Source organism: Acetobacterium paludosum (genome assembly GCF_008086595.1).
GTDB classification, from domain to species: Bacteria; Bacillota; Clostridia; order Eubacteriales; family Eubacteriaceae; genus Acetobacterium; species Acetobacterium paludosum.
This window is the reverse complement of record NZ_RXYA01000016.1, coordinates 57,672-115,342: the sequence shown is the minus strand read 5'-3', so window position 1 is coordinate 115,342 and position 57,671 is coordinate 57,672. Positions and strand designations below refer to the sequence as shown.

Here is a 57,671-nt window from a genome sequence, read left to right as displayed (position 1 = left end):
CGTAGGTAATCCGGCTGATCACGTCGCCGGTCTGATGAACATCAAAATATCCGATCGGTAAATCAAGCAGCTTGTTGAAGACATCCTTGCGCATCGCGTAGGTCACCTTCCGGCTGATCGTAATCATCAATACTTCCAACCCATAGGACAGCCCGGCGGATGCAAGATAAAAGCCGACCATCCAGAAAGCAAAATAAAAAACCCGGCTAAAATTGACCTGTCCGACGCCCAGTTCTATGGCATCAATCGCATATCCGGATAACAGCGGTCCGACCAGAGCCAGCAGATTACTGCCGATGGTCAGCAAAATCGCCAGCAGCAGCCGCCACTTATAGCGCATCAGATAGCCGCCGAGTTGCATCAGGGTTCCTTTTCTGTTTTTCGGCTTTTCGAATTTTTGTGAACGTCTCATCTCAGACCTCCCCCATTTGCGAATCGCTGATTTCCCGATAGGCGTCGCAACTCGCCATCAATTGTGCGTGCTTGCCATAGCCGATGGCGGCGCCATTTTCCAGCACCAGAATATGATCCGCATGCAGAATCGAACTCACCCGCTGGGCGACAATGATGATCGTGGTCTCGCCAAAGTGTTCTTTAATCACTTTACGGAAAGCGGCATCGGTTTTATAGTCCAAAGCGCTGGAGGAATCATCCAAGATCAGGATATCCGGCTGTGCCGCCAGGGCCCGGGCAATCAGAATACGCTGCTTCTGTCCGCCGCTGAGATTGGCCCCCTTAATTGTCAGGGCTTCCCCGGAGCGGTCTGCTTTTTCATCGACAAATTCTTTGGCGCCGGCATAAAGAATCGCCTTTTCGGTTTCTTCTTTTGACAAATTTCTTTCCAGCCCAATATTTTCTTCAATGCTGGCTTCAAAAATAATATCATTTTGAAAGACCACGCCAAAGTGCTGATGCAATTCCCCCAAGGGGATCGACTTGACATTCCGGCCATCAATATAGATAGCGCCGTCGTCAACATCGTACAGACGCATCAGTAGTTTTAAGAGTGTCGATTTGCCGGCCCCGGTTTCTCCGATTATCCCCAGGGTTTCGCCTCTTTTGAGGGCAAATGAAATATTGGCAAGATTCGGTTCTTTTTTGTTGTAGGAAAACGTGATATTTTCAACTTCCAGATAATAATCGCTTGCTTTTTGATCTCCTGCCGGGATCGTCAATTCCGCTTCAAGCGCCAACACCCGGTTAATCCGATCGGCTGAAGCGGTCGCTTTCGTCCAGGTCTCAAAGATACTGGAAACCGACCGCACCGCCTGAAGGATAATCGCAAAATAGGTCATAAAGGCCAGAATCTTCCCCACTTCCGATGTGCCCTGGTTAACGCCGTAAGCGCCCACCAGCACCACACACACCAGGCCGAGATTCAAACATACATTCATGGCTGGCTGAATAACCGCGATGGTCGTGCGCGCTATTCTTTCCCGGTTCACCACTTCGGCATTGATGGCTTCAAATCGGGCTTTTTCATAGTCTGTTTTAGATAATGCTTTGATCACGCGAATGCCGCTGATATCTTCTCTGACCAGCCTGACGAAACGATCAATGGTCTGCTGCAGGGCCCCAAACAAGGGAATACTTTTTTTGGAAATCAGGGTAATGATGATGACCATGATCGGCATCATCCCGATCAGGACCGCGGCCAGCACCGGATCCAGAGTTATGGTAACAATAATCCCCCCGATCAGCATAATCGGTGCCCGAATTCCCAGACGCTGAATCCGAATGATCATCTGATGAATATTGTAAGTATCCGTTGTTAACCGGGAAATCACCGATGGCTTGGTAATCCTGTCCATTTGATGACTGGACAGATACATCACCCGGGTAAACAGATCATGGCGAATAACCTCGGTGGCATCACTTCCCACTCGGGCCGCCATGCGGTTGGCGATAATATTAAAAGCCACCCCGATAATGGAGCAGACCAGCATCACGATGCCCCAGTAATAGATTTCCATTTTGTTGTTTTGCGGAATCACATTATCAATAATATAAGCCAGAATATAGGGCAAAAAAAGGTCCATGATCGAACCGGTAAATTTAAAAAATACCCCGAATAGCATGCGATGATAGAATGGTTTTAAATAAACCATAAATATTTGTTTCATGGATTCCTCCTTTTTTATTGATTTTAACGATAAAATTGGATTGCGTCAAGTGGTGGACTCCCTTCGCCTTCATCTAATATTTTGATACCATCACGATCAGTTGGCATTAAAAACAACGCCTAATCTCTAATCAGGCGTTGTGATACAACCATAACATTTGCATTTTTTAGAATCGTAAGTCAATCTTTATTGTTTCTCTCCTGAAAAGGCATACCAGCAGTTATTACTTGCAGCTTCCTTCCCATGCATTGCTGGAAGCCTCATTAACGGTATTCCTTTAACATTCGAAAAGCCAGCTATTTCAAGCACCTCAACAAAGGTTGAAACACCTGGCTCGATATCTTCATTTTTTCCATGATTTTAATTATAGTTACCGGCATTTGCATCCCATCAGTTTTCTATTCTTTCCAGTAATGCTTCCATCTTTATTCTCCTCGTATAATATGTTTAGAACCATTACTTTATGGGTCTAAACATATTTATTTTTTTATTCTTAATTGAGATATCCTAAAGCTAAATATCATTATAGAATGATTAGCGCAGGATAATTCCTATTCTCCTTGCGCCGCCTTATGATAAACGCTTTTAAAGCATGTTTTCTGACTTATTTTTTTTGGTCCCAATTATAACATGTCGTCTATAGGTTGTTGTCAAACGCACTTTGTATGGCATCGCTTTTCGTTCAATCCGATCAATGTCATCCATATAATTTTGACTGATACTCGAAAATCCTGCTTTTTTCATAATTGATTCTGTCTTTTTTCGATTTTCTTTCTTTTTCATGGGAAGCATTTCCGCAAGTTCTTTACTATAACTTCCCGTTCTCTTCCACGGATTTCTAAACTCAGTCATCGCAATCAGAAATTTCCCGAAATTTGCTTTAATATTATCACCGACAGAATTGTCAGCCCAATTTCCATCTATAATAACAACTCTACCCCCTGGTTTTAACACCCGATTCCATTCTGCAAGAGCTTTTTCTGGAGAAAGAAGTGTCCACAGCAAATGACGATTTATTACCAGATCATAATAGCCATCCGACTCTGACGATAGATTTTCGGCATCTTCCACTTCAAATGTAATTTGAAGATTTTCTTTTGCTGCTTTCTCTTTCGCTTTCCCCATCATACCTTCTGATAAATCAACACCTTTAACACAATGGCCAAGTTCTGCTAAAAAAATTGCCAGAAAACCTGTTCCTGTTCCGATATCGAGTATATTTAGTGAGGAATCTCCCGCTATTTTTTTCAACGCTTCACGCCAGGCAACAGCTTCCGCTTTCGATTTTATACCATGTCCATAATGGTTATCATATGAATTGGAAGAAGTGTTCCAGCAAGAGATAATTTCACTTTTTACATCAATCATAAAACACTCACCATTTCTTTAGTGCCCTTAAATACATACCAGGGCTTAGCATCGTCATTTAATGAAAGATCCTTGCGTAACAATATCGCTTCGGGATTGTAAAAACCAGCTTTCTGATATGCCGCCAGATGATCATCGATTGTAGCATCCCGAAGTGGCATAGCGTTGCTAAGTTCAGGCGGATACTGCATTTTTGTATTCGGCTTTTCTAATTCTCCCAGTTCTCTTTCCTGAGGCGTTGTTATCCGTATGAAAGATAGTAGTACCCCACCGGGTTTAAGTACCCTTATCCATTCTTTTATGCTTTTGACTGGATCCAGTATCAGCCATAATACTCGACTATTGATAACCGCATCAAATGAATGATCGTCAAAAGGCAGCTTATCACCATCTCCCATTATAAATTCGACCGCGGTTCCCCTTCGAGCTGAATTTGATCGGCCTATTTCTAACATCCCTTCAGAAAAATCTATTCCAACCGAATGATAGCCAAGTTCAGCAATCATATTAGCAAGGAAACCCGTTCCCGTGCCGATATCAAGAACCTTACCATTTCCTTTTTTACCAATTAGTTCCTCCAATGTCGGTCTCCACAAATCAACATTTTCTGTCGCATGATCTTCATCAAATGTGGGTGCTCGTTCTGTCCATTTACTTGCAATAATTTCTGCAAAATTTTCCATCATAACACTCTCCTGTGTATTCTAATTTTTTTCTTACTGAAAAATCCAAAGGCAACTGGGAATCAATCAACATCTGTGTATACTTCTCCTGTGGGTGATCAAAAACCCCTTCAGCTGATCCTGTTTCAACGAAGCGACCGTTCTGCATAACTGCAATTTCTGAGCACATCTGCCGAGCTACATACAAGTCATGAGTAATAAACAGGATGGTTAATTCATATCTCTTTTGAATTTTTTTCATTAAAGTTAGTATTTGTGCCTGAACCGAAACATCCAGTGATGATGTTGGCTCATCAGCTATAATTAGATCCGGTTCCATAGACAACGCTCTGGCAAAAGCTAATCTTTGAAGCTGACCGCCACTTAGCTCAAAAGGATATCTTTCAAGATGCTCAGGAGTCAGTCCTACTGTTTCCAACCAATAGTTTACTTTTTCTATCTTTTGATTTCGATTCAGTGAAAAGTGTATGTCCAGGGGTTCCATCATACTCCTCTCGATTTTCCATCTTGGATCCATGACACCGTCAGGTTCCTGAAAAATCATTTGTACGCGTCTTCGGAAATTTGATGTTTTCATCTCGCTGTTCTTTAATATATTTTTACCGTCAATATATAGCTCCCCCGAAGTTGGTTTGAGCAAACCTGCGACTATTTTCCCAATAGTTGTCTTTCCACTGCCACTTTCGCCAATAATACCAAAACAATCACCTTTTTTTATTTGGAATGATACACTCTCAACCGCCGTCAATTTGTCTTTTGAAAAAAAGCCACCTTTATAAACTTTAGATAAATCATTTACTTGAAGCATAATAACACCTTACCTTATGAGTCTCACTCAATACCATGTCTGGCGGCTCCGCTTTTTTACAAAGCTCATTGGCATGCTGACACCTTGGTGAAAATACGCACCCCTCCGGTATATCGATCAAAGAAGCACCGAAGCCCTTAATCGGATGCAGCCCTCTCGAAGGATGCGCATTGATCAATCCAATTGTGTACGGATGTTCCGGTGATCCAAAAATCTCTTCCACCGTTCCAATTTCCAGAATTCTCCCACAATACATAATCGCAATTCTATCTCCCAGAGCAGCCGCAACACCAAGATCGTGAGTTATTATAAGCATTGCTTTTCTTGTTTCATCGGTTATTTGCTTAATCAGATTAACGATCTGCATTTGAACCGTAACATCAAGTCCTTTTGTCGGTTCGTCAGCAATTAAAATTTCCGAATCACAAGCAATACCCAAGGCTATCATCGCCCTTTGTCTCAACCCACCACTTAACTGATGTGTATAATAATTAAGTAAGTTCTCAGGAATCCCTGTTCTAATTAAAATACGCTCAGCCTCTGCTTGCGCTTCCTTTTTGTTCAAGTGCTCGTGCTTAACAATTACTTGAACAAGGTGCTCTTTGATGCTCAGACAAGGATTTAGTGACGAAAGAGGATTTTGCATGATAATAGCAATGTTCTTGCCACGAATTTCCTGCATTTCTTTTTCTGTCGCATTGATCAACTCTTTATCTTTATACATCAATTGACCTGAATAAAATACATTGGTTGGCAGTAACTTCATTATCGTCATCCCAAGCACTGTCTTACCCGAACCTGTTTCGCCAATAAAAACAAGTTTTTCCCCTTCATCGATATGAAAATTTACGCCATCGACTGCTTTAACAAGCCCTGCTGGAGAATCAAAATGCACCTTGAGATCATGACTTTCAATTAATCGCATTAATACCATCTCCAATCACGTTTTTATTGTCTTTTTTAAATGTGGATCGGCAAAATCTCTTAAACCATCGCCAAGCATATTAAAAGAAAACATGCTTAATGCGATTGCGATCCCTGGGAATATGATCATATGGGGATAGAGCGACAGGTATTGTTTAGCTTCACTTAGTGTCGCACCCCATTCTGCTGTGGGGGGTTGTACCCCAAGACCAAGAAAGCTGAGTGATGAAATTACAAGGATTGTACTGCCAATGTGTAGTGCGGCAAAAGTAATAATCATCGGCATGACATTCGGAATGACGTGTAAAAATATAATTCTGGCATCGTTACAGCCGATTCCCCTGGCCGCTGTAATAAAGCTCTGTTCCTTGAGACTCAGGACAAGACTGCGAGCCATGCGCGCATAACCAATCCAGCCCAGGACAATTAATGCAAAAAACAAATTACTAATGGAAGGCCCTAAAACACCAATAATAAAAAGTGTCAGAATTATACTTGGAAAAGACATCAGCACATCCACAATTCTCATGACAATCTCATCTATTACACCACCCGTATAAGCCGCAAAGGAACCGATAATCAGTCCCAGAACAGCATTCACCATCACAACACATACTGACAGCCCAATCGAAACGCGGCCGCCATAGATAATCCGGGCAAATAAATCTCTCCCAAAACCATCGGTTCCAAAAATATGTCCATCCGTTCCCGGTGGTAGTAATCGTTTTGTCAAATCAACCGTATATGGATCAAAGTTGCATATACGCGGAGCAAAGATAACCCCAAAAACCATAATCGTTATAATAATGATTGAAACTTTCATAAGTAAATTACTATTTTGTATGATACCGTTCTTTTTCATTATTATTATCTTCTTTCATATCGAATTCTTGGATCTATATAGGTGTACAAAATATCAGTTATTAAATTGATCACTACAAACATCATTGCAATCAATAAAACAAAACCCTGAATCACCGGAAAATCTCGTAAGTATACTGCATCAATTAGGAACTTCCCAATTCCCGGCCATGAAAAAACTGTTTCGACGACCACAACCCCTGCCAGTAGGTGACCAAACTGACTTCCGATTGCAGTTACGATTGGCCCCAATGAATTTCTCAAGGCATACTTGATCAAAATGACGTGTTGTGACAGCCCATTTCCTTTGGCCGTCGTGATAAAGTCCTGAGACAGATTTTCCAGCATGCTGCTTCTAATAACCCTCGAAAGCGTCGCAGTATAACCAACAACAAGGGTCGCAACTGGCATAATCAGATTTAAATAACTACCATAACCAAAGCTTGGCAGCCAATTCAGTGTTTTAGAAAAAACAATCATCAGCATAAGCCCCAACCAGAATTCAGGGATCGACATGGCTAGCAATGTAAAGAATCTGCTGACATGATCAAACGTTCCCCCATTATTTGCCGCCGAACGTACTCCAATAAAAAATGCTAGCGGGATAGAAAAAGCAAGCGTAATTAACGTAAGCTGCAATGTTGCCTTGAATCTCGTAATAAATTCATCCATAACCGGCTCAGAGGTATTGATGGACTCTCCAAAATCGAAACGCAGAGCCATATAAAGCCATTCACTTGTCTGTGTGAGTAGCGGAACATCAAGATCCTTTTGTTGCAAGAATAGCTCAATTTCTTCATACGATGGATCCTCGCCGGTTCGCTGTCTCAAGATATTCTCAGCGGGATTTCCAGGTGCCAAGTATAATAGGACAAAAGACAAAAGCGATGCAATTATCATTATAAAAATCCCCAGGAAGAGCCTTCGAAAAATCATTTTTTCCATTTAATTCGACCTTTCTGTATTTTTAGCTTATGGCGGAAAAACTGATAATGCGGTTTTCCGCTATAAAAGTGTATTAACTAAGTCATACGGGTAAGTGCTATACACTATGAGTTGCAAATTTATTTACTCATATCCATATCCAACAACCGCACATTGCTCATGTCAAACATATTTGAACCAACCTTATATCCCGTAACACGAGGATTACATGCCACAAGTTTAAGAACGCTGTATAGCGGCATACAAGGGGCTTGTGCATGAAGATACGTCCACAAGGTGTCGATTTTATTATTTCTGCTATCAGTATTTGGTTCCGTGAAAGCAGCATCGATCATGCCATCCAGTTCCGCACTGTGAAAAGAGTACGCCCAATCTTTATTGGTGGAATAGTACTTGTCTCCAATCCCAATACCACCTGGAATTGAGGGCATATTTCCAGAATGGTGGATATACATATTGTAGTCTCCAGCTTTCTTCATGTCACTTGCGGCACTACTCTCAAGAGTGAGAACATCGATCTTTGCTCCGATTTTTTGAAGTTCAGACTGGAGATATACCGATACCGTATCAGCATTTGCTTCACCCTGAGGAACGACTAGTTTAAGTTCAAGCTTCTCTCCATTCTTGTCACGTATACCATCACCATCAGAATCGATCCAACCCGCATCATCGAGCATTTTTTTCGCACGGTTTTGATCAAATTTATAATAATTTTCATCAACTTTATCTGGACCTAGTACAAACCAAGGTGCTGTAATCACTTTAGAAGCTTTGGTCATATCCTCAAAGAGTGTTTTTACCATTAATTCACGATCAACTGCCAAATTGAGTGCCATTCTAACATTCACATCGTCAAACGGCGCTTTTGAACAGTTATATTCAATCACCTGATATCGTCCTGTTTCATCAGTCTCAACTGTGTATCCTTTTGACTTTAATTCAGCAATTTGCACATATGGTATACTTGAATGATGCTCTGCTATTCCAATCATATCTACTTCATCACTTTCAAGAGCCACAACCATGGCTGTTGGATCCGCAACGTAAAGCCATTCGACACCATCTAACTTGGATGCACCTCCCCAATAGTCATCGAATCTCGTCAACTCAGCTTTAACACCTTTTTCATAAGTCGCTTCATCAAAATAAAATGCTCCCGTTCCAATATATCCTGACAGCTTTCCTTTTGGATCTCCAGCCGGCTCAAGATCAGCTGCACAGATCATAGGAGCACTTGTACTGGAAAGAGTGTTAAGAAATGATGCAAGATATGTTCCAAGAACAACCTTAAGCGTCGATTCGTCAATAACTTCTATACTGTTAACAGATTTCTTCAAATTCGCATCATTATTTTGCGCATATTCAAGGGAGATTTTAGCTGTCTCAGCGTTAAATTCGCTTCCGTCATGAAATTTTACTCCCTTTTTTAAATGGAAGGTATATGTCAGTCCATCGTCAGAAACATCATATTTTTCTGCCAACCATCCACTAAAATTACCGGCCATGTCAGACTTTACCAAATTTTCGTATACCAGTGTTTTACCTTCCATCGCACTCTTGAAATCAAAAGCTGCTGCAATTCTTAGAATTTTCTGTGAACTTGCTGAAGCTACCGATTCATTCGAATTTTTCCCAGATAAGCCGCAACCTGACAGAGTTGCCATCACCAAAACAAGTACCATAGCAAGCGCAAGAATGCGTTTGTTCATTGTGTATTTTTTCATGCTTTCCTCCAAAATTTTATGTATTACTCAAACTCTTTTGTAAAAAATGTGATCACAAAACAGAAATTTTCACTTTTTCAATCATCGCTATCAATCACTCTACCCTACCAAACATCCTTTGCCCCCCTACTCTTTAGTCTTCTAAGCATCTAATCCAACAGCATTTTTATCCAACTATGTTTATATAAAAAACCGCAAAAGTTGAGCCCTACTGCAGTAGGACAATCAACCTTCACGGTTTAATTTTTTTATATTATTCTGCATAGCGAAAGATAGCGCCATATCTGTATCCCGATACAAAACAATAACAATGTTTAATTGTTTTATTGAGCACTATTTATTAGCTGGTCTACTCATTTGTTTGATGCTGATTTTTCATTTTTCGCCCTTAAACACATACCAGCAATTACTCTCAGTCGCATCTTCTCCATGCATTGGCGGCAGATTCATTAATGGAATTCCTTCGACGTTTGAGAAGCCAGCTGTTTTAATCAATTCCATAAAGGCCGAAACAGGTGCGCCTTTTAATGGTAATGAATTCTCGATATCCTGTTCATAATGACTGCTATGCACCGGACCTTCTTTAATGTGAACAATGCAGAATAATTTTCCACCAATAACCAACAATCTTTTCCACTCGGTTACCGCTTTTAAAGGCTCTGTTAAGGTCCACATCAGTGATTTATTGGTGATGATATCAAAACTTTCATCGGTAAACGGAATCGTTTCAACCGAGCTTTTGACAAAATCGATTGACAAATTTCTTGCTTTTGCATCCTGTTTGGCATAATCCAGCATGCCCACCGATAAATCCAGTCCGGTAGTCTGATAACCAATCGACGCTTCAATCATGGATGCAAATCCTGTTCCAGTACCAACATCCAATACTTTTTTGGTGAGATCATCGCCTAAAAGCGTTTTTATTTCAGTTGTCCACTGCTCGATGTCTTCATTTTTTCCATGATTTTCATTATAGTTACCGGCATTGACGTTCCAGCGATTTTCGATTCGCTCCAACAGTGCCTGCGTTGTTACACCTTTTATCCCTTTAATGATATACCATGCTTTATCCTCGTTCATATTTCGGATTTTATCAAGCTTAATGGCTTCAACGTTGGAGAACCCGGCTTCAATAAGTGTATTGATGAGTTTGTTTTCATCAGCACCCTTTAATGGCAGTTGATCTTCAATATCTTGACTATAATGATTGCACGAATCTCCCATTGAACCAATGGTAACGATGCATAGCAGCTTCCCACCATTTTTTAATACCCGGAACCACTCTTTACAGGCTTCTCCTGGATTTAATAAGGTCCACATCACGTGTCTGTTGACGATTACATCCATGCTGGCATCCTCACAGGGTATGTTTTCGACATTGCTTTTGATAAAATCAATCCTCAACCCTTTATTGTTAGCATGGTTTCTGGCCACTTCCAACATCCCACTTGAGATATCAACAGCATGGCATTGATATCCCAACTCCGCTGCCATTAAGGTAATAAAGCCGGTTCCGGCCCCCACATCCATCAGCTTAATATTTTTATCTGGGCCGATATTTTCTGCCAATGCTTCCATCCAGTGTTTTTTGTCTTCGGGGGTTGTGTTCACCTGATGACGGTTATCATACTTTTGTGCATTAACGTCCCATCGTTCTTCAACCGCTTGTATCATATTATTCATCTTGTTCTCCTGTTCAATCTAGTTTTTTACTTTTCGGTTTTTTACATTGAAGTAATATGTATACGTATATTTCGTATCATTATAAAACCCTGCTTTGCCAACGGGAACAAGATTTCTTGCTATGAGCAAATATTGACCCGCTTCTTCTGCTTTTACTAAGAATCTTCCGCTTGCATTTGTTATCAATTTTCTTTGAACAACCGGTTTGTTCTCTTCCCCTTGAAAAGCCAAATCAAGTTCAGTATTCGCTAAAAAGCTATCAATGGTTAAAAGTTGAAAGCCAATTTTTTCACCTGGCTGCCATTTGGTATATTCATCTGCTTCAATACGCAATGGCAGTTTTAACATATCCGGTATGAGGACCGGCGTTATATTATGACCGACCATCATCGTCAGATGAGAATACTGGGTGAAGGATGTCGCACTTTTGGCATCGGGATAATCTTTTAAGGTGCCTTTCTGAAACTTTCCTTCCTGATCAATAACATATAAGCCCACATACTTTCCGATGAAATGGTACAAACCCTTCTGTATTGGAGTATAGCGGATAACATAATTGTCTGCATCATATTCATCCACGAGAAGATCCTCGGTGTTGCCATCCGGCATTACCACGCCTACGGTTAAGCCTTCTTTTCTTGCCAGCCCGTGTCCTTCCATGTTATGCCCCCATCTTGTGAAAACCTCTACGGCATCACCCTCATGCACATGGTTTGTTCCGGGTACCAGCCAGCCTTCATGACCATAAACCATATGATCCGTCGTATCCAAAAATTCAATTTTCATCATTTTTATCCTCTCGTTATCGCATTATTTTTTTAGCTTGGGCAATGTCACTCAACTTTATATATTGTGGCAGGCAACAAATCGATTTTTTTCTCCAACTTTTTTTAGCTCGGGTCTTTCTTCTTTACATATTTGTGTACACTGATCACATCTTGGATGAAAAGCACACCCTGTCGCTCGATTTTTGGGATCGGGCGGTTCGCCAAAAACCTTTTTCGTACCAAGTTTCCTTTTCTCTCCATCAATGGTCAGTACTGAACCAATCAGCATTTTTGTATAAGGATGGATTGGATTTTCGAAAACATCTTTTGTATCTCCAGTTTCTACAAAACTCCCCAAGTACATGACATTAACCCTTTGTGTCATCATGCTTACAATTCTGAGGTTATGGGATACATAAACAAGACCGAGTCCATTATTTGATTTCATTTGATTCAATAGCTGCAGAATTTGAGCCTGAACAGAACTATCCAGAGAAGCCGCCGGCTCATCTGCCACGATGAAATCCGGTTTTAGGGATAAGGCTCGAGCCAAGCCAAGCCTTTGTCTCTGACCGCCCGATATTTCATGCGGATACCGATTGTAAAATTCTTTGCCTAAATTAACATAGTTCAGCAATTCATCAATCCGCTGATTCGCTTCGTCTTTTGGAATTTTATTAATTACAAACGGCTCCTCCAATAACTTTTTCACCGTAAATTTGGGATTTAAGGTACTGTCGGCATCCTGAAAAATCGGCTGTAATCGCGGCCGCAGTTTTTTCATCTCATTAAAAGTGAGCTTTGATATTTCGCGTCCGTTATAACAGACGCTGCCTTTTGTTGGCAATGTCAGCCCGACCAACATTTTCCCGAGCATCGACTTACCACAGCCGCTTTCACCGACAATACCGACACTTTCACTGCTATTTACGGTTAACGAGACATTATCCACGGCAGTGATTTCTTTTTTATTAAATACCGAAAAATGTTTATCTTTGAAAACCTTCGTCAAATTAACGGCTTCAATTAGGCACGACATTTAAGCATCTCACTATTCTCTTACCCATCACAATATCCTCAGGCTTTTTTGTTTTGCATATTTCCGTTGACTTATTGCATCTTGGTTCGAACGGACAACCTAAAAAAGATTCCATTAAATTGGGGACTGTTCCAGGTATTGTATAATTACAGGGATCTTTTACCACATTCAATAATTCTTGCGCATATGGATGAAGTGGTTGCTGAAAGAATGCATCTCTTGCTGCTATTTCCATCATATTTCCGGCATACATTACGCCAATTGTATCTGCCATATCATGAACAACTGCCATATCATGGGTAATCATGAGAATCGCCATATTATATTTTTCTTTAATTTCCTGCAGCAATTCCAGTATCTGATACTGAACGGTAACATCAAGAGATGTCGTTGGTTCATCGGCAATTAATAATTGCGGATTACAGGCAAGCGCAATGGCAATCATCACCCGTTGCTGCATACCGCCACTGAGTTCATGTGGATATGAATTGTATCGGTTAATTGGCAATTTCACCTCTTTGAGTTTTTTTAATGCCTGTTCTTTAGCTTCTTTTTTTGAACACTTGAAGTTGGCACGGTATGTTTCAGCAATCTGATTGCCAATTCTCATTACTGGATTGATGCAGCTCATCGGTTGTTCAAAGATAGTGGCAATTTTCCTTCCTCTTATTTTTGCAAATTCTTTATCCTCTAAATTTGCAATATCCACGCCTTCAAATTTTATTGAGCCATTAATCATGGCGTTTTCAGGCAGGAGTCGTGTTAATGATAATGCTACTACACTTTTTCCGCAGCCGCTTTCCCCAACGATACAAAATATTTCTCCTCTTTTGAGGTGAAAATTTATATTTTCAGATACATTCACATCACCAATACTTGTTAAAAATTTAATATTTAATTTTTCAACTTCTAAAAGCTTTTCTTTATTCATAATGCCAACTCACTTTTTATTCTTGGATCCCAATAATCCCGAAGACTATCATCTAAAATATTAAAACTAAATACCACATAACTAATCAGCAAACCTGGGAAAATAAACAAATGTGGTGCCGTCGACATGAAATTCTTGGATTCACTGATCATCGCACCCAGTTCAGGTGTCGGCGGCTGCACACCGAGCCCGATAAAACTCAACCCCACAATTGCCATCATTGTATGAGCTATTCTTTGAAACGCAAAAGTTGAAAGTGGCTGAAAGACACTTGGTAAAACATGTTTGATGATTGTATAAAACCGATTCGCTCCTAAAGCCGTCGCTGCATCAATAAACGGCATTTCTTTTGCCGTTAAAACGCACCCTCTGACCATTCTCGCATAAACCGCCCATGATGTAATAATTAATGCTAGTGTAATATTAAAAGCCGATGCCCCTAAAATTCCCGCAATGGCTATCGTGAATATTTTTGTCGGGAATGCCATAAATACGTCAATAATTCTCATTAGGAATTCATCAACCGCACCGCCTAAAAATGCTGCTGTGCTTCCAAAAACAAAACCAATCACCATTGAAACAATCACAACCACTAATGATATTTTAACGGAAGTGCCGGTTGCATACACCAATCTGCTGAATAAATCTCGGCCTAACTGGTCAGTCCCCATAATATGAGCTGAAGTGACACCCTGCAGCCGGATGCTCATGTTTACGTCATTGGGATCATAAGGAGCAATTAATGGTCCGGCAAACACAATAATTGCCAAAAACAAAATCATAATAACTCCTATTTTAAAATTTTTACCCATTATTTTTGCCGCCTTCATTTTGATAATCAATTCTCGGGTCGAGTTGCTTGCAAATAATATCGATAATTAAATTCGCAAAGATAAAGAATACCGCACTTAATAGCACAAACCCCTGTATTACCGGAATATCCTGATTACCCGCTGCTTTTGCAAAAAAATTACCAAGACCTGGCCAGGCAAACATTGTTTCAACCGCTACTGCCCCGCCGATAAAATGGGTCAGATGAATGCCGACAACTGTAACAATTGGTATCAATGCATTTCTTAATGCATGTTTCATCATAATCTGACCCTCACTCAGACCTTTTGAACGAGCCGTTCTGATATAATTCAGATGCAGCACTTCTAATACACTTGTTCGTACTAATCGAATTAATGAAAATGAGCTGGATAATCCTAACGCCAGCATTGGCAGAATAATATTTTGAGGTGACGTATATCCAAATGATGGCAATAGATTCAATACAATTGAAAATACGTACACCAATAGCATTCCCAACCAAAAATCAGGAATTGACATTCCCACTAGCGAATACGCTCTGCTAATCCGATCAAATATTGAATTTGCTTTAAATGCCGAATAAACACCGATTGGCAGGGCGATGATCAATGCTAGTAATTGACTGGAAAAATACAATTCTGCGCTGGCCTTAAAACTGTAAATAAAGTCATCCAGTACCTCTGACCCATCGCTTAATGATTTCCCCAAATCACCTCTCACCGCATTTTTCAACCAGCTCGCATATTGGATTAAAATCGGTTGATCAAAACCATATTCTTGATTAAAATCATTGATTTGTTCTTGCGTCGGATCCCCCGAATAACGGGATTGCAGAATAATTTGAGCCGGAGAACTCGGGGATAAATAAACCAACATGTACGCCAAAAATGATGTTAAAATCAATACTGGTATCAAATAAAGCAGCCTTCTAAAAATGTATCTAATCAACTTTTCACCTCGTGATACCCAAATGTCTTTTTACTTATTTTTTATATGTAACATTATCAAATGTCGGCTCAGTACCGATAAATTTAATTCCTTCAACACCATCTTTTGCTACTACGAAAACCGCATTATAGTAGAGTGGTACACAGGCAGCCTCAGCATCAATGGCTGCATAAAATTCTTTGAATCCTGCTTTTCGTTCATTCACATCAAATGGATCCACCGCTTTTTGAACGGCTGATACAATTGTTTCTGAGGTATAACAGCCAGAAGCTCCAAATTCAGGTGTTGACGGATCAAACCGGCCCTCATTCCGTGAATAAATCCTTCTTTCCGGTCCGCCAATGTAATATGAAGTTACATCCCAATCGGCACCTTTTTTAGCATCAGCATACTTTGTTGCATCCATGACCTCTAATTGAAGGTTAATGCCCGATTCCAGTAACATCGATTTTAAAAGTTCGGCCATTTTTACCTCATCGGTATTATCACTATTAACAAGCATTTTTGGTGAAAAACCGGTCAATCCGCATTCAGCTAATAATTGTTTTGCTTTTTCCGGATCATATTTATAGCTTTGCACCCCTAGTGATGTCGTAAATGGTGAACAATCTGAAAAATAAGCATCATTTGCCGGAGTGATCCAACCATCAAACAAACCCGCTATTTCATCTTTATTAATGGCATAATTCATCACTTGTCTCAGTTTTATATTTTTCCAGTTATCATTGTTGGTATAATTAAATGCCAGTACTGTTGTCATCGGCATTTCTTGTTTTAAAACCTGAACTCCCCCCTCTTTAAGTGTACTCAGCAGATTTCTCGGCGTATAAGCTGATCCACCATGGTAATAGTCAACGATCACGTCGACATCTCCCGACTGAATAGCCAGAACTCTTGCTTCATCATCTGTTATTGTATTGACTGTAATTTTTTCAAGTTTTACCGCATCACCTTTGTAATTCTCATTTGGCACAAATGTTGTATATTGGTCTTTGACATATTCACTAATTTTCCAGGCCCCTAAACTAGTATATTTTACAATTGGTGTTGTGGGATCCCCAGGAGTCTGAAAAGAATTTGAACCGATAATCGTATTTCCATATTCTGCAAAACCCGCTAACGCGATATATCCATCCATACCATCTTTATAATAAAAATTGATTGTGTAATCATCCGGTACTTCAATTTTTTCAACGCGATCCATTTCAGTCCACTGAAAACTCTTAAGTGCTATATTTCGATCAAAGATTAATCTGACTTCCTTTGCTGTTAAATCGGTACCATCTGAAAACTTCAGACCTTTTTTAATTTTAAAAGAAATACAGCTTCCATCATTTTTAACTTCCCAACTTTCAGCAATACTGGGTACTACTTCACCATTAACAACTTCAACCAGTCGTTCTCCAGCAAATATCGCTACGAGCATATCCGGATTTCCTTTTTCTGATATTACATTGGTATCTTTCCCATAAGCAACTTTTAATTCCGTTTGATTTGTTTTACCACTTGCTCCAACGTTGCTGCAACCAACAGAACCAACCAGCATCAGTGCTGCCATACCAAAGCACAACAGTTTTTTTAATTTTGAATTCATTCCTACTCCTCAATTTCTTTTTCAATATTTTCTAAAATCATTTTTAAAAATACCTATATATTGTCTTTCCATTACCATCGTTTCTTTATAATCGTTTGTCCTTTAATTTAAATTTTTTATAAAAAAACCGCGAAAATTGACACCTACTACAGTAGGAAAATCAACCTTCACGGCTAAATTAATTATAATATTCATCTTTTTTTATATTATATTTATTTTGTTGCTTTATTTTCGTTATAATATCACAACTTGTATATACTTGTCAAACATTTTTTAGAAAGTGTGAATCTTGTGAGTAAAATTCACTTTGGCAACCGTATCTCATACTTTAGTGTTTCCAAATAGGCGAATTGTTTGTTCACCAATCCGTTTGCCAAACAAATTGAATAAATCTTTTCGCTCTTCCACTCCATTGTTGACGCCAATACCAATGGGTCCAAGATGAATAAAGGGTCGACCGCAACCGGCTCCTGACGAATAGGTTAGCATCCCTCTGACCAACATATGACTGATCATGCCTTGTAGCGCAATATCTCCGCCACCATGCATGGCGTTGGCGGTAGCAAAAGCAGCGCCCAGTTTTCCACCCAACTGACAATCCCAATCCGTATCAAACCATTTTTTAAATTGCCAGCACATATTGGCAACATAGGTAGGTGTTCCCATAATTACCGTATCACTTTCATTAATGAAGGTATTATCCATGGTTGAAGGTTCATTTAAATTCATCAGTCTGATTTCAAAACTGCCGGTTTCCATAAGACCTTCTTTGATATATACTGCTGCTTTTTCCGTATTACCCGTTTTGCTAAAATATAATATTGTTATTTTCATCTATTCCTTTCTTCCTCTCATTTACTCTTGCCTAAAGCTTCACTAAAATTTTCCCGCGGCGGGATACTGCATTTGTTTTAAGGATTCCATTTTCCGATCGGGCGTTGACAAATGCCGCAACTTTTTCCTGCAAATCGATGGTATCTTTCCCGTAGAAATTCAATCGCGACATAAACTCTTCAACTGCACTCTCAATATTCAATTCTTCCGGTCTGGCATTCTGTTTTACTTCAAAAGCCAGATTATAACCCTGAGTATAAAGCCAGTTCAGATTATAGATAATATCACTTCTCCACATCAGTATTTCTTCTCCATACAGTTCTTTCCAGAGTTCTCCAAAAGCTTCACTGTCCCTTCTTCCAGCCCATCCGCTGAAATACAAATATTTTTTTGCACAGGACATCGCTTTTTTAAAAAGTTGTGCATTGTGAACCCCTGGGCACATGGAAATAAAAACCAGATCAAAAGCCTCTGTCCACCCCATTTTTTCGACATCCACATCTTCCCATGATTCCTGAACAACCGTCACACCGATTTTTCCTTCGTTCTGAATTTGTTCTTTTATAAATGATGACATGGCTGTTGTCGGTTCCAGAGCGGTTACCTCAGCATTCTTTTCTGCAAAAGCGAAAGAAAAAGCCCCGGGACCGGCTCCAATATCAAGGATCTTCATCCCTTCAAGAGTGACCCCCTGATTTTCCAGCCAAATAATCACTTCATCCGTTCTCTTTTTACCCCGTTCTCCTTTAACATTGGACTTAAATTTCTCAGCCCGTTTTTCCCATAATTCTACACTGTAAGCAGGTCCGTCACTTTCAGGATGGTCTCTATGAGTTTTCGATTTTTCCCAAATATTCTCCCAATATTCCGGATCTCTTAGCTTTAATATTTCTTCTTTCATTTTTTCACCTTTCTGTTAGTTGTCGTTTCAAACTGTTTCAATTTTAAATCATATCTCTGAAGGATTCCTTCATCAATTGTCTGGTATAAATGTGTTCCGGATTCTTGAAGATATCACCGGATACTCCATGTTCCACAATTTCACCTTGATACATAACATAAACTTTATCCGCGACTTTTCTGGCCAGATGCAAATCATGGGTAATGTACAGCATAGCAAATCCCTGCCTGTTCTGAAGTCCCTTGAGCTTTCTTAAAAGATTGGCCTGGGTTGAAGGATCCAACATGGAGGTCACCTCATCCGCAATCAAAAGTTTCGGTCTGGTAACCAAAGCCCTGGCAATTGCCAAACGCTGACGCTGACCACCGCTCAGTGCATGACAGTAGCGATCTAGAAATTCAGATGCGGTGGGCAACTGCACAGCACGTAGTGCTTTAATGCCCGCTTCGTCCCGGTCATCCCTGCTTCCCCATTTAATAATGTCCAACGGCTCTTTGACAACATCCAGTACTTTCATGCGTTGGCTGGTGGCTGAAAAGGGATCCTGAAAAACAATCTGCATCCCACCCATCATTTTTGTCTCCCAATGACCTTCAAGTTTTTTCTTTTTGAAAAAAGCTTCGCCTTTGTCCGGTTTCCAGACTCCGGCAAGCACCTGGGCCAGTGTAGATTTGCCAGAACCCGATTCCCCTACCAATGCCACAATTTCTCCGCTTTTTATTTCCATACTGACATCCTTAACCGCCACAATTTCCATTTCTTTCAATTTATATGTTTTACGAATGTTAACCGCCTTAAGAAAGGTCTCAATCCCCCCTTTGTGACAGGCCACCATGTGTTCCAGAGCCACATATTCTAATGACGGTTTTTCATGACTGCAGCTTTCCTCATGCTGACAACAACGGGGATAAAAGGCGCATCCATTTGTAGAAATTCCAGAAGATGGTTCACCATCAATCCCCCACAAATCTTTGTATTTGAAAAGATTTGGCGAAGAATTCAAAAGTCCTCTGGTATAGCAGTGAAGTGGATTTCTAAGTACTTCCGATGTTAATCCCTTTTCAATAATACGTCCACAGTACATCGCCATCACTCGATTAGTGAGCTTTTTTATCACCCCGAGATCATGAGAAATGATCACCATCGTAAACCCGAGTTCTTTTTGCAACATCTGCAGCATCCGCAGAATTTCATTTTTACTGATGACATCCAATGCCGTGGTCGGCTCGTCGACTATCAATAATTCCGGATTGCAGGACAAAGCCATGGCTACCAACACCCGCTGACGCATTCCACCTGACAACTGATGAGGATAAGCCTGCCGCCACTTCGGATCCAAACCAACCTTTTTCATCAGCTCAATTACCTTCACATCAATCTCAGCTGACGAATTGTGATAATGGGTTTTTATGGGTTCTCCAATTTGCTCACCAATAGTGAGTACGGGATTAAGAACCTCCAGCGAATTCTGAAATACCAGCGCAATTTCTTTCCATCGGTATTTTCGCATTTCTTTTTCAGGCAGTCTGTTCAAGTTTTGACCTTTATAGATTACTTCACCTTCTACATTCGCCTGGTTAAGCAGTCCCATTATGCCCATTGCAAAGGAGCTTTTGCCACACCCGGATTCTCCGATAATACCCAACGTTTCGTTTTTAGCAAGCTTTATGTTTATATCATCCACTGCTCTTACCGGTGGATCTGCGCAGTCATATTCTACCCCGAAATTTTTGATTTCCAACAAATATTGACCTTCATCAATCAATTTAATCTCTCCTTACTCAAAATTATCTTTAGGCCCTGATTCTAAGACGCGGATCCATGACACGTTCCAGTTCCCTGCTTAAAAAAGCCAGCGACATCACTACTAGGGTTAAAATTAGCCAGGGATACAGCAGCCACCATTTCCAAAAATTCGTATAATAAATCCCGGGAAAACTGGTTGCATAGTGAATAATCAGTCCCCAACTTTTTGAAGTGGGATCTCCCAATCCTAAAAATGACAATCCCGCTTCTGAAACAATGGCTCTTCCTGTCAACCGAATGATATTTACGGCTAAAATAGGGAATACTGCCGGTAAAAAATGACGCCAAATTAAATACCAGTTGCTTGCCCCATAAGTCTCCGCAACTTTAATATAAGTCTGTTCTTTAAGCATCATCACCTGGGAACGGACAATTCTGGCTGGTGTGACCCATGAGAGCAATGCCAGCACAATGACTACATTCAAAAGACTGGGTCCCAGAAGTGCCGCCAATAAAACCATCAACGGAAAATCTGGAATAACCATTATAATATCAATGATCCGCATAATGATTTTATCCGGCACTCCTCCAACATAACCTGAAAAAACACCAATCATACCACCACCCAGAGCAGCCAAAATAGCTGTTCCAAAACCTATCAGCAAGCTGATTCTCGCGCCATAACAAATCTGTGCCCAAAGATCAATACCCAAATCATCGGTTCCCAGAAAATGCCCGTTCCCGGGAGCCATAAGAGCATCGCCTGAAGAAAAATCATAGGGATAAACTGAAAGACTTGTGGCAAAAATCGCCATTAAAATAACCAACACCAGCATTACCAGACTCAATTTTCCCAGTATAGAAAAGTCTTTAATTACTTTCCAAATTTTCAACATTTTATTTTTTATTTTCGACACGCCTACCGCTCCTAAACCTTTCCAGAATCATTCACCCGGGGATCTAATAATTTATAGACCGTATCAGCTAAAAAATTAGCCAACAGAACAAAAATTGTTACCACCAGAAAAATTCCCTGGACTACCTGATAATCATGAACTTGAATGCATTCTCGCATCAACCGTCCGAGTCCGGGATAAGCAAAAACATTTTCAACCAGTATCGCCCCCCCAACAAGTGCTCCCAAGCTCAAAAATATCCGAGTTACCACCGGCAGTAGTGCATTTCTCAGCGCATGATGAAAAATCACTCGCTTCTGACTAAGTCCCTTTGCCTTTGCCGTTCGAAGATAGTCTTTCTGCAAAACAGTGGTCATACTGTTTCTCACCAATAAATAAATCCCCCCCATCTGAGAAATGGATAAAACCATAATTGGCAAAAACGCATGATTCAAAATATCAGATAGTTGATCCCACCAGCTCGTATAATCTTCAAAGGGAGTCATGGCTCCGGATAAAGGGAAAATCCTTAACCATGCCGAAAACACGAACAAAATCATGAGTCCAATCAGGAAAACCGGAATTTCCGATAATAAAATCATTTGAAAAAACAGCAGTTTGTCTGGCCATTTTTCACGATACCAGGCCGATACACTTCCCAAAAGCACACCAATTCCAGTACTAACAGCCAACGCGGATACCACCATAAATGCTGTCCAGCCCAAACGCCCTAAAATAATCTGACTCACCGGCACTTTATAATAAATGCTGTACCCCAAATCGCCATGAATCAATTGTCCAATGTAGGTTACATATTGTTCTCCCATCGATTTATCCAAACCATAATAGCTTTCATAATAATCCCGTTGTTCCTGTGTCATAACAATTTCTTCATTTTCAGCATTATCTGATGAAAGTAAAAGAAAAGGATCACCAGGTAGTAGTCTGGGCAGAAGAAAATTCAAGGTGATAATAATCCAAATGGTTAAACCGTATTCAAACAATTTCATTATTCTATTGTGTTTCACATTCTCCCCCCTTTCCATGAAATATTTACTGAAAAATTAGGATGACAGCCCATAAAACAATCTGACAACCATCTGATTTCAACTATCGCTATCTACTTTCAGTCCGCTACAAAATTCTCCCGATCATCATCATGATAGGTATTCTTACTCCAGCCATCATAAACTTTTGGCCGATGCACGGCTATCGTGTTTGTATAATAAAGCGTCAGCTTTGGCAATTCCTGAGCCACAATGCTCTGAAGTTCGCCACTGAGTTTTAATTGTTCGGCCGGGTCAGTTGCGTTAAGCTGAGCCGTGTACAACCGATCAACTTCCGGATTGTTGTAGCCAATTACCTGTGCAGTCGTTGATGTGGCTTTTGCTGATTTTTTAATGTTCGTGATCTCGCTGAGATCTTCTCCGCCACCGCTGCCGTTAATGACCATCTCAAAGTCACCCGCTGCGAAACGCGCATCTCTGCTTTTAGTGTCAGTCGTTTGTACATTTATCTCAATTCCTACCAAAGAAAGATCCTGCTTGATCAGGTCCGCCAACCGTGCACTGCCCTCATCTGCCAATAACATAAAACTCAGTTTTTCGCCACTGGCGTTTTCTCTGATTTTATCGCCATCAGTATCTTTAAAACCGATGCTATCCAACAATTCTTCAGCTTTTTTCGTATCATATGGATATTGTTCTACATCCTTGTTGTAGAGTTTATTGGTCGGATGTAAAACTCCGGGATTTCCGGGTACTGCCGCCCCACGTTCAATTTTATCAACCAAATCCTGACGGTTGATGGCATAGGCCAAGGCCTGACGAAAGGTCACATTCGCAAATTCCGGTTGAGTATTCATATTAAAGTACAGTCGATAAGCCCAGGTGGTGACATACTGCATCACTTCATACTCATCATTGTTTTCAAAACGGTCCAAAACATCCGGCGTGATGCTGATCCGATCAACATCTCCCTGTTCAAAGGCCAGAATCTCTTCACTTACCGGAATGAACTTAAGTTCTTTAACCTTTGGTTCACTTCCCCAAAAATATTCGTTGATTACATAACGATAACTTCCTAGTTCCTTGCTGTAATCCGTCAATTTATACGGACCTGTTCCCACAACCGCCTTGGCATCCTGATAGTTGTTGGGATCTGTTACCGTCTCCCATACATGTTTCGGAATAATCATAAAACCCGTGAGTGTCGTCAGAAATTTAGCATTCGCTTCGGTAATTGTTATTTTAACCGTCTGGGGATCCGCCACTTCCATGCTGGCGATTTTTGAAAAATCAGCAGCACTCACAGTGGGGTATGTTTTCTGGTAATTGTAGCTAAAAACCACATCCTCCGCGGTGAATGCCTCTCCGTCATTCCATTTTACATCCGGTCGCAATTTCAGCGTGTAAACCAGTCCATCATCGCTTGCCTGCCATTCGATGGCCAGCTTGGGAATAAGATTACTATCTGTATCCGTTTTTACCAACGAATCAAAAATCAATGCCATTTTACGTGAGCCCGGACCTCTGGGATAAATCCCGTAAGGAGTGGGATAACCCCAATCGCCACCAGCCAATTTAATGACCTCCACCTGTTTCTGATTCGCCAGGTTATTTTCCTCTTCTGATTTTGACTGAGTATTGCCGCAGCCCGGTAGCATCACGACCAGTGATGCAATTAACAGCAGTACTGTCCATTGTTTCAACCTTATGTTTAACATTCGCTTCCTCTCTCTCTTTAATTCAATTTACCAGTTTATACTTTACTAAATTGATTTTTTTTTTGGTCTCAGCATTTCTGCTAATATTTCTCTTGCTTTTTTATATTTACTCCATATTATCCTTTTAACGCCGAAACCATAAACATCGGTGATGCACCATACAGCAGTTTTTCTTTTTCATCCCATACTTTCTCCGTAATGTCACGGATATAATCAACGCTGGTAAAGCCACAATCGTTTAATGCATCAATATCCCAGTCTGGCCGCATGATCTTTGAAAAAGGCAGTAACTTGTAATCGATCGTTAAACCTCCGGCCCGATCTCCAGAAAAGGTGGAACCGTATTTTTCAACACATTGTTTTTCCCTTCTTTTGACTTCTTTCATCAGATTTTCATTGAAAAAATAATGATGCCAGTTTGCATCAAATATCAGCAATTTCCCAAGCGGTTTTAAAATCCGATGCCATTCCTGATAAACAGCTCTCGGATCTTTCAGCGTCCAAGTCAGATTACGGCTCACAATTAAATCGAAAGTACTGTCTTCAAAATCCGGATGATGGCTATCCATCATCCGCAACGTCGGATTTACCCTGTTTTTTCGGGCATTTTCTCTGGCAACAGCCAGCATTCCCTCCGAACAATCGATACCTGTCACTTCGTGACCTTCCTGACTCAAAATAATGGCAAAAAAACCCGGTCCAGTCCCGACATCCAATATTTTGAGCTTTTTTTCTGTAAATACTTCTCCAAAAATTAAAGATTTCCAGGCATCCGGTCTAAAACTATTGAGTTCATCATCAATAATTCTTCCATAATTCTCAGATGCCTGTGTCCAGTATTTTCCCATGCTGTTGTCCATAGCAATCCTTCTTTCAATTTATTTTTATACCTGATTAACCAATAAAATTTTATTCTGATACAGCCAATTGCTCTTGCTGTAATAAATGAACATACACAATGCCGTTGATGCCCAAGTAATGGGATAAGTGATGGCAACCCCCTGAATGTTATTCTGAACTCTCATCATTATAAAAAGCAGTACCGTTCTCAACAGGCATATGTTAGACAATATGATAACCATTGTTGGAAGGGTTTTACCGGAACCTCTGATGGTTCCACTAAGAATCTCCAAAATGACATACAACCAGTAGAAAGGAAAGGTAATTCGGATGATCTGCATCCCGTAGTCAACCACCGCAGCATCGCTGTTGATGACGCCGAAAGCTTGTCTGCCAAAATATAATAAAAAGAGGCTCATACCAATGGTGATGCCCCCGCCCATCAGAATACATACCCGGGTACCTTTTTTGACCCGATCGTATTTTTCGGCTCCGATATTTTGACTGGTAAAAGTTGAGATGGCTTGACCAAAAGCAACAATCGGTAAATAAATGAGCAGTTCAACCTTAAAGTATGCCGTATAAGCTGCGATCGCATCCACCCCAAGGCTATTGACATAATACTGAGCAACTACGTTTGAAATGGTGATCACCAGTGTTTGAAGCCCCGCCGGAATTCCAATTTTTAAAATACGATTAAAACAGACCCTATGGATTCTGATTTTGTTAAATTCCAACTTAAAATCAGAATCTGAGGCTGACAGAAAATATAATACCAAAATCGCGGCAATCGACTGAGAAATTAAGGTTGCCCATGCCACACCGCTGACGCCATTTTTAAAAAGAAGTAAAAATACGGCATCTAAAATTACATTGGTAATTCCACCAATCAACTGAATGACCATAGGCGTTTTTGAATTGCCCATCGCCCGGATAATACCGGATCCCATGTTATAGGTTACTACTGAAATCATACTTAGGAAATATACGCGGATATAGGTTATGGCTGTTGCCATGATTTCATTCGGCGTATTGATTAATTTCAAAAAATAAGGTGCCCCGATATAGCCGATAATCATAATAATGGTCCCACCGACAATTCCTAATGCAATGGCTGTATGGACAACGTTTTTTAGCGCTTTTTTATCACCAGTTCCGAAAACATAGGAAGCCACAACACTGGAACCTACTGACATACCTGAAAAAAAGCCCACCAGACAGGTTACAAACAAGGTACTGGCACCAACCGCCGCGGCCGCCTCTTTTCCCAAAAAATTGCCCACGTAGATCAAGTCCACGGTGTTATATAATTGCTGAATGAAACTTGACCCTAATAAAGGTAGCGAAAAAAACAGCAGCTTTTTCAGATAACCCCTTCTATCAAACTGTTACTTTTTATCACAGGCCTAATTCTCCAGAACCAAATGACATGCTACGTAGTGACCTATTTCCACTTTTTTGAGTTCTGCTGATTGTTCATAACAACTGTTCATATTCTCATACAAAGATTGAATCATCAAAATAACCCTCTAAACTATTTGACAAGAAAAAGCTGAAATTTGTTTATTATCTCTCGTTCTTCATCACTAACTTTAGCTTTTTCTTTACTGCTGATCTTAACAGAAAGATCCGTGATTCCCATTCCAAGTAAAATACTGCAATCCCATTGAGGTCGCATTTCCTTTGATAATGGCAATTCTCTGGCAATATTATCGATTACACCGGTGTCAACTCCATCAATCACTTTATGTGAATGCCCCTGGTGTTTCTCTGAATAGGCTTTATTATAAAAATCATCGGTATAGTGATAATAATAATTACCATCATTATTGAGCAGTCTTCCATTCGGTCGCAACACCCGTAACCATTCGGAATAGGCTTTAACGGGTTGCTCTAAATTCCATGTCACATTTCTGCTGATTACGAAATCAAATGTCCCGTCGTCGAATGTCAAATTTTGAGCATCCATTTGCAGAAATTCTATCTCTACGCCAAAATTTCCAGCATTTTTTCTGGCCTCCTCCAGCATATTATCGGTATAATCCACTGCCGTCACCTGATAACCTGCCTGGGCCAGCATAATTGAAAAGAAACCGGGGCCACAACCAATATCAAGTACTTTTTTATATTCCGGCACTGGCGCGAAAGATGTAATTGTCTGAATCCACTCTTTTTTTGATTCACTGTTGAGTTCTTCAACATTTCCTTTTGAAAAACTTGGTGCTCTCAAATTCCAATAACTCCGTATGTCTTCCAGTTTTTCTGCATTTCTTAATTCCATTAGTTTCCCTCCGTCGTTCTATTTTTTTGTGATTCAACATACTTAGCATCGTAATACTTGCTGCTGATCTAGCTTTTTTCACACTATTTCAGCACAAAAAAAGCGAAAATTGATACCCGCTTCAACAGAATATTCAACATTCACTGTTAAACTTAATTTTTTGTATTCAATTTTCAGACTGACATAGAAAAAAGCCGGCATTCGCAATGGTGTTGTATCACTGCATCTGTATGCTTCTTTCAAATCGTAAAGCAACTCATTCAGCAATTGCCCGGGAACAAAAAAAGCCGCGAAGTTGATCCCTATTATCATAGGATTATCAACCTTCACGGCTAAATTATTTTTTGCTCACAAATTTTTATCTAAGTTTAATTTTTATTATGATACCATTCTTGTATATACTTGTCAAGCCCTGTTTATACTAGTTGGAACTATTCCTGTCGATTTACCCAAATACCTTCATATCAATTTTGTGATATAAAGGTATTTTTTCAGTACTTATTAATTGTCATTAAGGCATTACAATCTGTCATAAAACAGAATCAATCAGTCTCTTTGTATATTCCTCACGGGGATTCATGATGATCTCATCCGGCGTTCCTTCTTCAACAATCCTGCCGTTGAACATCACCATCACGCGATCACAAACCTCCTGAACTAATGCCAGGTCATGGCAAATCAGCAAACAAGACATCCCCATTTTCTGCTGAAACTGCCCAAGCAGTTTCAGGATCTGTGACTGAATGGTTACGTCCAGCGCACTCGTCGCTTCATCACAAATCAACAGACTGGGTTTATTGGCAATGGCTCTGGCAATCGATGCACGCTGGCATTCCCCGCCGCTGACTTGATGGGGATAGCGGTCGGCAAAATCGCTGGACAAGCCACAATTCGCCAGACATTCCTGCGCTCGTGCTTTCGCTTGGCGCCGTTTCATGCCCTGATTGATCATGCTCTCCATAACACTTTCACCCAGTCTGATTCTTGGATTGAAGGAATCCAGCGGCATTTGGAAGATCATCTGAATGTCCTTATAAACGTCGCGGAGTTCTTTTGTATTTACATGCGTAATCTCTTTTCCATTCAGGAAAATTTCGCCTTCATCCGCCGCTGTTAAACGGGTGATCAGTTTGGCAGTGGTGCTTTTGCCGCAGCCGCTTTCGCCGACAAGACCCAGACACTCACCTTTGTTGATTTCAAAACTGATGCCATCCACCGCTACTATTTCCGTTTTTCCTTTTTGATAGGCTTTTTTTAAATTTCTTACTTCTAACACCGCACTCATGAGATTACCGCCTTCTGATTTTTGGTACCGCCTGAATCAATTTTCGAGTATACGTTTCCTGAGGATTGTTGATGACATCCTCGGTATTGCCGTATTCAACCAGATGCCCCTGGTGCATCACGGCGACTTTATCAGCCATATAGGAGACAACGCCGATATTATGGGTGACGATTGCGATGCCACTGCCGAACTCTTTTCTCATTGCCATCATTTCACGGATCACCTGGGCCTGTACTGTGACATCCAGGGCGGATGTCGGTTCATCGGCAAACAGCAGATCCGGTTTCTGAATCATCGCCATCACAATGCCCACGCGCTGATTCATCCCGCCGGATAATTCAAAGGGATAGCTTTTTAAAATCCGCTCACCATCCGGCAGATTGATCTTTTCAAACAGCTGCATTGCCAACAAATCCACTGCTGCTCGTTTTATGGCACGATGCTGTTCCATACTCTCATATAATTGATCGCCGATGGTCCTTATCGAACAGAGAGCACTGCCGCAGTTTTGAAAGATCATTCCCATTTCCGGTCCCCGCATCTGCCGAAGTTCGTCATTCTGAATATCCAGAACGTTTTTGCCTTTAACATAAATATCGCCTCGGGTCACTGTCCCGGCCGAACCCAGTAGACCCATGGTCGCTTTTATCAGCGTACTTTTTCCGCTGCCGGATTCACCCACAATGCCAAGTATTTCACCCAACTCCATTTGCAGATTAAAATCAAATACCGTCGGTTTGCCGTCATAGCTTATTTCCACATGCTGCATTTCCAGTAATGGCTGTTGCATAATATTTTTCCTTTGCTTGATTTAATTCATATCCAGGTCGGCGGTAATTTCATAATAATCGGATGGATGGGCAGAAAAGCCGGTGACCCCTTTTTTCATGACAAAGGACATTTTTAAATACGATGCATAAATATAGGCGTTATCATTGACAACCTGTTGGGCAATCTGTATGGCCAGATCGCTGCGTTTGTCTTTATCAAATTCATTACGCAACTGCCCGACTAAAGTTTCAACTTTATCATTGTGATAAGATCCTTTATTGTAGTCAGAACCATCAACAACATGGGTGGTGAAATAATATTGCGGATCGCCAGTTGGTGCGGTCACAAAGGCATTCGCAAAGACGTCATAATTACCGGCTTTCAGGAAATCCTTGTAGCTGTCCGTGGCATTGACAATGACTTCAATCCCGGCCTGTTTATATGATGCCTGAACGGATTCAGCCAGTAGTGGCAGTTCCTGTCTTGATGTATAAGTCAACCAGTTAATCGATAATCTCTGGCCATCTTTTTCCCGGATGCCGTCTCCATCAGTATCAACCCAGCCGGCCGCTTCCAGAACTTTTTTTGCGCCTTCAATATCATAGTCTGCCGTTTTGACTTTATCTCCGCCGAAGGTGAAATTGCTTGGGAATGGGCCTTCTGCTGGCGTTCCGTTACCCTGCAGCAAAACGCTGGTAAAACCATTTTTATCCATGGCCATGGCCATGGCTTTGCGGACCGCATCGTCCTGGATCACTGCCGATTTGTAATTCAAACAGGCCTGATAGACACGAGAGGTGTTGGTGGAACTGATGGTATAATCTTTATTATCCTGAAACAATTTCAAGCTGGCATAGGGAAGTCCCTGGGCGGCATCAATTTCGCCACTCTGCAATGCCATCGTTAACGTATCCCCGTCGGTGATGCTCTTAACATTGACCTTGCCCACCTTCGGTGTACTCCCCCAGTAATTGGCATTGGCTTCCAGATTGATTTCTGTGTCCGATACCGCGGTTGCCACATAGGGTCCGGTTCCAACCACATTTTTATTAGCACTGACGCCGGCTTCCATATCGATGATCGCCCCGTATGGATCACATAAATAGCTAATCAATCCCGGCACTTTATTTTCTGAAATGATGGTGACGCTCTGACCATCAGCTGTGATTGATTTGATCTGCAAATCCTTTGGGGCCCGATCATGAACGGCAACGAGGTCCTCCAGGCAGGCTTTGACCGACTCACCCGTCATTTTTTTACCATTTGAGAATTTAACGTCATCTCTTAAATTAATTTTGACTGTGTTTTCATCAATTTGCTCATAGCCAGTTGCCAGCCAGGGTTCCAACTCCATTTTTTCATTGAATTTGAATAGGGTCTCGCCGACGCCATAACGCACCGTCGACCAGCCGCTGTAAGAGTTGTGCGGATTCAGTCCGGTATTCGAATTGCTGACACTGTAGGCCACCGTCCCGTAGTTAAACACTTTTTCATCACTGCTTTTGCTGGCTGTCGAACTGCCGCAGCCGGACAACAATCCGACGGACAATGCCGCTGTCAGCAGTATTGTTAAAACTTTACTTTTCTTTTTCATTTTTTCCTCCAGTTTATTTTTTTGTTTGGGGATCCAGTACATCTCGCACGGTATCGCCCAGTAAGTTAAATAGCATCACGGTTATAAAAATAGCACAGCCTGGTGCCAGAATGACCCAGGGCGATGTCTGCAGCATGCTCCGTCCATTGCTCATCATCGAACCCCATTCAGCAATCGGCGGCATGGCGCCCAATCCCAGGAATGACAAGCCCGCCAGTTCCATCATCATCGTTCCGATGTCCAGCGTTGCCGTTACCAGAATCGGGCCCATCATATTCGGCAACAGATGCTTGAAAATGATTTTTGCCGGTTTGGAACCGCTTAATTTTGCTGCGGAAATATAGGGCATGTTTTTGATGGACAAAACCTGGCCTCTGGCCAATCTGGCAAATTTAGGCCATGAAATACAGGCCAAAGCAACAACGGCATTCATAATGCCCCCGCCCAAAACACCGGCCACGGCAATGGCAAAGACCATCCCAGGGAAGGCCAGAAAAACATCGGAAATGCGCATGATGATTGAATCGATTTTTCCGCCTTTGTAGCCACAGAATACCCCAATACTTGTTCCAATCACCGAAATAATGGCAACCAGCAGCAATGATGAAAAGATGGTGGATTGGGCTCCCATAATCACCCGGGACAGCAGGTCCCGCCCATAACGATCGGTGCCCAGCAAATGATTCGAATCCGGTGCCAGAAGAGCCTTTCCTAAATCCTGCTGATAGGGATCATAGGGCACCAGCTGGGAAGCAAAAACAGCAATTAACAGCAGAACAACCACAAGGGCTGAAAACACATAAAGCTTGATCGTTGTCTGGTCTTTATGTAATTTTGATTTTCGAACCGTTATTGACTTTTCTAATCGCATTTCCAAACCTTAGCCCTCCTGTTCCAAGCGAATCCGGGGATCGAGATAATGATACAGAATATCTGTAAGCAGATTAACCAGCACATAAATTAGGGCCATCCAGATGACATAAGCCTGAATCATCGGATAATCTCTGGCCATGATGGAATCCACCGCCAGTTTACCCACCCCGTCCCACATGAAAATCGACTCAATGATTGCCGTCCCGCCGAGCAGGGATCCGATCGACAATGCCAGCAGCGTCACAATGGTGAGCATGGCTGATTTCAGCACACTGGACCAAAGGATTACCATTTCTCTGACGCCGCGTGCTCTGGCGCCCATAACGTAATCCTTATTCAGTTCTTCCAGCACCGTTGCCCGAACCTGACGCGTATACTTGGCTGCCATGGCAATCGCCAGGGTCAGAGTCGGCAAACAGATGCTCTGCCATCCGTCATTGCCCATAACCGGAAACAGCTTTAATTTCAGGGCAAAAAAATAAATCAACAGCAGTGAGACGAAAAATCCCGGCATCGAATTCCCGATAAAACTCATTCCCCGTATGAGATAGTCGGTCATGCGATTTTGTCTGACTGCCGCCAGTATCCCAAATGGGATGGAAATCACGACAGTTGCCAATATGGATGTCAGGGTCAGATAAATCGTCGCTGGCAGCTTGGAAACAAATGTTTCAAACACCGGCTGGTTCGAAATATACGATGTACCCATATCACCCGTTGCAATCCCAACCAGCCAGTTGGTGTACTGAACCAAGAACGGCTGATCCAATCCGAGCTCTGCCCGTTTCTCGGCCTTTACCTGTTCGGTCACGCCGCCTCCCGAATTATCGTATAGGGCATCAACCGCATCACCTGTTGCCGTGTGCATCAGCGTAAAAGACATTAGTGTAATTCCCAAAATAATCGGGATCAATTGTATCAGGCGTTTCCCGATATATTTTCGCATCTCTCATTATCCCTTTCTCGCATCCATGATGCTTCGTCCATTATTGTAACACCCGTTAAAACGCCTCACAACCCACCTGGGGGGTTGTGAGGCATTCCAATTTTGCATACCTTTCCATGCCAAAGTTATTTATATCTTCTCTTCAAGATTCTGAATCACAAAGTCAATAAATTTATTTTCCCAGTCACTTAGCTCTTCCGGCTTTCTCTTGATATATCCAAACATCACGGAATTACTCCCTTCATTCAATGGGAAACCCCGAAATTCTGTATCTACCACCACATTAGTTAAATAGCCGCTGCTGATATTGGCCAGATCGGTCGTCTGCAGCAGCTGTTCCAGAATACAATCGCTGTTTGTCACCACCACATTTTTAAGTTCGCGGATCTCATTTCCCTGACTGTTCGTGATTCGCCAATAATTATTGAGGTCAAACTCATCTTCGTAACACTGCACCAATCTAATTTTTTCAAGATCTTGACTCTCAATGGATTTCGAATGATATAAGGGATGCTTTTTTCCAAAATACAGAACCACCTGAGTGTTTTTTAGCTGAATGAACTCCAGATGCTTTCTTGATAACATATATTGAAAAGCCGTATTCTGGCTGCTCATGACATAAACAAAGCCAATCTCATCCAGATAAGTACTCACTCGTTTCATTATTTCTTCCACACTTGCCGTATATAAATGGAACTGCAGGTTTTCCAAATGATATTTGTTGTAGAATTCTGCAAAACATTGCGCCATCCATTGACTTGGATTGCTTGATATCTTCAACTGCTCAACCTTTTCGGTCTGTGAAAAAGAGGACAAGACTTCAACATTTTCGATGGCTTTACAGGCATATTCATAAACATGGTCACCTTTTGCGGTCAGCAGAATGCCTCTGCTCTTTCTTTCGAACAAATTAAACCCCAATTGATCTTCCAGGGCTTTAATCGCTTTGCTTACATTCGGTTGCGTTGTGTATAATATTTCCGCCGCCTTGCTGAAAGATCCAACATCCGCACACACAACAAAATACTGCAATTTTTTTAATTCAATCATATCTCGCACCAATTTCGGTCTATCATCACTCATTCTATTTTTCCCATCGCTTTCTTCTGTCAATTAAAGCCATCACTGCCGTTTTGTCCCTGCTTTATTTCATGAATTGATCAATAGCTTTGTGCAAATCATCAAGCGCTTTTTGATCTCCTTTTTCAACCGCCGCTACAATGCAATGGTCAATATGGTCTTTTAGAATAATCTTCCCGGTATTATTAATGGCCGCCTTTACTGCTGATAATTGGATTAACACCTCTGAACAATCTCTTCCTGATTCCACCATTTTTCGAATCGATTCTAAATGACCGGTGGCTTTGGATAAACGATTCAGCACCGCTTTGGTCTGGGTATGATCATGATTTGGTTTCTTTGCCTGTATTGCTTCAATTGGCTTGTCAATTTTTTCTAAAAGCATCTGATTTCTCCTATAATTATGCTTGCTGCACAAATCTCTGTTTATATGAATTGTTTTGATTGTTCCGCTTGTTATTTTTCTGATCACCACTTTTTTTATTGTAATTTACAAATCCGTCACGATCATATGCCGGTTCAATTTTAATAATATTGAAATTCCTTTGTAAAATAGTTTCAATGAATGTGATGCTTTTACCGCCAGTATCCATCATCACCATAACCAGTACATTGTCTGGTATACAAAATATTTTGTCGTTGAAATTTCTAGTTATCTGATAATTCTCATGCTTGTCTCTTTTGAAAAAAAAGATCAGATCCAACAAAATTTTATTTAAATTTTCACGATTAATTTCTTCAATAATAAAGTAGTAATCATTCTCGCTATCTTCTATTGCCTTTTTGCAAAAATTCATGAACAAGCCTTCTGCTAAAAAAAAGTCGCCCTTATTTTTTGAGCCATACTCAAATACCACTTCACGATTTAAAAAATACTTGTCTAATTGCACAATTGATATTCTTTTCTGGTCTTTTTCTTTCATCATCGAAAAAGCCAAACATTCTGCCATTAGGCTGTTGCCAATACCCGAAGTGCTCTTTATTATAAGGCTTTTCTTTTCTTTTAAAAGTGCAACGATGGCATCATATTTAACAGGATCGATGGCAATCTCTGAAAGAAATTGCTCTTTAGAATAAACTTCGTTCTGCTCCTTTGCCATTTCTCGCAGACCCCAGACCCCACTATTAAAAGATTTACAGTAAAACAAGTCTTCTTCATGGGCAAATGATTTCGAATCACTGCTTAATTGTTGTAAAGTGAATCTGACTCGCGCCTGCCAATCTGCATCCGTTTGTATTTCCTTTAGTCTCTTTCTATTCTGAATCTCTTCCTGTATGCTTGTTAAATGTGCTTCTCCGCCAAACAGTTTTAATACCGCAATAATTTCATCTTGATAGGAGACCTTATTTTTTTTATTTAAATTTTTCTTCCAATATATTTCGTTTTCAAAACGACAAATATCTTGCGGCTTGTCATAAAACGTAAAATCAATCAGCGCCACGCACATCCAATTTTCGGGGTTAGATTTTACTTTCCAAATGACTCGAATAAACGTGAAATAATACCATTCTTTCATTTTGGTTTCTTTTTTCCATTGAACATTTATTTTTTTACCATTGTTATGATTCTTTGTAACAATCCCAGTGGCTTTGATTTCCATAACGGATACTAATCTACCTTTTGAATCAAAGGGCAGATTAACTTTTTTATTATGAACAGATTTTAACGCAATCCGGTCTCCAATTTGTATTGAATTAACAAGATCACCATATTTATCACAGCGAATATTTTCCCAAATGCCCTCATTAATAAAACGCTGTGTTTGATCACCATCATCCCCAAAATATGCAGTTACAAACCAATTGGTTCCAATATCCATCATTCACCTCCTGAATCCAATCAAAATGCGATAATAATCTCAGTTTTTAAATTATAAAAAAAACGAAGTAAAATTCTCATCAAAGAATAACTACCTCGCTGGCTTATTATTTAAATCTATATTGCTCTATCATTTCCTATATTGACCACAGTCTTATGTTTTACTAACCTATTTTTCCGCAAAAATCATAAACATTGGTGTTGATGCATAATTTATCTGTTCTTCATTATCCCAAACCCGTTCTCCAATATCCTGCTCAACCATTACTTTTTTAAAGCCGGTATTAATCAGAACAGCGGCATCCCATTGTGGTCGCATGGTTCGGCTTAATGGAAGGTTTTTCGCAATTTCTTCCATCGCTGCCGTATCGGTATGAACATAGTGATCCTTCACTCCGTATTTTTGAGAATTCATACGATCTTCTTCATATTCAGATTTCTTTGTTTCATCAAAAAGATGGAGATACCAATTTGCATCAAAATTCAATAATCTGCCGCCGGGGACAAGAACACGGTGCCATTCTTTGTAAGCCTGATCCGGTTTTTCCAAATTCCAGGTCAAATTTCTTGTGACGATCAAATCAAAGGTATTCTCTTTAAAATCCAATGAATGGGCATCCATTTGGATAAAGTTAATACTTTTTTTGTAAGATCCGGCATTCATTTTTGCCCGGTGCAGCATGGCATCTGTATAATCCACAGCTGTTACATCATAACCACAGGATGCCATGGCAATGGCAAAAAAGCCCGGACCCGTTCCAATGTCTAAAACCTTTAATTTTCTGCCGATCACATTGGGTTTATAGCGATTAATCAGCTCTTTCCACACATCCATTTTATAACTGTTGAGTTCCGCCACATTGACCTCGGAATATCCCTCTGATCGGCTATCCCAATAATTTTCTACTTCTTTTAGAATATTTTCCATATTAATCTCCCCCCCCAATTTATTAAATTAAAAAAAGCCACAAAGAAATAAACCGATCTTCTGACCGAATTAAGCCTTCATGACTTTGTATATACATGTATTTTTTATTAGTTTCTCATAATAAATACTCTTTGTCAATTGGAATCTTATATCTTTTTCCCGGAAATAATATATAATTCATCCGTATCGACAAGAATATCAATGTCAAAGTTGACTCTGAAATAACACGATTCTTCTTTCGCTTCTTTCAGTGAGTCCGAAACTTTTTTGACTTCAACTCCTGAATGCCGGTGGTTAATTGTTTTCCGGCTTTCGCTGTGGGCAATCATAAACCGTCCATTCGGCTTTAGGCAGGCTGCCATTTTTTTCGAAAAAGCAACCTTCTCGGGAAAATGCGGGTAGGCACTGTAGGCAATCGCAAAGTCAAAACCATTCTCGTTCAAATCGTAAAAATCAGCGACTTCAAAATATACATTTGGCTCAGGATATTTTTTTTGAGCCTGAACAATCATCTGATCCGACAAATCAATCGCTACAACAACCTCCGGCTCTGCCTGCAGTAAATAGGGGATTAAAATTCCCGTACCGGTAGCGATATCTAAAATACGATTGCCCGGCTTGAGATCTGCGAGGGTTAAGATTGCTTCTATTTTATCCTGATCATGGTAACACATCGCATCCCATTTTTCTGCGATGTTATTAAAAAATTCTTTGGTTGATTGACTGTTTTCCATCTTGACTTCCTATCCTTCTATTCCTTCTGTTTGTAGTTCCAACATAATGGGTTTTTCGATTACCCGTGCTTTTTCAAGCGCAAGAACCAGTAGTGGCAGCACAATAATCTGCAGAATAATGCCGGGAAGTGCGGATACAAAGGCCCCTGTTAAAAAGAGTTGAAATCCATACGCTTTTCCCGCGATCCCGTAGAAAATAGCTGAAGCTACGCCAGAAACAACCCGGCCACCCAGCATTGCGACGATTAAAGCAAGGTATAAATTCAGGTTCAGTTTACGATAAAGCAAACCTGCTAAAGCGCCGTAAGCACCCAGTTCAAACATCATCGCCACACAAGTTGGAAAGAGCGGTGGCATGCCGGTTAGTATTGAGGAAAATAACGGGGTAATAATACCACAGACCAAGCCGAACTCCCAGCCAAAACAGAGACCGCAGAGAATAACCGGAATGTGCATTGGCAGAAAGACCGTTCCGGCGCCAATGGCGTGAAACAACTGCGGAAAAACAAGCCCGAGAGCGATACAAAGCCCGGTACCAACAAGATTTTTTATTTTAGAATGATTCATAATATTTCCTCCGTTTTTTTTTTACAAAAAAGGCCATGAAACTGATACCTACTCAAATAGGTTGATCAGCCTTCATGGCTAAATTAATTGTTGCTTTATAATTTGTGTTTTGTTTTGTTTTGTTATCAACTTTTACTGGTTACGATAAAATGCGGTTAAAAGCTATGATCATGAAAATGTTTATGATCTTTTCCGGCATGGCTGTGATAATATTCGTCGACAAGATTGACTCGCTTCAATAAATCGACATCATCCAGCAGTTTTTCAGTCGGCATATCCGCCGCAATCGTATGATTTTCACCGAATAGAATAGCCCGGCTGGACAACTCCGGCACAAGCTCAAGACTATGTGTTGATATTATCAATGTTTTACCCGCCTGGTTTAATTTCACTAAAAACTCGACCAGCCACCGCTGGGTTCTCGGGTCCAGTCCGTTCATCGGTTCGTCAAGAACCAAAACTTCGGGATTCAAAACCAGCACGGAAGCAATCGCGACCTTTCGTTTTTCGCCACCGCTCAGATGGTAGGGCTGTCGATGCTTAAAGTCCTGAATGTTAAGCAAATTAAGACAATCATTGACCCTTTGCTCAACATCGCTTTCACTGATGCCCATTTGCCTGGGGCCAAAGGCAATCTCATCATAAACATCAGCACAGAACAATTGTGTATCCGAATTCTGAAAGACAAATCCGATCTTCTGGTGAAGGCGCTTTGCAAATATTGGGTCCTTAAGCTCTTTAGCCGTTATTTCTTCATTATTGAATTTGTAAACGCCCCGATCCGGGGAAATAATGCCATTGATTAATTTCAGCAGCGTCGATTTTCCGCTCCCGTTGGCTCCCATTAATGCGACTGCTTCACCGTCTTCAATACTCAGATTAATATTATTTAAAGCATTGACTCCTGAATATGAAAAGCTGACGTCTTTTATCTCGATCATTTTAAATCCTTCCGAAATATACAAACAACACAATGATGCCGACATTGATCATGATATAGCCAAAATCCGCAATCGTGAATTTGAAATTGTTATAAACATGATATTCGCCGGTAAAGCCTCGGCATTCCATGGCAATATACATATCTTCAGCCATTTCTTTCGACTTAATAAACAGCGTTCCGCCAATACCTGAAAGAGCAGTATATTTGCTTTTGTTTTTTCCGACCGATCTCAATTTCAGTGCATACAGCATACTCAAGGCAAAATCACCCAGCATCACAATGTACTTAATCGTAATATCCAAGACCAGAATAAAGAGGTCTGGCACAAAGAATTTTTTCAATGCGCCGGTAATGGACGTCCATTTTGTGGTACGGGAGAGAATATTCACAACGGTTATGGTCGCAAATACTTTACCGGTTATCAGAATCGTGCTGGAGCTGTTTCCCCAAAAGGCCGCCGGCAAAAGAAGAATAAAGGTGAATAAACTCATGACTAAACTGACTTTAAGAATTTTCACAATGTCTTCGGCCTTCATCAAGCTCAGGATGACAATTAAATAGACATTGATAATCATAACAAAAACAAAGCTTCTGGAAAGCGAGAGCAGCAGTATCAGCATAAAGGTAAAGGCAACTTTGAAGATTGCGCTGATACCGTATTTTCCGGTTTCACTTGAATCCTGAGTTTTTATCCTTGCCAGGATGCTCAAAAACGAGAGGATACTTTTATTGACAAAAGTATCCCGGTCATTTGGCGGGCTGTAATTTTCGTCTGTTAACAGCCACTCCGGCATATTTAATGCGTCCATCCGATTGTCATTCAAGCGCACTTTCACCTTTGTCTTTCTTTAAATAACCGATGACTTTAAACAGAATGATTAAGATCGCCGCGCCTGCGATCGCCGACAAGATGTATCCAGCCGCCTCAGGCAATCCGCTGACAGAATAATCCGGCATTAACGCTTCAAAACTGAACCCGTTCTGCATACCGGCTGGGACAAAGCCAAGCGCACTGCCCCCGGATACAACATCCTGGATCTCATCCGTTCCCCATTCGCCCCAGGCCGTGCCGGCAGCCAGAAGCCCCAATGGCGTCAGGCAAATCAGACCGATAATCAAACCGTAGATTGCTTTTGTTTTTTCTTTGGCGCCCTCATAAATAGTTCCTGGTGAAACCTTTTTGACAAATGAAAAAACCGCAACAGTAAACAAGACTTCCACAACACCGGCAACCAGAAGGTGCGGGATTGTCATAGCTGGGATTGTCACCGACAGCGGATAGGGACAATACAGCGGTTGCCCGGTCGCACTTTTAAAGAGGAGCGGCTGAATGCCAAATTCAATGGCAGCGCAAAAGGCCGCCACATTAATCCCGATATATGAACCCGCTATCATTCCAATATATTCGCCTTTGTCCGTTTTAACGCTGTCTTTAATAAACTTATAAATATAATATCCCACAAAAGGCAATACAAATGCCATATTAAAGCAGTTCGCCCCGAATGACAGGATCCCTCCATCGCCAAACATCAGTGCCTGAATCAGGAGCGCCACAGTAACCGAAATACATGCGGCCCACGGCCCCAACAAGATCGCCAGCAAGGTTCCTCCCACCGCATGGCCGGTTGTTCCTCCCGGCAATGGCACATTGAACATCATCAATAAAAATGACACTGCCGCGCCGATACCCAATAACGGGATCATTTCTTTAGGAACTTCTGCTTTGATCTTTTTTACCGCAACTGCCCATACGGGGATCATTGCCGCACCCATAACCGCACAGGTTTGGGGACTCAAATAATTATCTGGAATATGCATTTTCTACCACCCTTTCAAAAATACGCTTTGTGATTATATCTTTTCGCACAAAAAAAATAACCCAAAAGGACCTACTACAGTAGCATCCTTTTGGGTTCATCCCAAAACTTAAATATTCTATAACCATTGATTGCAATCAATGGTTATAAGATAGCATATTCTGTTTTCTTTGTCAAATATTTGTCAATATTTTTTGGGGATAGCTGGGAAAGATATCTCAACGGCTTTTATTCCCGATCAAACAAACCAACGTAATCCTGTGCGGCGGCTACATTCAGATAGGCCGGCCGGATGATCTTATCCATGTTGATTAATTCTTCCATCCGATGGGCGCTCCAGCCGACAATCCGGGCAACCGCAAACATCGGCGTAAACAGTTCCAGCGGGATATCCAGCATGCTGTAAACAAAGCCGCTGTAGAAATCGACATTGGCGCTGACGCCTTTGTAGATATGTCTTTTTTCGGCGATCACTTCCGGCGCCAAATTTTCAATCATTGAATACAACAGGAAATCATTCCGGCGATCCTTTTCATTGGCCAGCTTCTCGACAAACTCCTTAAACACTTCCGCCCGCGGATCCGAGATCGAATAAACCGCATGGCCCATTCCGTAAATCAGGCCCATCTTGTCGAAGGCTTCTTTGTCGACGATTTTTTCCAGATACTGCCGCACCGCATCCTGATCAGAAATATCGCTGACCTGGTTCTTGATGTCCGTCATCATTTCCACAACTTTAATGTTCGCGCCGCCATGCTTGGGTCCCTTCAGGGAAGTCAGTGCCGCCGCGATGACCGAATAGGTATCGGAACCGGATGAAGTGACGACCCGGGTGGTAAAGGTTGAATTATTTCCGCCGCCATGCTCCATATGCAGCACCAGGGCAATATCCAGAACCCGCGCTTCGACCTCGGTATACTGTTTATCCGGTCGCAGCATGGTGAGAATGTTTTCCGCGGTCGATAAATTGGGATCCGGCTGATGAATATATAAACTGTCGCCACAGTCAAGATGATTGTAAGCATGATAGCCATAGACTGCCAGCATCGGAAAGACACTGATCAGCTTCATCGATTGTCGTAAGACATTTTCGATTTCCAGATTTGAAACGGCCTCATCGTATGAAGCCAGGGTCAGAATGCTCTTCGTCATCGAATTCATGATATCCTTCGACGGGGCCTTCATGATCACATCGCGGTTAAAGTTTGTCGGCAGATTCCGACTCGCTGCCAGATCACTCTTGAACAACGCCAGTTCATTGCTGTTAGGCAGCTGGCCAAACAGTAACAAATAGGCGACTTCTTCAAAGCCAAACCGTTTGTTCAGCACCATCCCCTTAATCAGATCGATGATGTTGTAACCCCGGTAGTTCAGCACCCCGTCGCAGGGCACGCTTTTACCGTCGATGACTTCCGCCGATTTAATCATCGAGATATTGGTCAGGCCGCATAAAACCCCTTTGCCGTCTTTATCCCGGAGGCCCCTCTTGACGTCGTATTTTTCAAACAATTGACTGTCGATCGTTGAATTCTGCCGACACATTTCACCGTATTGATTCAAGTTCAGTGGATATTTTTCGTTATTACTATTTTCCATTAAATTTCTCCTAACTCATATTTTTCAAAACAGTTTGCAACGTGATTCTAAAATAGGTTCAAGATTTATTGCTCCAAATGAAAAATTCCTGGTTATCATATCACCGCCAACTCCGTATTCATCTTAATCAGTGCAGTTCGTTATTGATGTTGCCGACGATTTTCTTGGCGACGGTCAACATCGTTTTTTTTTCTTCAGCGGTGACGCCTGAAAACAGCGTCTCTGACAAATTGGTTCGCAGTTTTTTGATTTCACTCAGGATTGGCCGGGATGCCTCCGTCAGTTCCAGATGAACGATGCGGCGGTCGCCTTCATCATCGATGCCAGACAGGTAGCCTCTGCGGATTAAATTTTCCGTCGCTTTGGAAATATGCGCCTTGGAAAAAAACCGGATTTCGGCAATATCCCTGGCCTTGTCATAATCCGTGCTTTCTAAAAACAGCAGGATCTCAATTTCGATTTTATGCAGTCCGTATTTTTCGGTGATACGATTGTACTTCTTTTCATATATCTTTTTAAATTGCTGCCCGCTGATTAATGTCTCAAAGTCGTTCGTCATTTTTTTTGGCTCCCCCGTTTTGGTTCTTTATTGAACTGTTCTGTTTTGAACTGTTCACTTCTGAACTATAATACCACTTTTTTTTACTTTGTCAAGTGAGAAAAACAAGATCCGGTTTTTCCGGCAACGAGAAAAAGCCCGACAAACAAATGCCGGGCTTTTTCTCGTGCAAAAACATCAAGCATGTCCCTTGGGGACAAATTGCTCAGACAACGCGTCGGACCAACAATCAGAGCAACCGCACCTGGTCTCGGCCGTTCTTCTTGGCCACATACATCGCTTCGTCGGCCCGTGAAACAATGGTTTCAATGATGCTGTCCCCACGATAAACGGTGACCCCAAGACTTACCGTGATGCTTTTCTGGCGCGGGAAAAGCTTTTCGCGGATACAATTTCTGATCTTTTCCGCCAACATGATGGCGCCATTAGCATCGGTTGCCGGGAGGATAAAAAGAAATTCTTCGCCCCCCCAACGCCCGACGATATCCCGGGACCGAATGCTGTCTTTTAAAGTTGTCGCCAGTTCAATTAGCACGGCATCACCAGCCTGATGTCCAAAATTATCATTGATGCGTTTGAAATGATCAATGTCCAGCATAATCAAAGCAAACGACCCCCCCTTTTTCTTAGCCTTCTTGAATTCTTTTTTCAGAGCTTCATCCAACTTGAGCCGGTTATACAGCTGCGTCAGTTTGTCCGTTTCCGATAATTTTTGAATTTCGTCCCGTAGTTTCACATTTTCAGTGTTGTCCCGGGTCACTCCCAGTAATTCTCTGAACTGATTTTCTTCATCGTAAATTCCGGACAGGATCGTATCCGACCAGAAGGCACTGCCGTCCTTACGAAGCTGTAATTGTTCAAACCGGATCGGTTCAAAATGCTCTCCGCTGCTCACCAGTTTCTTAGCAATTTTCAACATATTTTGCATCACCTTGAGTATTTCGGGTGAAAAATAATTGATTTCCCGATAATGGTACATCACTTCATCAACCGTATAGCCGGTAATTCGTTCAACCGATGGACTGATATAGGTAAAATTCCCCTCCAGATCCACGGTGGAAATAATATCATCCGCATGGTCAGCTAAAAGCCGATGTCTTGCTTCGCTTTCTCTGAGTTTGATTTCGAGTTTCATGATGTCGGTCACATCTCTGATAACACTCAGTAGCCAGTCTTTACCGTTCATATTAATTATTTTTGATGAAATACTCCCAAAATAACATTCGTTTTTATTATTTCGAAAGGTCACCTCCATATTTTTGTAGAAGCCCTTTTTTTTAAGATCTTCATGGCTCGTCGCCAATTGCTCAGGGGTGATGCCCAGATTAAAACTTGCCAGGTGTCGATGCAACACTTCCTGTTCGGTGAAGTTGGTTAACTCTAAAAACGTTTGATTGGCGGCCATTACCGTCCACTCTTCCATACTGATGAGCACCGTGGCATCGGGAATATTGTGAAAAATCATGGCAAAATTATCATTGGATTCTTTTAATTTGCTGACTGAAAAATGAAATTGTTTCGTCATGCTGTTAAAAATATCCGAGAACTCAAAAGAAGGCTCCACTCTGGTGGAAAAATCCAGGGGAACGACTTCAGAGGCATTCAAGGTAAAGCTTTTAAAGTCATTCATAAACGTTTCCAGCGCTGCTAAAACAAGACCGCTGCCGTGAACATCATAAGACAGATCCCCGACACTCAGGGCTTTCGATACCTGACGGATCTCTTTGATCATATCATTCAGTTCCCTAAAATCGTCATCTTCAGCCAATTTATCCGGTAGTTCAATTGCTATTTGCTCATCATTTAAAAGGGTTTTAAAATAATTCATCAGGGCTTTTGCATCTTCGCTTAACATTAATGGTCCTCATTTTATTAATAATTATTGTTTTTCAGTTAATCCTTAATATGGCATTTTAAACAGACCCGTTTTATTCCTATTCGTTTCAAAATTACGCCAAAAATATTTTGATCACTGTATCTCTTCAAAGTCATTCGCAGCTAACTTTTAATTTTAGTATATTAAATTATAATATCATATATTTCTAATGTTGACAAGTTGTGCTGCTCAGATCGTTTTAGATTATTGCTTATCCAAACAACGTCAAAAAAGCAGATCCAGTTTTATTTTGCAAAGTCTACTTGACATTTAATGCAAAGTGAACTATACTAAAAATGCTAAGTATACTATGCAAATCAACAGAAGGTGTCAATATGAAAACACGCATTAAAGAATTGCGAAAAGAACGAAAATTGTCTCAGGAAGAACTGGCCTTAGAAGTCGGCACCACCCGCCAGACCATCACCTCAATTGAGGTCGGAAAATATACGGCATCCCTGGTGCTGGCTTACAAAATCGCCCACTATTTCGGGCTGACGATTGAAGAAGTATTTGATTTTTCAGATGCAAATGAATTTTAGGAGGAATACTATGGAAGAATTTAGAACAAAAGTCAAACGAAGAATCATCCTTGCTTCAGGTTTGACGCTGGTGGCCGTGGCCCTAGGTATTTATGCTGTCTTTTCACTGCAGAACGTTCCCGATGATGCCACGATGTCTGCTGGTTTTATTTCGGGATTTCAGTTCGGGCTCATCATGAGCATCGGCATTTTATCAATGGTGACGGTCGTCAAGTTGCGGCGGGCTCTTAATGATGAGATCAAACTCAAAGTTTTATACAACAAAGAGCATGATGAACGGTTAAAAACCATCCGCAGTAAAGCGGGACAACCGCTGCTGTCAATCACATCCGTGCTCATGATTATCGCCGCCATCATTGCCGGCTATTTCAACATCGTCGTCTTCTATACCCTGGTGGCCGCCGTGCTGGCCCAGCTGGCCATCAGCGCCGGCGTCAAACTCGTCTGTATGACAAAGATGTAGTTCGGGATGTTAAAATTTTGTGTTTGCGAAATGCTTAAAGCAACAACAGAAGTTGCTTTTATATCGCTTTAAACAGCCAATTTTACAATATGTCGGCAAACACGACGTACCGTCTAAAAAAAGGAAAATCGCCTAAAGACCGGATAGTCTTTAGGCGATTTTCTAACTTGAGGCACTTATATCACTTATATAAAGGTTGCTTTTTATCATTCTAACAACGGTTTTATCGCGTCAGCGCATACATGCATGAATCCAGGACTTTGCCATTTTTAAAAATACTCTTCTTGAAAATGCCTTCCAACTGGAAGCCGGCTTTTTCCAGGGTTTTGCGGGCGGCCGTGTTTTTGGCAAAGGGCCGCGCATAGATTCTCTCCAATGACAGATCCTCAAAACCGGTTTTGCAAATCTGGGTGATCGCATCGGCCATGATGCCTTTGCCCCAGAACGGTTCGCCCAGCCAGAAACCCAGCTCACCGCTTTTGCAGCTGACATCTTCCTGCATCAGCAGGCTGATCGACCCGGACGGTGAACCGTCAATTTCGATCGCTTTGTTAAGATGATTCCGTTTATGGGAATGAATGCTTTTGGTGATAAAAAGATGCGCGTCATCCAGGGTGTAGGGATAAGGAAACGTGTTCCTCAGATTCCCCGCAATTTTCTGATTGTTTGCCAATGATACGATGCCTTCTGCATCACTCAATTTCCAGTCTCTTAATTTAAATTCCATTTTCATGACCTCCTCATGCTTTTTTAATGATCCGCGTTTTCTAAACTGCCCGCTATGAACTCGACTAAAGATAGCGAACTAACGCAGTACCAATATTTGTTATCGATTTCACTTTATTCAGGTAACCTTATTAAAATTTGAGTTTGTAATCAACCCTTCTCCCTCACCACTTTCGCCTTTTTTCATTTTCAAACCCCGCTGATTGATCAATCCATTTATTCTCTGCTGTGTTATAATTTTTCATAAGAATAACATTATTCTCAAGATATGTCAATATTTTTTCTTTTAGCAGCAATATATTGCATGTAGTTGTTTGTTATTTCTCAAACAATCATGAAGGCAAGTAATATTTTGTTCGTTATTTAACAAATTATCTTTCCATGTCAAGCACCGCTTGAACCGCAATATAAAGTGTAACCTTAATATTTAACGGCCACTCAAATCGTTATTTTGAATACCTGATTCTGATATTTTAGTTTCATTTAAAAACATTTTGAATTTTTCGGCGTCAAAACAATTCTCAAAAACACATTTTATGATTTGCCGGAGCATTCTGCTTTTTTCTGTACCTCAGAACCCAAACCGACACTTCCTCAAAAGATGGAAAGATCTTCCCCGCAATTGCCGGCCGCCTTTTCCGGACGAGTGAAAACCACGCCAGGCAGATACCATTACGCGCCCTTTTTCATCCATTTATTGTTATTTTCTGACCGTATGCCCCGATTATTTTTTTGTTCTGAATCATCAGTTATCAGGAAATAGCGACACTGCTTAAGGATTATTTAAGGAAGCAAGCTGTTTATGATGGCCCTGTAGCAATTGTGACATGACATCTTCCCGATAATAAAGAAGCAAAAAGGATAGTGTCGGGGCGGGTTATTTACGCGCCCATGCGTTAGTTGCAAGCCCGACGTTCACGGGCGATTACTAATCGCCCCTACATTAATCACCTACAGGGTCATGCAACAAGTCGGTAATTATGTTGTCGCCCTCTTACCTTTCTTTATAATAGATTCCGGACGCACAAGAAAAACCGAAGTTTTCCAGTCAAAGCACTGGGAAACTTCGGTTTTCTTTTTAATAATAAGAATGCTGCGTTGTTAATGTTTCTGACTACTGTTCGCTTACCGGACTTGGTTTTAACGGATTCACAACCAGATACAGTAAACAGAAGACTGCCTGGACTCCCCCACTCACTAGGATAGGTGCGGTAACCGCATCACCGGTGATGGCGGCAATAGCGCCGATCCAGTAGGTTGACAGGAATCCGAAAAGATTCATACCAGCAAAGAATAAGGATACCGCAAATGCCATCTGGGCGGGTTTAGCCGTCATTCCAATAATCATCATACAGCCTGGAATCAGGGTTGACATGGCAAACCCTCCCAGAAATGCGCCAACAGCTAACATATAAATATTTCCTGCATAAACAACGATTAGTGAACCCGCAACAGCGATGGCAAATCCTAAAGCCAGAATAAAGCGGTTGGAAATTTTGAAGAGCTTACCGAAGACGGAACCGGCAAGCATCCCACCGATAGTCAGAAATGCGAGGACAATCCCGGCTGTTGCTGTCGTCCCCAGGCCGCGATTTACGATCAGGGTCGACATGTTAACTAACATGGGATAAATCGTCAGGGTAAAGATCCCGTAAACGAGTACCGTGATCCATACTTTTACGGGCAGTTTTTCTTTGGGAACGAGCTCAGTTTGAACCGTAACAGGTGCTTTTGCTGGTTCCGGCAGAAAAAAGATAACCATAATGAGAGAAATAATACCGAGACCATGAGGCAAGAAACTATAATTCCAGCCGATTGAGGCCATATAACCACCCAGGTATTGCAGGACCATCCCACCAATGTTCATTGCCAGGGTAACTATTCCGGTCATGGTTGCAAGTTTGTCGCCTTCATAAAGACCCATAACCAGTGAATTAGCCAGTGGTGACATAATCCCCAGACCGATACCAAAGACAGCCCGTTCAATTAGAATAACGGTGAAGTCAGTTGCAAAATATGGAGCCACGCCGCCCAGTACAAAGAGCGCCATTCCCAGGATGGCCAGGGTCTTGTATTTGACTTTGCTTCCAGCAACAGATCCGGCAATGATAGTGGCCGGAATAACGAGTAATGATGGCAGGGTCGACACCAGCAGAAGCGTGGTGATCGGTAAAGTATTAAACTGAACAAAAATTGCATTTAGGGCCGGGGTAATGGTCCCAACTCCCATTCCAAAAAACGCTAACGCCATGATGGTAAACATTGAGAGGGGTTTTACTGATTGATTCATTTTTTTCTCCTTAAAATAAAAATTTAATATAAATTAAATAATTGAAGTTTGCGATAAATCTAGAAAAGCTCTTTACTCATGTGTTCAATTTCTTTGTTGATCGTTTCATACACCCCCTGGAAGTTATCAATCGGAAGACCAGAGGTCTGACAGGGAATAAAATACTGCTTGCCGTTATCACGACAGGCTTTTTCCACATATTCCGCCACAATTTCCGGAGTCCATGCCGGGAAATCAACGAGTCCACTATGGATACCGCCCATAAAGGAAATTTTTCCCCCATATTCTTTTATGAGTTCGGGAATATTGTTCGTGTTCATGACTCCCTGCCAGATATCGATGCCCATATCGATCATATAGGGGACCAGATTGGCCGCATAGCTATCGCTGTGGTGAACAACCAGTTCCACGCCATTGGCTTTATAGAAACCATAGATTTTTTTGTAGGCCGGTAGGAAGAATTCCTCAAACATTTCCGGGGAAACAAAAGATGAAAGCTGACTGCCCCAGTCATCATGATGGAAAATACAATCCGGATGGATTTTGTCGATCATCACCTGAGCGAATTCCAATTCGTAACTAACCAGAAAGTCAATCAGTTCCTGCATGGCTTCCGGTTCTTCATAAAGTGCCATCAGGGCATTTTCCATGCCCATGAGATGATGGGTCATTTCAAAGATTCCCGGAGCAAAGAATCCGGCAACATACTCTTCATTGCGGTCAACGGCATTTGCATGCGCAACGGCTGGCGCCCATGCTTCATCAGATGTTGCAATCTCCGGTTTTTTCACAAATTTTTGCCATTCGGTAATATCCTGAATGACCGCTAAACCATCATGGTGAACCGGAAACATTCCCAGTTGACCTTCTGGCCATTGCCAAGTGATTCCCCAGTGATCTTTCCAAGTTTCGCCATAGCGAAACTCAATACCTGTCGGCGTTTCCATAATAATGTTCAGGAATTCATACTGATTGACGAAACGATCCGGTTTACCCCCATGAATTGTTTCCAGCAAGTTCTGTCGTTTTGTTAACATCCTTCTACCTCCTTATGATTTTATTGTTATACCGTAACCAGTTCTTTGGCTTTAACAGAAGCACTGCCGGCATCCGGTGCGTATCCGTCGGCGCCAATTTCGCCAGCATATTCCGGTGTCACTGGCGCTCCTCCTACGATTACTTTCAGATCCGGGAACGCGGCCTTAATGGTCTGGACAGCTTCTTTCATTGCCGGCATTGTGGTGGTCAACAGTCCAGAACAGGCAACTAATTTGACATTGGCATTGTTTTTGACAGCTTCCACAAAGGCGTCGGCTGGAACATCAACCCCCAGATCCACCATCTCAAAGCCGGTGCTTTCAATCATCATCGAAACCAGATTTTTTCCGATATCATGCAAATCCCCTGCGACGGTGCCAATCACACAGGTGCCCAGTGAGGACGAGCTATCTCCTGCCATCAATGGTTTTAAGACCTCCACGCCTTTTGACATGGCTTTGGCGGCAATGAGCATTTCTGGGACAAAAATCTCTCCAGCAGAGAACTTATCTCCCACCACACTCATAGAATCCACCATGGCCTGCAGAATCTCGGCCGGTACAATTCCGGCGTCCAATGCTTCCTGTACCAGTCCCGGAATAAGCTTCGATTTTCCGGCTTCAACCTTCGCTTTTACTTCTTCGATTTTTGACATGTTTTTTCCTCCTGTTAAATGAATTCAATTTTCTTACGAATCCTGACTATCCGGTTGCTTTCCCACATTATTAATCGATTTTATATTTAATGTGTTTAAGCGCATTAAATAAACATATAACCGATCAATTCGAGGATTTGAGCCGATTAATTATTTGCATACAAATAATTTAACCGGTTCATTATTTGTATTGTAATCGTTATTTTACGAAATGTCAATACTTTTTATATCAGTTTAATATTAACCGGTTCAGCAAAATAAACTTGCTTCCATAACCAGAAAGGTCTAAAATAAACTAAGACTGAAAATACCTCAAAAGAAAGAGATGCCGATGAAAAATCAGAAAGATAATATTCTCGAAACCGCCACCCGGCTATTTTACGAACAGGGCTACAAAAACACCTATCTGGACCAAATTGCCGAGCTTTGCGAGATTACCAAACCCCTGATATCCTACCATTTTAAATCCAAGTCAAAATTGGGCCGGGCCGTGAGTGACACCTGCCTCTTTGCTTATAAAAACAAAATTGCCATGAAACTTTATACCGATTATTTTAAAGGACGAAAAACCGATCTTCAGGTCAGTGCCGCGGTAGAAATCCGTCTGTACAATCAATTGTTTCTTTCCGATTCCAACGCCATGCGTTTTATCAAAGAGCTGGCCGACGATAAGTATGAGGATCTGTTCAGTCAGGAGGGAAATCGTCTTTATCAAATGCATATTCGTCGGTATCATCTGGATATTAAGCCGGATTCTGATGAAATTTCCATGCTTGCCAACGCCGCCCGAGCCTCCACCTTCTCGATCCTCTGGGCCTACGACCGGGGCGATTTCAACTGTTCTGAAGAAGATTGTCTGGATTATATCACCCGCCTGAATTTTGTGCTGATGCATATTGACAAAAACCGCATCGATGCCATCCTGGCTGAGAGTAAGCAAGTACTAGAAGAAGTTCCCTTTGAATACAAGCCCTACTTTTAGATTGAATAGATACTGTCTCATCAGAAACACCAATAAAAAAATCACCTCACTGAAAATTCAGCAGGTGATTTTTTTGTTTCTTAAACCTTTATCCCGGTTGCGTTATTTTTTCGTGAACAATTCAAAGTTGTTCTTTTCGATCTCATCTGAAGATAAGGGCTTGAAGTAGTAATAGCCCTGAATTTCGTCACAGTTCTCAGCTCTGAGAAAGCCCAGTTGAACAGCTGTCTCCACTCCTTCGGCAATAACCTTGAGGCCCAGCCTTTTGGCCAGATTGATCATCACCGTGATGATGGATTCGTCCTTGGCATTGACGGAGATTCCCTGGATAAACTGCATATCGATTTTAAGCCGGTCCACCGGCAGGTCTTTCAAGCGGCTCAGGGACGAAAACTCGGTGCCGAAATCATCGATGCTGATGCTCACCCCGATCGCTTTTAATTCACGGAGACATCGGGTCACATCCCCGGACTCCTTCATGGCAATACCTTCGGTAATTTCCAGCTCCAGATACTTTGGTTCCAACCCGGTTTCGGCCAGGCATTTTTTGATGATGTTTTCCAGATTGGCGTTGCGAAACTGCTCCAGCGAGAGATTAACCCCCATCGGTACTGGTTTGAACCCCGCATCCTGCCAGGCCTTGTTCTGAGCACAGGCTGTCAACAACACCCATTCTCCAATACTGTTGATGAGGCCGGTCCGTTCGGCAATGGGGATAAATACAGTTGGGGAAACAGCTCCCAAGGTCGGGTGGTTCCACCGCAGCAGCGCTTCAAAACCGATAATCTCCTTAGCGACGGTGCTGACCTGGGGCTGATAATGAAGATGCAGCTCGTTTCGTTCCTGAGCTCGATACAGGCTGTTGGTCATGCTCATTTTTTCCAGAACCCTGTTCTTCATATCCTCTGAACAAAAGGCAATCTGGCCTTTGCCGCTTTTTTTGGCGGCGTACATCGCCAGATCGGCATTTTTTATCAGCATATTCACATTTTCCCCATCTTCCGGGAAAACCGCAATCCCACTGCTGGCATTCACATAAACTTCCTGTTCTTCGATGAGGACCGGCTGTTTAAATACGGTCATGATTTTTTCGGCGATTTCCACCAGATCTTCCAGCTGAGAAAGTTGGGGAACCATAATCAGAAACTCATCCCCACCAAACCGTGCCACAGTATCATATTTTCGCACACCGGCTGACAGGCGCTTTCCGATCTGGTTCAACAGTTGATCCCCCCAGTTGTGACCCAGGGTATCATTGACTTCCTTGAAACCGTCAAGATCAAGGAAAATCACTCCGATCAGTTTCCCACGGCGTTTTGCCAGGGCAAGTGCCTGCTCCAGACGATCTTTAAACAGCACCCGATTGGGAAGGTTGGTGAGCGGATCATAATAAGCCATTTGATTGATTTTTCTTTCCGTTTCCGTCTTTTCAAAGGCATCTGCCAGGATGTTGGCCAGCACTTTCAATAATTCGAGATCATCTATTCGCCATGCTCCGCCGGATCTGATCTGATCATACCGAATGAACCCGATGATGCAGTCCCGGCCTTGAATGGGAATGCAGGACACCGCCTTAATTTTCAGCTGATTCATTATTTCTTTTTCCGCTAGCTCTTCAGCCGTCAGGATATCTCCTGATGGCAATAAAATAATATCATTGTCAAGAAGCTTTTTTATATGCCACGGCATCGTTAGCAACCGGTATTTTTCATTTTTTCCAATTTTCGACCAATCCGTTCCAATGGTTTCGCCCAGCCACTCATGCGTATAGCGAATATTTTTCATGTCTTCAGAAAATATGCCGATAAAAGCCCGGTCGGCATTGATGAGGCCGCCGCTGCTTCTGAGCAAATCCCATACTTTGTCATTAAAATTAGCCCTAGTCACGGAAACAAAATTGGTGGTAATGCTGGCAATCATTTTCTGAAACCCGACCTGCTGCTCATTTTGTTTCAGCCGGGCAATATAGGTTTTATTGCTAAAGGCGGCCAAAATAATGGCAATGGCATAAAGAATCAGTCTGCCCAAATAATCCAGGGTCCCGACGTAAACAATCTGCTCCGGGACTATTAGCCATAAAGCCATCCCGGTTGCCAGCGTCGCCACTGAAACCACCCAAAACATTTTTTTGCGTTTGAAGATAATCGTCATCATCAAACAGGTCAGCGGCGTGATCCAGATAATATTGCCCAGCCGGTCATTCATAAACCAAAACATGGTAAACGGAATGGAGAATGCCATCATCACCATCAATATCCGATCCTGAACAATGATGGCTAAGTCAGATAGGCTCAGACCAAACATGATGAGGCCGATAATCACCAATACCGTGCTGAAGATCATATCTTCCCAGAGTACCGTGGGAAAAACAAAGCTTTTAAAGAGAATTAAAACGCTGATACTGAAATAAACCAGGGCAATGTAGCGAACAAAGGTTGAATGGGTGTCAGTACTTAAGATGTCGCTGAAATTCTGTTTTTGGTTGGCTTCTTTGGGTCCCAAAATCCTGAGTTTATTTATATTATAGGCGAATGCGCTAACTGGTAAGAGTATCATCATTGGCGCAAAAATCGCAACCCAGCCCCAAATCAGCACATCATCAACAACATTCAGTGAATTGACGATTGCAAAAACATAATTCAAGCTTGAAATACTCAGACAAATGCCGAAAAAAGCCTGATTTAAGCGGGCTTTTTTATTGAGCATCAAACCGACTACGCCCAGGAGGGCATCAAGGATAAAGATGACATAGAATATGATTGATAGTATGTTTTGCAGCATCCTTTATCCTCCTTCCCAACAAATTTCGGTGCTGAATATAAACTAATTATTTCTTTCGGGATTTTTTTATTTCGCCGGTGAAGTTTTATATATATCACCTTCTATTTCATTTTTTGAAAGCGGTTTATAATAGTAATACCCCTGGATCGCATCACAGGCTTCGTCTTTTAGAAAGCCCAGTTGAATTTCGGTCTCAACTCCTTCGGCAATGATCTGAAGTCCCAGCATTTTGGCCAAATGGATCATCACTACAATGATGGATTCATCCTTAAGATTCTGACTGATTCCATGAATAAATTCCATATCGATTTTGAGTCGATCCACCGGCAGGTCTTTTAACCGGCCCAGCGATGAAAATTCAGTGCCGAAATCATCGATGCTGATGGTCACTCCGATAGTTTTTAAACGATGGAGGCATGCGGCCACATCTTCGGACTCCTTCATCGCAATGCTTTCCGTGATTTCCAGTTCCAGATACCGTGGATCAAGGCCAGTTTCCATCAGGCATTTTTTGACAATGGCTTCCAGATTTTCGCTTCTAAACTGTTCCAGCGACAGATTAACCGCCATCAGCACCGGTTTGAAACCTTTATCCTGCCATTCCTTATTCTGGGCGCAGGCCGTCATCAGCACCCATTCGCCAATGCTGTTGATGAGACCGGTCTCCTCCGCAATGGGAATAAATACCGCTGGCGGAATGGTTCCCAGCTTTTGATGTTCCCACCGCAGCAAGGCTTCGAAACCGATAATCTCTCTAGTGGCGGCACTGACCTGGGGCTGATAATGGAGCATCAGTTCGTTTTTTTCCAAGGCCTGATAAAGGCTGTTGGTCAAAGTCACTTTTTCCAGCACATCATTCTTCATTTTCCCTGAGCAAAAGACAGCCTGTCCTTTGCCATTTTTCTTGGCCACGTACATGGCCATATCGGCATTTCTCGTGAGAGTTGTAACATCCTCCCCATCTTCGGGAAAAACGGCAATCCCGCTGCTGGCATTCATAAAAAATTCCTGCTCCTCGATCATCACCGGTTGCCGAAAAATTCCCATGATTTTCTTAGCGACTTCATCCAGATCTTTTTTCTGGGCTAGTTGGGGCACCATAATCAGAAACTCATCCCCGCCAAACCGGGCCACCGTATCGTATTTTCGTACACAAGCTGACAGACGCTTGCCAATCTGGTTCAGCAGATGATCCCCCCGATCGTGGCCAAGGGTATCATTGACTTCCTTAAAGCCGTCGAGATCCAGGAAAATCACCCCCAGCAGTTTTCCGCTGCGTTTTGCCAGGGCTAGCGCCTGTTCCAGACGGTCATTAAACAGTACCCGGTTGGGCAAATTGGTGAGGGGATCGTAATAAGCCAGATCATTGATTTCCTTTTCAGTTTCGACCTTTGCAATGGCATCCGCGACAATGTTGGTCAGCACTCTCAACAATTCAAAGTCAAGTGTTTTCCATACTTTGTCTTTGCTGATCTGATCAAATCCGATAAATCCAATCACGCTGTCTTTACTATGAATCGGAATACAAACCAGAGACTGAATTTTCGCTTCTTTCAGTATCCTGCTGTCTTCATCAGCCTCAGGAGCCAGCCTATCAATCGATGGTATATATACAATGGCATTGTCAAGCAGTTGTTTTCTGCTCCAATCCAACACCTGTACCAGGCATTTTTCAGTTTCTTTATCTATGAATTCCATGGTTTCCCTCACCCACTCATGGGTAAAAGCAGCGCTCTGAGAATCATCCGAAAATAGCGCGACAGCCGCTCGATCGGCATTGATGAAGAGCCCGCTTTTTTTTAGTAAATTTTTAACCTTGTCATCAAAATCAAAGCGGGTCATGGTCACAAAATCTGTAGATATTTCTGCGATCAGTTTTTGAAAATCCCGCTGTTTTCTGTTTTCCATCAGCCGGGAAACATAAATATTCGTAATCAGGGCCGTGAGGCTTATTCCAACCGCATAGAATAGCAGCCGCAAAGCATAAGTCTCCCCGTTAATTATTAGATTAAAGCTCGGCATTCTTACCCAAAAAAGCATCCCCAGCAGCAAACTTAGGATTGCTGTGAAAAAAAACAGTCGTCTGTCATTTGATATAACGGTGATCATGATGACAAATATCGGCACCGGCCAGATAATATTACTGAAAGGGCCGTCATAATATGCGAGCATCACAATTGGTAAAATTACAAGGAGCAGCAAGGTCAGGATCCGCTGCTGATATTTAACCGACTCAATCAGATAGGGGATGACCATCAGCACCACACTCATCAAGACTAAAACAAGACTGAATAGAATGCCGATTTCTCGTCCTCCTGAAAGGATAACCCAAATATAAAAATTAATGATACTCCCAATTGCCAGGACGATGCCAATATACTGAAAAAGTTTAGCCCGGCTATCAGCATTCAGTATGATGCCTTTGGCGCTTTCGTTATTTTGCCCATTGGCAGATATTAATCCATATTTATGAATGATGTGATAAATCGTTCCCATCAGAATCATAATGACCAGTGGCGTAAGATAAGGCAGTTGATAATTCAGAAAATGATTCGCTAAAACATCTGTAAACATTCCCAAAAATAGCGCCACACTGAATGAGATCAACAGATACAATGCTTTCTTCTTGTTGATAAAATTTTTCGTACTGCGAAACCATCGCATCAGCAAAACAATAGCGATCAGTGAAAAGCCCAGAGAATAGAGATAAAACAATATATTTCCAAAATCATTAGCTGGTTTTATGGCCCAGCCTGAAACCGTATAAATCAGTTGCATCTGGGCATTGGTAGTTTGGCTGTAAAACATAATAATAATAACATTCAGGACTGCCGGCACGTAAAGAGCCATTAATAGCAGAGGCTTTTTCTCCTTCCTGCTCCAGTTCGATCCCGTTAAAACAATGATAAAATGGAGGATAACACAATAGGCAACACCCCACCCCAATACCGCAATTCTTCGCCAGAACAGCGCTTCAGCATAGGTACCTGCCGAATTACCCACAGCAAATGCAAAACTCCACAGCGAAAAGCAAAGACAAAGCGACATAAACAATCGATTGAGCCTAGCCTCTTTATTGAGCGTAAAACTATACGCTCCAATCAGGGCATAGGTGACAAATGAAATGTAAAGGATTATTGAAATCAGGTTTTGCAGTGTCATTTGGTCTCCTCTAAAAAAAATCGCTTATTAGCCGAGTAATTTTGTTTTTAAATTGCCATTCCTGATTCTCCATAAAAAAAGAACAGAGTACCGCCAGTGAATGAGGCTCGTAATCCGTTCTTTCTGTCAACCAGTTAAAACTTTTTGGCATCTTTTACCATTATAATTTTGTTTTGAAGCCGATTGCTTATAAAAAATTAACTCTAATTT

The 57,671-nt window shown here is 41.7% G+C and carries 52 protein-coding genes (1 of these 52 only partly in view); 3 read left to right on the top strand and 49 right to left on the bottom strand.

The features are described from left to right. The 43 genes from FZC41_RS15455 to FZC41_RS15245 form a co-directional block, all read right to left on the bottom strand. Positions 1–412: the 5' end (the start) of an ABC transporter ATP-binding protein gene (locus FZC41_RS15455; RefSeq protein ID WP_148568341.1), read on the bottom strand. 1,355 nt of this gene lie to the left of the window's left edge; 412 of the gene's 1,767 nt are visible here — the first part of the coding sequence; the start codon lies at positions 410–412; its stop codon lies beyond the left edge, outside the window. A gap of 1 nt (position 413) precedes the next feature. Beyond that, positions 414–2,123 carry an ABC transporter ATP-binding protein gene (locus FZC41_RS15450; protein ID WP_148568340.1) on the bottom strand — a complete coding sequence of 570 codons (1,710 nt, stop codon included), beginning with the start codon at positions 2,121–2,123 and terminating at the stop codon, positions 414–416. A 585-nt stretch (positions 2,124–2,708) separates the two neighbouring features. Then, positions 2,709–3,491 carry a class I SAM-dependent methyltransferase gene (locus FZC41_RS15445; protein WP_148568339.1) on the bottom strand — a complete coding sequence of 261 codons (783 nt, stop codon included), beginning with the start codon at positions 3,489–3,491 and terminating at the stop codon, positions 2,709–2,711. Further along, positions 3,488–4,177 carry a class I SAM-dependent methyltransferase gene (locus FZC41_RS15440; RefSeq protein ID WP_148568338.1) on the bottom strand — a complete coding sequence of 230 codons (690 nt, stop codon included), beginning with the start codon at positions 4,175–4,177 and terminating at the stop codon, positions 3,488–3,490. Before FZC41_RS15440 ends, FZC41_RS15445 begins: the two co-directional genes overlap by 4 nt. Next, the gene (locus tag FZC41_RS15435; protein WP_148568337.1) at positions 4,143–4,982 is read right to left on the bottom strand and encodes an ABC transporter ATP-binding protein; all 840 of its coding nucleotides are present in this window, start codon (positions 4,980–4,982) and stop codon (positions 4,143–4,145) included. The genes FZC41_RS15440 and FZC41_RS15435 overlap by 35 nt, the downstream gene beginning before the upstream one ends. Then, positions 4,966–5,907: an ABC transporter ATP-binding protein gene (locus FZC41_RS15430; RefSeq protein WP_170254014.1), complete on the bottom strand. Its 942-nt coding sequence runs from the start codon at positions 5,905–5,907 to the stop codon at positions 4,966–4,968. Before FZC41_RS15430 ends, FZC41_RS15435 begins: the two co-directional genes overlap by 17 nt. A gap of 15 nt (positions 5,908–5,922) precedes the next feature. Then, entirely contained in the window at positions 5,923–6,768 is an 846-nt protein-coding gene (locus tag FZC41_RS15425) for an ABC transporter permease (RefSeq protein WP_148568335.1), read from the bottom strand. Positions 6,769–6,773: 5 nt separating this feature from the next. Then, positions 6,774–7,703 carry an ABC transporter permease gene (locus FZC41_RS15420; protein WP_279235192.1) on the bottom strand — a complete coding sequence of 310 codons (930 nt, stop codon included), beginning with the start codon at positions 7,701–7,703 and terminating at the stop codon, positions 6,774–6,776. 128 nt (positions 7,704–7,831) lie between these two features. Next, positions 7,832–9,436 (bottom strand): ABC transporter substrate-binding protein, encoded by a 1,605-nt coding sequence (locus FZC41_RS15415; protein ID WP_148568333.1) that lies wholly within the window; start codon positions 9,434–9,436, stop codon positions 7,832–7,834. Between the two features lie 375 nt (positions 9,437–9,811). Next, positions 9,812–11,119, bottom strand: coding sequence for a class I SAM-dependent methyltransferase (locus tag FZC41_RS15410; RefSeq protein WP_148568332.1), 1,308 nt, complete (start codon positions 11,117–11,119; stop codon positions 9,812–9,814). An 18-nt stretch (positions 11,120–11,137) separates the two neighbouring features. Then, a complete protein-coding gene (locus FZC41_RS15405) occupies positions 11,138–11,908 on the bottom strand; it encodes a DUF4198 domain-containing protein (protein ID WP_148568331.1) in 771 nt (256 codons plus the stop codon). Positions 11,909–11,962: 54 nt separating this feature from the next. Continuing rightward, the gene (locus FZC41_RS15400) at positions 11,963–12,925 is read right to left on the bottom strand and encodes an ABC transporter ATP-binding protein (protein ID WP_148568330.1); all 963 of its coding nucleotides are present in this window, start codon (positions 12,923–12,925) and stop codon (positions 11,963–11,965) included. Further along, on the bottom strand, positions 12,909–13,856 hold the full coding sequence (locus FZC41_RS15395) for an ABC transporter ATP-binding protein (protein ID WP_148568329.1): 948 nt from the start codon (positions 13,854–13,856) through the stop codon (positions 12,909–12,911). Before FZC41_RS15395 ends, FZC41_RS15400 begins: the two co-directional genes overlap by 17 nt. Further along, a complete protein-coding gene (locus FZC41_RS15390) occupies positions 13,853–14,668 on the bottom strand; it encodes an ABC transporter permease (RefSeq protein WP_170254012.1) in 816 nt (271 codons plus the stop codon). Before FZC41_RS15390 ends, FZC41_RS15395 begins: the two co-directional genes overlap by 4 nt. Then, positions 14,661–15,617: an ABC transporter permease gene (locus FZC41_RS15385; RefSeq protein WP_243136742.1), complete on the bottom strand. Its 957-nt coding sequence runs from the start codon at positions 15,615–15,617 to the stop codon at positions 14,661–14,663. The genes FZC41_RS15390 and FZC41_RS15385 overlap by 8 nt, the downstream gene beginning before the upstream one ends. A 34-nt stretch (positions 15,618–15,651) precedes the next feature. Next, positions 15,652–17,211, bottom strand: a complete 1,560-nt coding sequence (locus tag FZC41_RS15380; protein ID WP_148568328.1) for an ABC transporter substrate-binding protein — start codon at positions 17,209–17,211, stop codon at positions 15,652–15,654. 321 nt (positions 17,212–17,532) lie between these two features. After that, a complete protein-coding gene (locus tag FZC41_RS15375) occupies positions 17,533–18,045 on the bottom strand; it encodes a flavodoxin family protein (RefSeq protein ID WP_148568327.1) in 513 nt (170 codons plus the stop codon). Between the two features lie 31 nt (positions 18,046–18,076). Beyond that, a complete protein-coding gene (locus FZC41_RS15370; RefSeq protein ID WP_148568326.1) occupies positions 18,077–18,946 on the bottom strand; it encodes a class I SAM-dependent methyltransferase in 870 nt (289 codons plus the stop codon). 43 nt (positions 18,947–18,989) lie between these two features. Continuing rightward, the gene (locus FZC41_RS15365; RefSeq protein ID WP_148568325.1) at positions 18,990–20,711 is read right to left on the bottom strand and encodes a dipeptide ABC transporter ATP-binding protein; all 1,722 of its coding nucleotides are present in this window, start codon (positions 20,709–20,711) and stop codon (positions 18,990–18,992) included. Between the two features lie 28 nt (positions 20,712–20,739). Continuing rightward, positions 20,740–21,609 carry an ABC transporter permease gene (locus FZC41_RS15360; protein ID WP_243136741.1) on the bottom strand — a complete coding sequence of 290 codons (870 nt, stop codon included), beginning with the start codon at positions 21,607–21,609 and terminating at the stop codon, positions 20,740–20,742. 11 nt (positions 21,610–21,620) lie between these two features. Beyond that, positions 21,621–22,598, bottom strand: coding sequence for an ABC transporter permease (locus FZC41_RS15355; protein ID WP_148568353.1), 978 nt, complete (start codon positions 22,596–22,598; stop codon positions 21,621–21,623). Between the two features lie 116 nt (positions 22,599–22,714). Further along, the gene (locus tag FZC41_RS15350; protein ID WP_148568324.1) at positions 22,715–24,313 is read right to left on the bottom strand and encodes an ABC transporter substrate-binding protein; all 1,599 of its coding nucleotides are present in this window, start codon (positions 24,311–24,313) and stop codon (positions 22,715–22,717) included. 116 nt (positions 24,314–24,429) lie between these two features. Next, on the bottom strand, positions 24,430–25,173 hold the full coding sequence (locus FZC41_RS15345) for a class I SAM-dependent methyltransferase (protein ID WP_148568323.1): 744 nt from the start codon (positions 25,171–25,173) through the stop codon (positions 24,430–24,432). A gap of 24 nt (positions 25,174–25,197) precedes the next feature. Next, complete coding sequence (locus FZC41_RS15340; protein ID WP_243136744.1) at positions 25,198–26,508, bottom strand: MATE family efflux transporter; 1,311 nt, start codon at positions 26,506–26,508, stop codon at positions 25,198–25,200. A gap of 179 nt (positions 26,509–26,687) precedes the next feature. Next, the gene (locus tag FZC41_RS15335; RefSeq protein ID WP_148568321.1) at positions 26,688–27,434 is read right to left on the bottom strand and encodes a class I SAM-dependent methyltransferase; all 747 of its coding nucleotides are present in this window, start codon (positions 27,432–27,434) and stop codon (positions 26,688–26,690) included. Between the two features lie 78 nt (positions 27,435–27,512). Next, on the bottom strand, positions 27,513–27,746 hold the full coding sequence (locus FZC41_RS15330) for a hypothetical protein (protein ID WP_148568320.1): 234 nt from the start codon (positions 27,744–27,746) through the stop codon (positions 27,513–27,515). Positions 27,747–27,963: 217 nt separating this feature from the next. Further along, complete coding sequence (locus FZC41_RS15325; RefSeq protein ID WP_148568319.1) at positions 27,964–28,719, bottom strand: ABC transporter ATP-binding protein; 756 nt, start codon at positions 28,717–28,719, stop codon at positions 27,964–27,966. Positions 28,720–28,723: 4 nt separating this feature from the next. Continuing rightward, on the bottom strand, positions 28,724–29,509 hold the full coding sequence (locus FZC41_RS15320; protein WP_148568318.1) for an ABC transporter ATP-binding protein: 786 nt from the start codon (positions 29,507–29,509) through the stop codon (positions 28,724–28,726). 21 nt (positions 29,510–29,530) lie between these two features. After that, on the bottom strand, positions 29,531–31,084 hold the full coding sequence (locus FZC41_RS15315; RefSeq protein WP_148568317.1) for an ABC transporter substrate-binding protein: 1,554 nt from the start codon (positions 31,082–31,084) through the stop codon (positions 29,531–29,533). Between the two features lie 13 nt (positions 31,085–31,097). Beyond that, positions 31,098–31,955: a nickel transporter permease gene (gene nikC, locus FZC41_RS15310; protein WP_148568352.1), complete on the bottom strand. Its 858-nt coding sequence runs from the start codon at positions 31,953–31,955 to the stop codon at positions 31,098–31,100. A gap of 9 nt (positions 31,956–31,964) precedes the next feature. After that, entirely contained in the window at positions 31,965–32,903 is a 939-nt protein-coding gene (nikB, locus tag FZC41_RS15305; RefSeq protein ID WP_148568316.1) for a nickel ABC transporter permease, read from the bottom strand. A gap of 129 nt (positions 32,904–33,032) precedes the next feature. Then, entirely contained in the window at positions 33,033–33,986 is a 954-nt protein-coding gene (locus FZC41_RS15300) for a LysR family transcriptional regulator (protein ID WP_148568315.1), read from the bottom strand. Positions 33,987–34,047: 61 nt separating this feature from the next. Next, a complete protein-coding gene (locus FZC41_RS15295; protein ID WP_148568314.1) occupies positions 34,048–34,368 on the bottom strand; it encodes a metal-sensing transcriptional repressor in 321 nt (106 codons plus the stop codon). Positions 34,369–34,384: 16 nt separating this feature from the next. Continuing rightward, positions 34,385–35,500 (bottom strand): 5-methylcytosine-specific restriction endonuclease subunit McrB, encoded by a 1,116-nt coding sequence (locus FZC41_RS15290; RefSeq protein ID WP_148568313.1) that lies wholly within the window; start codon positions 35,498–35,500, stop codon positions 34,385–34,387. 471 nt (positions 35,501–35,971) lie between these two features. After that, the gene (locus tag FZC41_RS15285; protein ID WP_148568312.1) at positions 35,972–36,730 is read right to left on the bottom strand and encodes a class I SAM-dependent methyltransferase; all 759 of its coding nucleotides are present in this window, start codon (positions 36,728–36,730) and stop codon (positions 35,972–35,974) included. Between the two features lie 146 nt (positions 36,731–36,876). After that, the gene (locus FZC41_RS15280; RefSeq protein ID WP_148568311.1) at positions 36,877–37,464 is read right to left on the bottom strand and encodes a class I SAM-dependent methyltransferase; all 588 of its coding nucleotides are present in this window, start codon (positions 37,462–37,464) and stop codon (positions 36,877–36,879) included. A 9-nt stretch (positions 37,465–37,473) separates the two neighbouring features. Then, a complete protein-coding gene (locus tag FZC41_RS15275) occupies positions 37,474–38,031 on the bottom strand; it encodes an ECF transporter S component (RefSeq protein ID WP_148568310.1) in 558 nt (185 codons plus the stop codon). Between the two features lie 155 nt (positions 38,032–38,186). Beyond that, positions 38,187–38,972: an energy-coupling factor ABC transporter ATP-binding protein gene (locus FZC41_RS15270; protein WP_148568309.1), complete on the bottom strand. Its 786-nt coding sequence runs from the start codon at positions 38,970–38,972 to the stop codon at positions 38,187–38,189. Between the two features lies 1 nt (position 38,973). Beyond that, positions 38,974–39,798 carry an energy-coupling factor transporter transmembrane component T family protein gene (locus tag FZC41_RS15265; RefSeq protein WP_243136740.1) on the bottom strand — a complete coding sequence of 275 codons (825 nt, stop codon included), beginning with the start codon at positions 39,796–39,798 and terminating at the stop codon, positions 38,974–38,976. Then, positions 39,791–40,792 carry a cobalt transporter CbiM gene (gene cbiM, locus FZC41_RS15260; RefSeq protein ID WP_148568308.1) on the bottom strand — a complete coding sequence of 334 codons (1,002 nt, stop codon included), beginning with the start codon at positions 40,790–40,792 and terminating at the stop codon, positions 39,791–39,793. The genes FZC41_RS15265 and cbiM overlap by 8 nt, the downstream gene beginning before the upstream one ends. A gap of 227 nt (positions 40,793–41,019) precedes the next feature. Further along, the gene (locus tag FZC41_RS15255; RefSeq protein WP_148568307.1) at positions 41,020–42,387 is read right to left on the bottom strand and encodes a citrate/2-methylcitrate synthase; all 1,368 of its coding nucleotides are present in this window, start codon (positions 42,385–42,387) and stop codon (positions 41,020–41,022) included. Positions 42,388–42,514: 127 nt separating this feature from the next. Next, positions 42,515–42,946: a MarR family winged helix-turn-helix transcriptional regulator gene (locus tag FZC41_RS15250; RefSeq protein ID WP_148568306.1), complete on the bottom strand. Its 432-nt coding sequence runs from the start codon at positions 42,944–42,946 to the stop codon at positions 42,515–42,517. Positions 42,947–43,175: 229 nt separating this feature from the next. Next, positions 43,176–44,801 (bottom strand): GGDEF domain-containing protein, encoded by a 1,626-nt coding sequence (locus FZC41_RS15245; protein ID WP_148568305.1) that lies wholly within the window; start codon positions 44,799–44,801, stop codon positions 43,176–43,178. A gap of 356 nt (positions 44,802–45,157) precedes the next feature. On the opposite strand from FZC41_RS15245, the gene FZC41_RS15240 reads away from it, so the two are divergent. Together FZC41_RS15240 and FZC41_RS15235 are read left to right on the top strand one after the other, a co-directional pair. After that, entirely contained in the window at positions 45,158–45,364 is a 207-nt protein-coding gene (locus FZC41_RS15240) for a helix-turn-helix transcriptional regulator (RefSeq protein ID WP_148568304.1), read from the top strand. Between the two features lie 10 nt (positions 45,365–45,374). After that, the gene (locus FZC41_RS15235; protein WP_148568303.1) at positions 45,375–45,827 is read left to right on the top strand and encodes a hypothetical protein; all 453 of its coding nucleotides are present in this window, start codon (positions 45,375–45,377) and stop codon (positions 45,825–45,827) included. Between the two features lie 223 nt (positions 45,828–46,050). Here the strand turns inward: FZC41_RS15235 and FZC41_RS15230 are convergent, their stop codons facing one another. From FZC41_RS15230 to FZC41_RS15215, 4 genes are all read right to left on the bottom strand, one after another. Next, complete coding sequence (locus FZC41_RS15230; protein WP_148568302.1) at positions 46,051–46,554, bottom strand: GNAT family N-acetyltransferase; 504 nt, start codon at positions 46,552–46,554, stop codon at positions 46,051–46,053. 1,113 nt (positions 46,555–47,667) lie between these two features. Then, positions 47,668–48,843, bottom strand: coding sequence for an MFS transporter (locus FZC41_RS15225; RefSeq protein ID WP_148568301.1), 1,176 nt, complete (start codon positions 48,841–48,843; stop codon positions 47,668–47,670). 59 nt (positions 48,844–48,902) lie between these two features. Next, positions 48,903–49,880 carry a uroporphyrinogen decarboxylase family protein gene (locus FZC41_RS15220; RefSeq protein WP_148568300.1) on the bottom strand — a complete coding sequence of 326 codons (978 nt, stop codon included), beginning with the start codon at positions 49,878–49,880 and terminating at the stop codon, positions 48,903–48,905. 26 nt (positions 49,881–49,906) lie between these two features. Continuing rightward, a complete protein-coding gene (locus FZC41_RS15215; protein ID WP_148568299.1) occupies positions 49,907–50,536 on the bottom strand; it encodes a corrinoid protein in 630 nt (209 codons plus the stop codon). Positions 50,537–50,867: 331 nt separating this feature from the next. Here FZC41_RS15215 and FZC41_RS15210 point away from each other — a divergent pair, with 331 nt between their 5' ends. Then, positions 50,868–51,518, top strand: coding sequence for a TetR/AcrR family transcriptional regulator (locus FZC41_RS15210; protein ID WP_243136739.1), 651 nt, complete (start codon positions 50,868–50,870; stop codon positions 51,516–51,518). Between the two features lie 102 nt (positions 51,519–51,620). On the opposite strand, the gene FZC41_RS15205 is transcribed toward FZC41_RS15210, so the two are convergent. Together FZC41_RS15205 and FZC41_RS15200 are read right to left on the bottom strand one after the other, a co-directional pair. Further along, a complete protein-coding gene (locus FZC41_RS15205; RefSeq protein WP_148568297.1) occupies positions 51,621–54,299 on the bottom strand; it encodes a bifunctional diguanylate cyclase/phosphodiesterase in 2,679 nt (892 codons plus the stop codon). A gap of 66 nt (positions 54,300–54,365) precedes the next feature. Continuing rightward, positions 54,366–57,461, bottom strand: a complete 3,096-nt coding sequence (locus FZC41_RS15200; protein ID WP_148568296.1) for an EAL domain-containing protein — start codon at positions 57,459–57,461, stop codon at positions 54,366–54,368. Between the last annotated feature and the right edge of the window lie 210 nt (positions 57,462–57,671).

What these genes read in the sequence shown, in the direction of transcription:
- nikC (WP_148568352.1), bottom strand. Translation starts at nt 31,955, where the DNA reads ATGCGATTAGAAAAGTCAATAACGGTTCGAAAATCAAAATTACATAAA.
- FZC41_RS15300 (WP_148568315.1), bottom strand. Translation starts at nt 33,986, where the DNA reads ATGAGTGATGATAGACCGAAATTGGTGCGAGATATGATTGAATTAAAA.
- FZC41_RS15290 (WP_148568313.1), bottom strand. Translation starts at nt 35,500, where the DNA reads ATGAAAGAATGGTATTATTTCACGTTTATTCGAGTCATTTGGAAAGTA.
- FZC41_RS15320 (WP_148568318.1), bottom strand. Translation starts at nt 29,509, where the DNA reads ATGCAACAGCCATTACTGGAAATGCAGCATGTGGAAATAAGCTATGAC.
- FZC41_RS15370 (WP_148568326.1), bottom strand. Translation starts at nt 18,946, where the DNA reads ATGAAAGAAGAAATATTAAAGCTAAGAGATCCGGAATATTGGGAGAAT.
- FZC41_RS15395 (WP_148568329.1), bottom strand. Translation starts at nt 13,856, where the DNA reads ATGAATAAAGAAAAGCTTTTAGAAGTTGAAAAATTAAATATTAAATTT.
- FZC41_RS15215 (WP_148568299.1), bottom strand. Translation starts at nt 50,536, where the DNA reads ATGTCAAAAATCGAAGAAGTAAAAGCGAAGGTTGAAGCCGGAAAATCG.
- FZC41_RS15410 (WP_148568332.1), bottom strand. Translation starts at nt 11,119, where the DNA reads ATGAATAATATGATACAAGCGGTTGAAGAACGATGGGACGTTAATGCA.
- FZC41_RS15210 (WP_243136739.1), top strand. Translation starts at nt 50,868, where the DNA reads ATGAAAAATCAGAAAGATAATATTCTCGAAACCGCCACCCGGCTATTT.
- cbiM (WP_148568308.1), bottom strand. Translation starts at nt 40,792, where the DNA reads ATGCATATTCCAGATAATTATTTGAGTCCCCAAACCTGTGCGGTTATG.
- FZC41_RS15440 (WP_148568338.1), bottom strand. Translation starts at nt 4,177, where the DNA reads ATGATGGAAAATTTTGCAGAAATTATTGCAAGTAAATGGACAGAACGA.
- FZC41_RS15250 (WP_148568306.1), bottom strand. Translation starts at nt 42,946, where the DNA reads ATGACGAACGACTTTGAGACATTAATCAGCGGGCAGCAATTTAAAAAG.
- FZC41_RS15430 (WP_170254014.1), bottom strand. Translation starts at nt 5,907, where the DNA reads ATGCGATTAATTGAAAGTCATGATCTCAAGGTGCATTTTGATTCTCCA.
- FZC41_RS15375 (WP_148568327.1), bottom strand. Translation starts at nt 18,045, where the DNA reads ATGAAAATAACAATATTATATTTTAGCAAAACGGGTAATACGGAAAAA.
- FZC41_RS15245 (WP_148568305.1), bottom strand. Translation starts at nt 44,801, where the DNA reads ATGTTAAGCGAAGATGCAAAAGCCCTGATGAATTATTTTAAAACCCTT.
- FZC41_RS15220 (WP_148568300.1), bottom strand. Translation starts at nt 49,880, where the DNA reads ATGTTAACAAAACGACAGAACTTGCTGGAAACAATTCATGGGGGTAAA.
- FZC41_RS15285 (WP_148568312.1), bottom strand. Translation starts at nt 36,730, where the DNA reads ATGGAAAATATTCTAAAAGAAGTAGAAAATTATTGGGATAGCCGATCA.
- FZC41_RS15450 (WP_148568340.1), bottom strand. Translation starts at nt 2,123, where the DNA reads ATGAAACAAATATTTATGGTTTATTTAAAACCATTCTATCATCGCATG.
- FZC41_RS15425 (WP_148568335.1), bottom strand. Translation starts at nt 6,768, where the DNA reads ATGAAAAAGAACGGTATCATACAAAATAGTAATTTACTTATGAAAGTT.
- FZC41_RS15380 (WP_148568328.1), bottom strand. Translation starts at nt 17,211, where the DNA reads ATGAATTCAAAATTAAAAAAACTGTTGTGCTTTGGTATGGCAGCACTG.
- nikB (WP_148568316.1), bottom strand. Translation starts at nt 32,903, where the DNA reads ATGCGAAAATATATCGGGAAACGCCTGATACAATTGATCCCGATTATT.
- FZC41_RS15240 (WP_148568304.1), top strand. Translation starts at nt 45,158, where the DNA reads ATGAAAACACGCATTAAAGAATTGCGAAAAGAACGAAAATTGTCTCAG.
- FZC41_RS15225 (WP_148568301.1), bottom strand. Translation starts at nt 48,843, where the DNA reads ATGAATCAATCAGTAAAACCCCTCTCAATGTTTACCATCATGGCGTTA.
- FZC41_RS15280 (WP_148568311.1), bottom strand. Translation starts at nt 37,464, where the DNA reads ATGGAAAACAGTCAATCAACCAAAGAATTTTTTAATAACATCGCAGAA.
- FZC41_RS15350 (WP_148568324.1), bottom strand. Translation starts at nt 24,313, where the DNA reads ATGTTAAACATAAGGTTGAAACAATGGACAGTACTGCTGTTAATTGCA.
- FZC41_RS15405 (WP_148568331.1), bottom strand. Translation starts at nt 11,908, where the DNA reads ATGATGAAAATTGAATTTTTGGATACGACGGATCATATGGTTTATGGT.
- FZC41_RS15345 (WP_148568323.1), bottom strand. Translation starts at nt 25,173, where the DNA reads ATGGACAACAGCATGGGAAAATACTGGACACAGGCATCTGAGAATTAT.
- FZC41_RS15205 (WP_148568297.1), bottom strand. Translation starts at nt 54,299, where the DNA reads ATGCTGCAAAACATACTATCAATCATATTCTATGTCATCTTTATCCTT.
- FZC41_RS15275 (WP_148568310.1), bottom strand. Translation starts at nt 38,031, where the DNA reads ATGAATCATTCTAAAATAAAAAATCTTGTTGGTACCGGGCTTTGTATC.
- FZC41_RS15330 (WP_148568320.1), bottom strand. Translation starts at nt 27,746, where the DNA reads ATGATAATAGGGATCAACTTCGCGGCTTTTTTTGTTCCCGGGCAATTG.
- FZC41_RS15400 (WP_148568330.1), bottom strand. Translation starts at nt 12,925, where the DNA reads ATGTCGTGCCTAATTGAAGCCGTTAATTTGACGAAGGTTTTCAAAGAT.
- FZC41_RS15200 (WP_148568296.1), bottom strand. Translation starts at nt 57,461, where the DNA reads ATGACACTGCAAAACCTGATTTCAATAATCCTTTACATTTCATTTGTC.
- FZC41_RS15325 (WP_148568319.1), bottom strand. Translation starts at nt 28,719, where the DNA reads ATGAGTGCGGTGTTAGAAGTAAGAAATTTAAAAAAAGCCTATCAAAAA.
- FZC41_RS15445 (WP_148568339.1), bottom strand. Translation starts at nt 3,491, where the DNA reads ATGATTGATGTAAAAAGTGAAATTATCTCTTGCTGGAACACTTCTTCC.
- FZC41_RS15270 (WP_148568309.1), bottom strand. Translation starts at nt 38,972, where the DNA reads ATGATCGAGATAAAAGACGTCAGCTTTTCATATTCAGGAGTCAATGCT.
- FZC41_RS15230 (WP_148568302.1), bottom strand. Translation starts at nt 46,554, where the DNA reads ATGGAATTTAAATTAAGAGACTGGAAATTGAGTGATGCAGAAGGCATC.
- FZC41_RS15390 (WP_170254012.1), bottom strand. Translation starts at nt 14,668, where the DNA reads ATGGGTAAAAATTTTAAAATAGGAGTTATTATGATTTTGTTTTTGGCA.
- FZC41_RS15415 (WP_148568333.1), bottom strand. Translation starts at nt 9,436, where the DNA reads ATGAAAAAATACACAATGAACAAACGCATTCTTGCGCTTGCTATGGTA.
- FZC41_RS15335 (WP_148568321.1), bottom strand. Translation starts at nt 27,434, where the DNA reads ATGGAATTAAGAAATGCAGAAAAACTGGAAGACATACGGAGTTATTGG.
- FZC41_RS15355 (WP_148568353.1), bottom strand. Translation starts at nt 22,598, where the DNA reads ATGAAATTGTTTGAATACGGTTTAACCATTTGGATTATTATCACCTTG.
- FZC41_RS15435 (WP_148568337.1), bottom strand. Translation starts at nt 4,982, where the DNA reads ATGCTTCAAGTAAATGATTTATCTAAAGTTTATAAAGGTGGCTTTTTT.
- FZC41_RS15420 (WP_279235192.1), bottom strand. Translation starts at nt 7,703, where the DNA reads ATGATTTTTCGAAGGCTCTTCCTGGGGATTTTTATAATGATAATTGCA.
- FZC41_RS15235 (WP_148568303.1), top strand. Translation starts at nt 45,375, where the DNA reads ATGGAAGAATTTAGAACAAAAGTCAAACGAAGAATCATCCTTGCTTCA.
- FZC41_RS15255 (WP_148568307.1), bottom strand. Translation starts at nt 42,387, where the DNA reads ATGGAAAATAGTAATAACGAAAAATATCCACTGAACTTGAATCAATAC.
- FZC41_RS15295 (WP_148568314.1), bottom strand. Translation starts at nt 34,368, where the DNA reads ATGCTTTTAGAAAAAATTGACAAGCCAATTGAAGCAATACAGGCAAAG.
- FZC41_RS15315 (WP_148568317.1), bottom strand. Translation starts at nt 31,084, where the DNA reads ATGAAAAAGAAAAGTAAAGTTTTAACAATACTGCTGACAGCGGCATTG.